Raw genomic sequence first — 57,671 nt, forward strand, 5'->3', positions numbered from 1 at the left:
TGGGCTCGCCGGCCTCGCGAACGTCGCGCCGTCGCGCGCGGATGGCGCGCGTGGCGCGCGTGCAAAGCCGGCGGCCGCGTCCGGCGTTGCCGTGCCGGCAGCCGGCGATTACGCGCTGCTGCCGATCGAGCGGCGCATGCGTGCGTTCTCGCTCGACGCGCCCGACCTGCCGGGCGTGCCGCGCGCCGGCCACGCGCGCCGCGTCGCGGTTCCGACTCGCGGCGCGCAGGACGGTGCGCGCGACGACTGGCCCGGCCTCGCGCCACCGTGGGCTCGCTCGCCATGGTGACCGACCGCAACGCATGCGAGCGGCGCGCACGGACGCTCGCCGTCGCGCAACGAAACGAGAGCCGCCGTGCGCCTGCTGCCGCGACGGACGCAACGACAGCCCGACATACGAGGCCGCAATGAATCGAGCATCAGACGTTGTATCGACCGCAGGCCGTTGGGGCCGCCGAGGCCGACCGGGCCGTTGGGGCCGCGCGCTGGCGCCGCTCGCGCTGTCCGTTGTCGTGGCCGGCTGCGCGGTCGCACCGGGCATGCGGATGAACGACGCGCCGGCCCTTCAGCTGAGCAGTGCGCGCAACGGCGAGCCGGCGCGGGCGCTCGACGTGCCGATCCGCGAGATCGACGTCGACCTGCTGCAGCGGATGCGCGACGGCGACGGCGGCGACGCCGGCGACCGGTCGGCGAACGTCGATGCGCTGCTGGCCGAGCGTGGGAAGGGCGGTTACCGCATCGGCGCGGGCGACGTGCTGCAGATCACGGTGTGGGACCACCCGGAGCTGTCCGCGGCGGCGCCGACCACCCAGACGTCGTCGACGCAACGGCCGAGCGACCCGGTCGGTGGCTTCGTCGTCGACGAGAACGGCAGCGTGCAGTTTCCGTATGTCGGCACGCTCGCGGTTACAGGCAGGACGACGACCGAGGTGCGCGATGCGTTCCGCGTCGCGCTCGCGAAAACGTTCCGCGATCCGCAGGTCACCGTGCGCGTCACGTCGTACCGCAGCCAGCAGGTCTACGTCGAAGGCGAGGTGCGCAATCCCGGCAACCAGCCGATCAACGACGTGCCGATGACGCTCATCGAGGCGCTCGATCGTGCGGGCGGCCTGCAGCCCACCGCCGACCGCAGCCGGATCGAGCTGCTGCGCGGCGACGCGCGCTACGTGCTCGACCTGTCGCGGCTCGTCGCGCGGCGGATCGACCCGGCGCGCATCCTGCTGCGCAATCGCGACGTGCTGCGCGTGCAGTCGCGCGAGGACAGCGGCGCATACGTGATGGGCGAGGTCACGAAGCCGACGCTCGCGCTACCGCTGCGCGACGGGTCGCTCACGCTCGGCGACGCGTTGCAGCAGGCCGGCAGCTTCAACAGCGGCACGGCCGACACCGCGCAGGTGTACGTGATCCGCGCGCGCGGCTCGCGTACGCCGGACGTGTTCCATCTCGACGCGAAGTCGCCGGTCGCGATGGTCCTCGCGAACGACTTCAGGCTCGCGCCGAAGGACGTCGTCTATGTCGACGGCAACGGCCTCGTGCGCTTCAGCCGCGTGCTGTCGCTGCTGCTGCCCGCGATCAATGCCGGCATGACCGGCGCGCTTGTCGCGAAATGAGCGCCCGCCGCGTCGCAGCGACCGCGCCGTAACCCCGCCGTAACTCGATAGACACTGGATTCGCCATGAACGACCTCTCCGAAGCACGGCTCTACGACGCGGCGTTGTACGACGATGCGCCGCTCTCGTCCTACGTCGACATCGTGCTGGCGCGCTGGCGCCTCGTGCTTGGCATCGCGGCCGGCGTGTTCCTGCTGGGCCTGCTGTACGCGGTGTTCGCGACGCCGGTGTATCGGGTCGACGCGACGATCCAGGTCAACGAATCGACCGCCGCCGGCAACTCGCCGTTGCACGACATCGCGGCGCTGCTCGACAACGGCAGCACGACCGCCGCCGAACTCGAGCTCGTGCGCGCGCGCATGGTGATCGACGCGGTCGTCACCAAGCAGCATCTGAACCTCGTCGCCGAGCCGCGCTATGTGCCGCTGATCGGCCGCTGGGTCGCGCGCCGCTATCGCGGCGAAGGCATCGCGCCGCCGCTGTGGGGTCTGTCGCGCTTCGCGTGGGGCGGCGAGCGGTTCGACGTCGCGACGTTCGAGACGGCCGGCGCGACGAGCCACGACGGCGTCGATGCGCTGGACGGGCTGTGGTTCACCGTGACCGCGCTGGACGGCGGCCGCTACATGCTGCGGGACGACGACGACGCCATCGTGCTGAGCGGCGCCGTCGGCGCACCGGCGCATGGCGAGTACCAGGGCAAGCCACTGACGCTGCTGGTCGCGGCGCTCGACGCGCGCCCCGGCACGACGTTCCGGCTCAAGCGCATCCCGCAGATCGAGGCCGTCGCGCAACTGCAGGACGATCTGAGCGTCGAGGAAAAGGCGAAGCAGTCGGGGATCCTGTCGGTCACGCTCGAGGGCGACGACAAGGTGCGCATCAGGGAGATCCTGAAGGCGGTGGTGGACGGCTACGTCGCGCAGAACCGCGACTACCGGAGCAAGGAGGCGGCCGCCACGCTCGAGTCGCTGAAGATCAGCATGCCGGCGGTCGAGCAGACGCTGAAGGACGCGGAGGAGCGCTACGCGAAGTTCCGCGCGCGCACGCGCACGGTCGATCTCGACGAGCAGGGCAAGCTGCTGCTCGGCCAGGAGGTCGACATCGACACGCGCATGCTCGAACTCAAGCAAAAGCGCGTCGACCTGATCGCGCGCTTCGCCGACGGTCATCCGGCCGTGCAGGCGCTCGATGCGAACCTCGCCGAACTGGCGGGCAAGGCGGCGGAACTGCGCGCGCGCGAAGCGCGGCTGCCCGATACGGAGCGCGAGGGCCTCGCGGTGTTGCGCGACGTGCGCGTGAACACCGAGCTGTACACCAACCTGCTGAACACCGCGCAGCAGCTGAACATCGCGAAGCAGAGCGAGATCGGCAACGTCCGCGCGGTCGACCAGCCGGTGCTGCCGGTGAAGCCGGTCAAGCCCAAGCGCCTGCTCGTGATCGCGCTGTCGCTGTGCGTCGGCATCGCGCTCGGCGTGGCCGCGCCGTTCGCGCAGCGCGCCGTGTGGGGCCGCGTCGAGCACTCGGAGCATCTGGAGCAGGCGCTCGGCGTGCCGGTCTATGCGGTGGTGCCGCACAGCCGCGAGCAGCGGCGCCTCGTGCGCAGCCAGCAGCGCGCGGCGCAGGGCCCGCACGTGCTCGCCTCCGAGATCCCGGAGGACGTGACCGTCGACGCGATCCGCAGCCTGCGCACGACGCTGCAGTTCACGCTGTCCGAGACGGGCCACCACGTGATCATGGTCACGAGCCCGCAGCCGAACGCCGGCAAGTCGTTCCTGTGCGCGAACCTCGCGTCGCTGTTCGCGTCGGGCGGCAAGCGCGTGCTGCTGATCGACGCGGACATTCGCCGCGGCCAGGCGCATCGGCACTTCGGCCTGCCGGCCGCGCCGGGGCTGCCCGACGTGATCGCGAGCGGCGCGCTCGAGCGCGGCGTGCAGCGCACGTCGATCGCCGGCGTCGACGTGCTGCCGCGCGGCGCGGTCGCGCGCACGTCCGAGCTGTTCAACGACGGCCGCTTCAAGGCGGTGCTCGACGCCGCGGCGCGGCGCTACGACATCGTCATCGTCGACACCGCGCCGATCCTCGCGCTGCACGACGCGGCGACCATCGGCCGCCACGGCGCGACGACGCTGCTGTGCGTGCGGCACGGCCGCAGTTCGATGCCGGAGATCCGCGAGGCGGAGCGACGCCTGCGCAACGCCGGCATCGCGATCAGCGGCGTGGTGCTGAACGACGTGCCGCGCCGGCAGGCCGTCTACGGCACGTACGGCGAACGGAATTACGCATATGAAACCGAGCACTGAGCCGGCGCTGCGCGAGTTCGCGCCGCACGCCGCGCCCGCGCACGCTCATGCGCAGGCGCAGGCGCAGGCGCACGCGTCGCCCGGCGGCGAGCGGCTCGGCGCGCGCACCGTGCGCGGCCTCGCGTGGGCGCTGGTGCAGGCCTGGGGCGGCAAGCTCGTCACGCTCGTCACGTATCTGCTGGTCGCGCGCTGGCTCGGTCCGGCCGACGTCGGCCTTGCCGCGGCGGTCACGTTGTCGCTGTCGCTGGTGCTGATGATCGCCGAGGGCGGCCTCGGCGATGCGGTGGTCCAGCGCGCGGCGCTCGCCGACGACGATCTCGAATGGCCGTTCGCGTTCTCGATCGGCATGGCCGTCGCGCTCGCGGCCGTGCTGTTCGCGCTCGCCGCGCGCGTCGAAGCATGGCTCGGCGTGCCGGGGCTCGCGCCGTATCTGCGGGTGGCCGCCGCGTTCGTGCCGATCGGCTCGGCCGGCTCGTTTCAGGAGGCGCTGTACAAGCGGCGGCTCGATTTCCGGACGCTCGCGATGCGCCAGCTCGCGTCGGTGAGCGTCGCGGGCGCGGTGGCCGTTGCGCTCGCGGTGGCCGGCGCCGGCGCGTGGAGCCTGATCGCGCAGGCGGCGACCTTCATGACGGTGTCCGCGGCGTGGCTGTGGCGCCGGCCGGTATGGCGTCCGCGCGGCCGCCGCAACGTGTCGACGTTCGCGCCGCTCGCGCGCTTCGGCGCGCATGTCGTCGCCGCGCGGCTGATCGACTGGTGGGCGACGCGCACCGTCGACCTGATCGTCGTCGCGCTGTACGGCGCGGCCGGCCTCGGCATCTATGCGATCGGCGCGCGGCTCTATCAGACGGCGCTGGAGCTGCTGTGCCGCGCGGCGACCGACGTCGCGCTCGCCGTGCTGTCGCGCGTCGCGCACGACGCCGAGCGGATGGCGGCCACCTACGTCGACGTCACGGGCCTCGCGGCGATGACGGCGGCGCCGCTGTTCGTGCTGATGGCCGTGTTGAGCCACGACATCACGATCGTGCTGTTCGGCGCGCGCTGGGCCGCCAGCGCCGCGGTCATGACGCCGCTGATGGCGCTCGGAGCGGTGCAGACCGTGCAGTTCGTCAACGGCGCGTTCCTCGCGGCGCGCGGCCGCCCGCACGTGACGATGTGGCTGACGCTCGTCAAGCTCGCGCTGGTGCTCGCGACGATGGTGGCCGTGCCGTCGCAGCGCGTCGCGCAGCTCGCATGGCTGTACGTCGGCGCGGTGCTGTGCATCACGCCGCTCAGTTACGGCGCGGTCGTCGTCGAGCTGGCCGTGGACCGCGCGCGGCTGCTGGGCCGGCTCGTGCCGCCGTATCTGATCGCCCTCGGCTGCGCGGCGATCGTACGGCAGGCGGGCGCGCATCTCGGCGGCGTGCCGGTCCTGGTCCGGTTGCCGCTGCTGATCGGCTGCTTCGCGAGCGCGTACGTCGGCGCGACGTGGATGCTGCGTCGCGACGCCGCGCGCCGCACCGTGTCGATGCTGATCGCGCTGCGCGCGGCGAGGAGCGCGACATGAGCGCCGTCGTTGGTCCGTTGTCGCATTCCGCCGCGTCGACGCCCGCGCGGCGCGCGCGCTTCGACGTCGCCGACGCCGTCCTGCTGGCGCTGCTGCTGCTGAATTCGATCCAGTTCCTGAAGATCGGCGGCGCGCAGCTCGGACAGCTGTTCGCGGTGCTGGTGCTGCCGGTGCTGCTGGTGCGTCGGCGCATTCACGTCGGCGCATGGGAAGTGTGGGCGTTCGCGCTGTTCGCGGGCGCCGCGCTGTCGACCACGTTCCTGTCCGGCTATCCGCGCTTCAAGGCCGCCGAGCAGATCGTGAAATTCATCTTCGTGATGCCGGCGTTCTATCTGATCGGCCGCTACTACGGCGCGCGCGCGTGCCGGCGGCCGCTGCCATTCGGCTATGTCGCGATCGCGGCATTCGTCGCGATCCAGTACGCGCTGCAGTACTTCGACGTGCCCGTGCTGTACGAGAAAGTCGATTTCATGCAGAACGCCGTTCACGGGTCGTTCAAGGAGCGCAACTGGTTCGCGGCGTTCTTCTTCCTGAGCGCGTACGCGTGCTTCCTGCAGTCGCCGCGCCGCGTGTCCGACGTCGCGAAGTTCGTCGCGCTCGCGCTGGTCGTGACGCTGCTGAGCGAATCGAAGACGGTGCTGATCGCGTGCGCGCTCGTGATCCTGCTGCAGGTGCGCGGCCATCTGTTCGCGAAGGTGCTGACGATGGCCGCCGGCGCGGCGTTCTATCTGTACATGTTCACGCGCGAGCTGACCGGCGACCAGCTGCAGGTGCGGCTGCAGCAGGAGCGCGGCCTTGCGTTCGTCGAGTCGGTCAAGCTCGTCGGCCGCGACTGGATCGGCCACGGCTTCGGCTTCGTCGAGCATTACTTCTCGCATTCGGCGGTCGCCGTGCGCGGGCTCGGCGAGGGCACGAGCGCGGTGTTTTGCGCGCCGCTGGACCTGCTGCTGGTCGCCGGTCCGATCGGGCTGCTCGCGTGGGCCGTGTTCTTCGGCGGCCTCGGCCAGGGGCGGCGCGCGATGCTGCTGCTCGCGCCGATCGCTGCCTGGTCGCTGATCAATCCGATGCACCAGAGCGAAACGTCGTTCCTGTTCCTCGGCTATCTCGCGTCGTTCGCCCGCGCGCCGCGCGCGGTCCGCCGGACGGTGCGCGCCGCACCGCCCGCCGCGCGGCTCCGATCCCCGTTCCCTTCCGTGCCCATCCGATGAAATTCTCCCTGATCATGGCGACGCTCGGCCGCAGCGACGAGATCGAACGCATGCTCGATTCGCTGCTGCAGCAGGCCTACGCCGACCTCGAAGTCATCGTCGTCGACCAGAACCCGGACGCGCGCGTCGCACGCATCGTCGAGCGGTATCGCGAGCGGCTGTGCATCGTCCATCTGCGTTCGGAGAAGGGCAAGTCGCGGGCGACCAACGTCGGGCTGCAGGCGGTGACGGGCGACGTGGTCGCGTTCCCCGACGACGACTGCTGGTATCGGCCCGGCACGCTCCACGCGGTCGCCGCGCTGCTGTCCGCCGACCGCATGCTCGACGGCGTGACCGGCATGAGCATCGATGCCGCGGGGCGGCCGTCGCAGGGACGGTGGGCCACCGCGGCGCAGCCCGTGAACCGCTTCAACGTGTGGGTCTGCGCGACGTCCTACACGATCTTCCTGCGCCGCTCGGCGGTGAGCGCGGCAGGGCAGTTCGACGTCGAGCTGGGCGTCGGTGCGACGAGCCGCTGGGGCGCGGGCGAGGAAGTGGATTTTCTCGTCCGTGCGTTGCGCGCCGGGTGCCGGATCGGCTACGACCCGCAGTTGCGCGTACATCATCCCGAGCCGCTCGCCGTGCTCGACGAGCACGCGTATGCGCGCGGCCGACGCTACAACCGCGGCTTCGGCCACGTGCTGCGCATCAATCGCTATCCGCTCGCTTACGTGCTGTACATGATCGCGCGGCCCGTCGCCGGTTGCGCGCTGGCGTTCGCGCGCCGCAATCCGCAGCGCGCGAAGTACTACTGGATCGCGGCGTCGCATCGGCTGCTCGGCTGGATGGATTGAGCGATGAGCACGCCCTTCTCCATTGCGACGACGGCGGCGGCCGATGCGGTTGCCGCGTGCGCGGATTGCGGCGATCACGCCGATCACGCCGCCCGCGTACCCGTTACCGTCTATACGGATACGCGCTGGCCGGCCGCCACCGGCATCCACAACGTGATGGCCGCTTACGCGGCGCGCGCGCCGTCCAACATCCGCATCGCCCCGTTGCCGGTCGGCGGCGGCGTCGCGCATCCGCTGTCGCCGCTCGCGCTGAGCCGCGCGCTGCGCAAGCTGCCGGCGCGCAATGCAGTGTTCTGGAATCCCGGCTTCGTACCGGCCGCGTGGCCGGGCCTGCCGTCGGTCGTCGTCGTGCACGATCTCACGCATCGCCACTTCTATACGCGTGCGCATCGGCTGTACTACGACACCGTGCTGCGTCCGCTGTACCGCCGCTGCTCGGCCATCGTCTGCGTGTCGGCGTTCACGCGCGACGAATTCCTCGCGTGGTCGGGCATGCCGCCCGAGCGCGTGCACGTGATCCACAACGGCGCCGACGACGCGTACACGCACAACCGCGACACGCTCGGCCATCCGTTTCCGTACGTGCTGTATCCGGGCAACCGGCGCAACTACAAGAACCTGCACCGGCTGATCGAGGCGTTCGGCGCGAGCGGGCTGGTCGCGCTCGGCGTGCGGCTGATGCTGACCGGCGCACCCGATCCGGCGCTGCTCGAGCACGCGGCGCGGCATCGCTGCGCCGACGCCCTCACGTTCGCCGGCGTCGTGCCGAACGACGCGATGCCGAAGCTGTATCGCGGTGCGTTGTTCGTCGCGTTCGTGTCGCGGTACGAGGGCTTCGGGCTGCCGATCCTCGAGGCGATGGCGTCGGACGTACCGGTGCTGACGTCGCGCGTGTCGGCGATGCCCGAGGTGGCCGGCAACGCGGCGATGCTCGTCGATCCGGCGTCGGTCGCCGACATCGCGGCCGCGATGCGGCGGCTCGGCACCGATGCCGGCTGCCGCGAGGCGCTCGTCGCACGCGGCCGCGCGCAGCTTCGCCGCTTCAACTGGGATGACTCGGCGTGCCGCTTCTGGAAACTGATCGAGCAGGTCGGCGCGTCGGGGTGACGCGTGCGGCAACGCACAGAGCCGGACCACCGGCCAGCACATTCAACCAACGCGCGGGGTATCACGATGGAAACCGAAGGAAGAATCAGCGTCATCGTCGTCAACTACGGCACGCCCGACATGACGCTGCGATGCGTGGCGTCCTTGATCGCGTTGCGCGTCGCGCATGCCGGCGACATCGTCGTCGTCGAGAACGCGTCGCCGGACGACTCGTACGCGCGCTTGCGCGGCGAACTGCCGGGCGGCGTCCGGCTGCTGCGCGCGGCGTGTAATCGCGGCTTCGGCTCCGGCGTGAACTTCGGGATGGCCGCGTGCCGGCGCGACTACGTGCTGGTCGTGAACCCCGACACGCGCTTCGACGAGAACGGGCTCGCGAAGGTGCTCGACCTGTTCGACGCGTGCCCGCAGGCCGGCCTCGTCGGGCTCGACCTGCAGTATCCCGACGGCCGCCGCCAGTATTCGGCGCGCCGCTTCTACAGCTGGCTCGACATCCTCGCGCGGCGCACCGCGCTGGGCCGCTCCGACCGCTTTCGTGCGCGCGTCGACCGGCATCTGATGATCGACGCGTGGGCGTGCGGCAATCCGTTCGATGCCGAGTGGGTGATGGGAACGGGCTTCGTGGTGCGCCGCGAACTGTTCGAATCGCTCGGCGGGATGGACGAAGCGTATTTCCTCTACATGGAGGACGTCGACCTCTGCGCGCGAACCTGGCTCGCCGGCTATCGCGTGCTCGGGATGCCGGGCGTCACGCTCGTGCACGAGCATCAGCGGCAATCGGCCGCGAGCCCCGTATCGCGCGCCGGACGGCATCATCTGCGCAGCCTGTGGCGGTTCTATCGCAAGTTCCACGTGCCGCTCGCGTTGCCGCCCGGCGTGTCGCGGATCGCGCGGCAATGACGCGCCTGCCGTTCGCCGCGATCGCGGCGTGCATCGCGCTGGCCGCGCTATGCGGCAGCGTCGCGTCGGGCAGCGCCCACGCGCAGCGCGCGCCCGCGTCGCACGTCCGGCTCGCGCAGCACGGCGTCGCGCGCTACGTCGTGCGCGCCGGCGCGGCGGATGCCGTCACGCGTCATGCGGCGGACGAGATCGCCGATTACCTGTCGCGAATCAGCGGCGCGTCGTTCGCCGTGTCGAACGATGCGCCGGGCCGCACGCCGGCCATCGTCGTCGGCGGCGAGCATGCGGCGCGCCGCTGCGGCGACGCGGCGCTCGGCAGCGACGGCTTCGTGATCTGCCGCAGCGGCAGCGATCTCGTGATCGCCGGCGACACCGTGCGCGGCACGCTGTTCGGCGCGTACTGGTGGCTCGACCGCAGACTGGGCGTGAAATGGCTCGCGCCCGATGCGACCGAAGTGCCGCGGCAGCCCGAGCTGCAGGTCGAGACCACGCCCGTGCTGCAGATCCCGCGCTTCGCGTATCGCGAGGTGCTGAGCGCCGAGGGCGAGGACAAGGCGTACCGTGCGCACAATCTGCTGAACGGCGAATCGCACGGGCCGTCGTATCGCCCGTCGCCACCCGGTATCGACATCTGGGATCACAGCTGGCTCGCGCGCGACGGCGAGGCCGATTTCTGGACGCTGGTGCCGCGCGACCGTCATGCGTCGGCTCACCCGTCGTGGTATGCCGGCGGGCAACTCGCGATGATGTCGGACGAGGTCCGCGCGACGATGACCGCGGAGATCGTCAAGCGCCTGAAGCGTCGCGCCGACCCGACGCGCATCTGGTTCGGCATCCACGCGATGGACTGGGGCTGGGACCCCGACGACGCGAGCCGTGCGTTTGCGCACGCGCGTGGCGATGCGCCGTCGGCGGCGTTCGTCGACCTGGTGCGCGACGTGTCGGAGCGCGTGCGCGCCGAGGTGCCCGGCGCGCGCTTCGCGATGCCGGCCTATCACTGGGGCTTCGCGCCGCCCGACGGCATGCTCGTCCCGGACCACGTGCGCGTGTACCCGATGACGATCCAGGTCGACTACAGCGCCGCACTGAACGACGCGCGCAACGCGCGGCTGCGCGACGGGCTCGTGCGATGGAACGAGATCGCGCAGCACGTGACCGTGTGGGACCACGTCGTGAACTTCGGCGGCTATCTGCAGCCGACGCCGAATCTTTATCCGATCGGCCGCAGCATCGCGTGGCTCGCGACGTTGCAGCACGTCGACGGCTACTTCGCGGAGGGCGACTGGCAGTCGCGCGGCGGCGAGTTCGCGAGCCTGCGCGTGTGGCTGATCGCGCGGCTGCTGTGGACGCCGACGGCCGACGCGCGCGCGCTCGTGCGCGAATACTGCGACGCGTATTACGGCGCGGCCGGCCCCGCCATCGTGCGCTACATCGACCGCATGCACGCCGCGCTGCACGCGAGCGGCGACGTGCTCGCCGAGCAGACGCCGCTCGGCATGTCGATGTACACGTACGAGTTCGTGCGCGACTCGGAACGCGATTTCGACGCGGCCGCCCGCGTGGTCGACGGCGATGCGCTGCACGGCGCGCGCGTGCGGGCCGCGCGCATGCCCGTCGATTTTGTGATCCTCGCACTGCGCGATCGTTATGCGGCGCGCGCGGCGCAGGACGGCTGGGATCTCGCACTCGGCGCGCGGCGCGCGCGCCTCGACGCGGCGATTCAGGCGGCCGGCCTGCGCCAGTACCGGCAAAGCGGCGATCTCGCCGCACTCGATGCATTGCTCGACATCGACCGCCATCCGGTCGTCGCGCCGTCGATCGCGGCCGGCGTCGCCGCCGCCGACTGGCGGGCGATCGACGTGTCGCGCGTGAATCTGTACGACAGCGCGCGGCTGGTGGCCGACGCCGCTGCGCCCGAGGGTGCGGCGATCGCGATTCGTGGCGATTCGGGCGTCTGGGCGGTCCAGCTGAAGCTCGACACGCTGCCGCGCGACGGGCGCTGGGATCTCTACGCGTCGGTGCGGCTGCCGGAACGCGGGGCGTCGGCGGCTGCCGTGCGCGTCGGCGCGTATCCGCCGATGACGCTGTACACCGACACGCCGGCCGGCATGCTCGACGACGCGCAGTTCCGCTGGCTGCCCGTTCCCGGCGGCCCATTCGTTCACGACGTCGATCACGAACGCGGCATCTACGTTCATGGCGTCGGCTTCGCGCACGGGCAGTCCGTGCGGGTCGGCGCGTTCGTCGCCATTCGTCATCGTGCGCCCGACGGCGCGCAGCCGCCGGCGCCACCCAAAGGAAGTGCTTCATGAAAGTCGCGATCGTTTCACCCGTTCCGCTGTTTCCGGTCAACGCCGGCAACCGCAGCCGCATCCTCAATCTGGCGCGCGCGGTGCGGTCGCTCGGCTGCGACGTGCACTTCGTCTATCTGGAGTCGAGGCAGACCGGCGGCATGGACCTCGACGCGCATCGCGACGAATTCGGCGCCGACCACGTGCAGGTACTGCATCGCACGGGCGTCGCGCTCGCGTGCTATCGGCTCAAGCGCGTCGCATGGCTCGTGCGCCGGCTGGCGGCGAAGGCGGTCGGCAGCCGTCACGCGTACTACACGGGGCTCGACGAACTGTTCAGCGACAGCTTCTCGTCGCAGCTGCGCGCGTTGCAGCGCCGTCATGCATTCGACGCCGTGTTCGTCGAATACGTGTTTTATTCGCGCGCGCTCGACGCGTTCCCCGACACGGTCGTGAAAGTGCTCGACACGCACGACATCTTCGCGGACCGGCACGTGCCGTTCATCGGTCGCGCGGGCGCGAAGCGCTACATGTTTTCGATTCCGCCGGAGCGCGAATGCGACGGTTTGCGTCGCGCGCACGTCGCGCTGGCGATCCAGGCCGACGAAGGCGACGCGCTGGCCGCGCGCCTGGGCAGCGATGGCGCGCCGTCGGTCGCGGTACTGAGCCACTTGCTGGCGTTCCCGCCGCAGGTGGACTGCGCGCCGCATGCCGACGCGACCTTCGTCGGCAGCGACAACCAGCCGAATCGCGACGCCATGCAGTATTTCGTCGACGAGATCCTGCCGCACGTTGTCGCGCGGCTGCCGGCGTTTCGCGTGCATCTGGCCGGCACGATCGCCGCGGCCGTGCCCGACGGCGCGCACGTCGTCAAGCGCGGCCCGGTCGCCGAGCTCGGCGATGCGTTCGCGTGCGCGCCGATCTCGATCAACCCGATGCTGCTCGGCACCGGCATCAACATCAAGCTGCTCGAAAGCATGGCGCTCGGCGTGCCGACCGTCAGCACGCAAACGGGCGCGCGCGGCCTCGGCGAGCACGCGGCGGGCGGCGTCACGATCGTGCCCGACGCGGACCCGCGCGGTTTCGCCGATGCGCTCGTCCGTCTCGCGACGGATCGCGCTCATCGCGTCGCACAGGGCGCGGCGGCGCGCGATGCCGCGCGCGCATGGCACGACGCGCAGTTGCGCGTGCTGCGCGAAACGCTCGCACATCGCGCGTGCGCGCGTGCGCTGGCACCTTCCACCATCCAGAGGAAACCGGACATGTCGAAACTGGCGGATCTGAAGCAGCGGCTGCGCGTGTGGCTGTACGTGAAGCGATTGACCGCGCAATGGCGCCGCGAGGCCGCACGCTGCGTCGCGCGCAACGACGCAGCGGCCGGTGCGCATCTGCTGATATTGCCGTGCGATCCGTGGACGCTGGTCGGCTCGAAAGGCGACGAGGCGATGCTGAGCGCGGTGGTCGAACGGTTGCGGGCGGCCAACCGCGCGTTGCAGGTCTCGGTCGTCACGGCCACGCCGCAGGCCGCGCAGGCCGCGACGCGGATGGGCTTTCATGCGGTCGACGCGTGGCGCGAGCCGTGGCGGCTCACCGACACGGTCGAACGGCTCGCGGCGCTGCGCCCGAGCGCGCTGGTCGTCATCGGCGCCGACGTGATGGACGGCTACTACTCGCCGATGACGTCGCTGCGCCTGCTCGCGACGGCCGATCTGCTGGTTCGGCGCGGCGTGCGCGGCACGATTCTCGGCTTCAGCTTCAACGCCCGGCCGTACCGGCCGTTGCGGCACGCGTTCGACCGCCTCGACGCGCGGCTGCTGGTCAACGTTCGCGACGACGTGTCGCTCGACCGATTCAGGCGTTTCAGCTCGGCGCCCGCGACGCTCGTCGCGGATTCGGCGTTCATGCTGGAGCCGGATCACGCTTCGGACAGCGTGCGGGACACCGCCGCATGGATCGACGCACGGCGCGCGGCCGGCGATGTCGTGATCGCGTTCAATCTGCATCCGATGCTGATTCGCGGCGCCAGCGACGCCGACATCGCCGCGCTGGTCGCGGCGGCGCAGCACGCGCTTCGCGCGATCGCGGCGCAACGTGGCCTCGGCATCGTGCTGCTGTCGCACGACTATCGCGGCCGCGACGGCGACGACACGTGCCTCGAGCCGCTGCATCGCGCGTTGGCCGCGGCGTTGGGCGAGCGGCTCTGCTATCCGCGCGCGCGCATGTCGGCGGCCGAGCTGAAGGCGATCGCGGGGCAGGTCGACGGCGTGGTGACGGGCCGCATGCATCTGGCGATCGCGAGCCTCGGGATGGGCGTGCCGGTCGCGGCGCTCACCTATCAGGACAAGTTCCAGGGGCTGTTCCGCCATTTCGGCTTGTCCGACGCCTTCCTGCTGAAGCCCGCCGATGCGATGCGCGCGACGCGTCTCGCGGCGGTGCTGGAGCGGTTCGTGTCGGCGCTGCCGCAACTGCGCGAGCAGGTGCGTGCCGCGCTGCCGCGCGTGAAGGACGCGTCGCTGCGCAATCTGCGCGGCGTGATCGGCGAGGTCGACGAGATCGACGCGATCGAGCCGTCGTGCGCGGCGGCCTTGCCCGTTGGTCTCCATTCCAAGCCGCGCACGAGCACCGGCGCGCTCGCCCCTCAACCTGTCGAGTTTTCCCGGAACGCGTGACATGACCCATCCGACCATACGCGAGCTGCAGCGGCAGCTCGGCCGATTGAACCTGATCGTCGAAGAGGCGCGGCAGAAGGAGAAGCAGGCGCGGCTGAACGAAATTGCGGCGCACGTGCGCGAGTTCGGCATCACCGAAATCGAACTGCTGCGTGCCGCGGGTTTCGTCAAGGCGAGGAAGCAGAAGGCGCCGGCGAAATACTACGATCCCGACACCGGCCGCGCGTGGTCGGGCAAGGGCGCGCGCCCCGGCTGGCTGGCCGGCAAGAATCTCGACGACTACCTGATCAGGACGACCCCACAGCCGTGGTGGCCGGAAACGCCTTGAGCGCGCTCCCGCTGCCGATGTCCGGGTATCGCGCGGCCGCGCGCCGTGCGAATCGAACGACCACCTTAAAGGGTAATGGCTGACATGCGCAATCCAGAGACGGACCCGAGCGATTCGGGCAATCCGGTGCGCCGGAAGAAGGTGAACTATCGCGCGCCGGCGCTCGAGAAGGGGCTCGATATCCTCGAATTGCTGATCGATCGGCAGTACGGCATGGCGCAGGCGGACATCTGCCGCGCGCTCAAGCGCAGCCGCAGCGAGCTGTACCGGATGATGCAGGTGCTCGAGGAGCGCGGCTACATCTACCGGATCGATCGCCACGACCGCTATGCGCTGACGATGAAGCTGTATTTTCTCGGCCAGCACCACGCGCCGACGCGCTCGCTCGGCGCCCTCGTCACGCCGGCAATGCAGGAGTTCACGCTGCAGACCGTGCAGTCGTGCTACCTGACGGTGTTCGACGGCGACACGATGATCGTCATTGCCGCCGCCGACGCCGAGACGGAGTGGAACATCGCGGTTCGCGTCGGCACGCGCGTGCCGTTGCAGGGCAGCGCGGCCGGCGAGATGTACGGGGCGCTGCAGGGTGATGATGCGCGGTCCCGCTTGCTGCGGGCGGGCGCGCGAGCAGTCGGCTTGCCGGGCGCGTCGGGCCACGATGAGGCGGCGGCATCGCGTTGGGCAGACGGATGCATCCGCCGCCCGAACGCGCGCATTGCGGGCGTCACGGATATCGCGACGCCGATCGTCGACAAGACCGGTGCGGCCATCGCGATCCTCGCATGTCCGTACTTGATGCATCCTGACGATGCCGGCGCCATGCCGGTCGAGCAGGTGGGCGTCGCACTGTACGAGACGGCGCGGCGGATTGCCGCGACGGTCGACCAGCGGTTCATGCAATCGGCGGTCGAGACGCCCGCGCGGCGCGCGACGTGCGCATGATGCCGGCGTGACATGCAGTGCGCCGGCGGTCGCGCGCGATCGCCGGCTTCCCGTCGTGGGCGACACGATCGTCGGCAAGCGGCCGCTCGCCACGACGGCCCGCATAAATCAGAGTTCTACGATATCTACACGCGTTCGCCGTCGATAGCATGCGGGTGTGGTGCTTCATTGGTTCGACAGAAATCGGGCGATGCGGAGATTGACGTTTCGCATAGAGGACCAAGCTGTTCATCGAATGCTCCCGATACGTCGATGGCTGAAGTCTCGCACATCTCCCGTCCGGTATTCTAGAAATCAGTATTTGACGATATGAATGATGAAATGAATATATATCAAGGGTTTATACGATTTTTTCGACCAATTTTTTGGTAAATGAGCAGCACTGATCCGTATCAACGTGGCGACCGGCGAGGGGGCGGCGCCTCCCGACGATCAAGAACATCTTGCGAAAGGTATCATTTGCGCTACAATCGGGTATCAACTGATGCCTGTTGGGGAGTCGCCATGTCACTTGTTACCCCTGAAGCCGTGGCTGCGGTCATGGAGCTGCGGCCGCTCCCGCATACGCTGGCGGAGCTGGAAGCGCTTGTGCGTGGTGGCCTGCCGAAGTCCGCGCTGCGCGCCGGCGTCGAGCACGCGACGCAAGGCGCCGACGCTCGCCGGGCACTCCTCGCCCGCATCATCCCCGAAGCGACCTACAAGCGCCGCCGCGATCGGCTAACGCAAGATGAATCGGAGAAGACGGAGCGTCTGGCCCGGATCGTCGCGACGACCACCTACGTCTGGAACGACGAAGAGGACGCGCGGGAATTCCTGTCGACGCCGCACCCTGAACTTGAAGGGCGGGCGCCGCTCGATGTCGCGCTCACCGAGCTCGGTGCGCGCCGGGTCGAAGAACTGCTCTGGAAACTGTTCTACGGGCTGCCTGCATGAAGTTGTTCCGTATCGCAGACACGCGACGCACGATCTGGAGCGGCACCGGCGCGATGCTGGTCGGTGGCCGCTTCAACAGTCCGGGCCGGCCCGTCATCTATGCGGCGTCGACTTTTGCGGGTGCGATGCTCGAGGTGCTGGTGCATGCGCGCATCGGCAAGGTGCCGAAAACACACGGATGGGTCGAAGCAAGTGTTCCCGACGACGTCAGCATCGAACGCCATACGGCCGAAACGTTGCCGGACGGATGGGACGCGGCGGCACTTCAGGCAGCACGTCAGTTTGGCGACGCATGGATGACCGAGATGCGTACCGCGCTCCTGATTGTCCCGTCGGTCGTGGTCCGTGCAGAGTTCAACGTGCTGGTGAATCCCGCGCACCCGGATGCAACGCGAATCGTTGTGACTGATCCGCAGCCCGTGGTGTGGGACGAACGCCTCTTTGTGATGCCACCGGCCGGGCAGTCTTAGATTCACGATGGCAGTCTGCTAACCTTACCTCGACGCCTTTCTCCTGGAGACAGGAACGACTACGACGTTGCCGCTGGTTTCATTCGCACTCCAACCCAGTTTGCCGCCCGAGTGGGTTCCTAAGCCGCTCGCGCAATTCGTGGCGAATTGCGTGCCGGGATTAACGAAGCGGCAGTTGCTGGCTCGCACCGCACGGCTCGGTTGGAAGCCGAGTTGGGAGCCGATCCCGAAGCTGAAGCGAGACGACATCGAGGCGTACGGCTTCGGGCTCACGATTGACGGGGTAGGCGTACCGCTCATTGCACGCATGCGCATAGCTGCGAAAGATGTGATGTCGATCAAGGTGCCGGAGCGGGATCCGCGGCAGATGAGTCTTTTCTAAGAGGCCAGTTCAAAAAGACTGCTCGATGCGCCTGAAGATGTTCCAACAGACAAGCGAGCAACCGAGTTTCAGGAATGCTTCGTGAATGTCAGGCCGCCGCTCGAAGCGAGTGCGTAGGCGACGAAAACTGTGGAGCCAGGAGTGAGTGCGTTCGACCACCCAACGATACTTGCCGAGTCCGCTGCCGTGTCGGGTCCGGCGCTTCGCGATCACTGGCTGGATACCGCGATTGCGCAGGGCTCGCCGATGCCGCTCGGAGTCGTATCTGCGATTGGCGTAGACCACGCGAGGCCGTTGAATCGGGTGGCCGCGCAGGCCGCGAATCGATGGAATCGCGTCGATCAGCGGCAGCAACTGCGTAACATCGTTGACGTTGGCGCCAGTCAGGATCGCGGCGAGAGGTGTGCGGTTGGCGTCGGTGACGATGTGGTGCTTGGAGCCGGGTCGCGCACGATCAGTGGGGTTCGGGCCAGTTTTTGGCCCGCCCCAACAGCCCGTACCGATGATGAATCGACGGCGGCACGTGAAAAATCGATCTGGCCGGCCGCCTGCAGTTTGGCGAGCAATAGTTCGTGGAGGCGATTCCACACACCGGCTTCGTGCCAGTCGCGAAGTCGGCGCCAACAGGTTGCCCCCGAACCGAAGCCGAGCTGGGTTGGCAGATGGTTCCATCGAATGCCGGTCTTGAGCACGAACAGGATGCCGTTCAATGTCGCCCGATTCGGAACCGGAAACCGTCCTGGATTCTTCGTTCGCCGCGGTTTCGGCGGCGGGAGTAATGGCTCGATGAGTATCCACAATTCGTCATCAACGATCGGCGCTTGCATCCCTCATGATCCTGTTGCTCAGATGCTTGAGGTTAACAGGTCGCCGGTGAAGTTAACAGCGCCTCGAGAGTCTTTTTGAACTGGCCTCTTAGCGGAATACTTGATTGGTCGACCGCGGCTGGATCGATTGAGCGGCGCGTGACCGTGCGCATGAATCGTTGCGCCTAGAAATGACGACAGGGCCGTGGGCGATGCCCGGCGTCGCGGGCGCGGCCAGCGAGTTCATCAACGACGGGTCCACGTCAATCGACGGGTTGGTGCTGAAGTCGGTTCATGTCCACATAACGACGCATATTCGGTTCAAATCTCCGTGCTTGTTCGATTGTAATAGCCACCGCCACCGCCACCGCCAACCAGCAAGCGGTTACCGGTTACCGCCACGCCCCAGGTACATACCTTGCTGCCCTACACCCCAATGACGGCAGGCGCGCATGCAGCGTTGCCCGCCGTGTATTTTCGCGCCGCACGGGTAGAGCTCGGCACGCGCACCCGCCGCGGTTCCGCGGCGCTGTTGCAACCTAATCGAACGGGAGAACGCATGACGACGATCATCACGCGCGACCGCCTGCCCGCGTCGTGCAGGTTTTGCCACCGGGCGTGTCATTGCGCGCATCGCGCGCCCACCGGCGCTGCCGTCGCATGACCACGATCGGTTGCCCTACGTGCGGGACGCTCGACCATATCCCGCCGATCGACGCACACGCGCTGGCGCGCTGCAGACGTTGCCACGCGACGCTCGAACGCCGCCGCGGCCGCAGCGTGGAGGCCGCGCTCGCCTGTACGACGGCGACCTTCGTGCTGTTGTTTCCCGCCAACCTCGCACCGCTGATGACGGTCACGATGCTGGGCGCGTCGCATTCCTCGGTGCTCGCGTCGGGCATCGTGTCGATGTGGAACGACGGCTGGGTGATCCTGGCCGTGTTGCTCGGGATGTTCGGCATCGTGCTGCCGTTCGCGCGCTTCGGCGGCCTGATGCTGGTGCTGGCCGCGATTGGCTTCGGCTGGCGGTTCCACGGTATCGGTGCGGTGTTCCGTTGGTCGCTCGCACTCGACGCTTGGGCAATGCCGGACGTGTACCTCGTCGGCTGCATCATCGGCTACGTGCGCGTCACGCACGGTCTCACCGGCTCGATCGGCGCAGGCGGCTATTGCCTGATCGCGGCCGGCCTGATGTCGATGCTCACGCGCGCGTCGCTCGACCGGCGCACCGTGTGGCGCGCCATCGAAGCCGATCGGCATCCGTCGCGCGGCGAGGCCGTGCTGTCGTGTGCCGGTTGCGACATGGTGCAGCCGTACGCGTGCGCCGGGCGTTCGTGTTCGCGCTGCGGGCTGACGCTGCGCGCGCGCCGGGTCGCGGCGCTTTCGCGCGCGAGCGCGCTCTCGCTGGCGGCGCTCGTGCTGACCGTGCCGGCCAACCTGTTGCCGATGACAACGTCGATCCAGCTCGGACGCGTGCACACGCACCGCATCGTCGACGGCGTCATGCAGCTCTTTCACGTCGGCCTATGGCCGTTCGGCATCTTGACGTTCATCACGAGCATCGTGATCCCGGTCGCGAAGATCGTCGGCATGGGCTGGTTCGTCGCGTCCGTGCTGCGGCGATCGCGCCGGCGTTTGCGCTTGAAGGTGCGCCTCTACCGCTGGATCGACGAACTCGGCCGGTGGTCGAACGTCGACGTCTTCACGATCGCGGCGTTCGTTCCGTTGATCCGCTTCGACGGCGTCGCGTCCGCGCAGCCGGCTACCGGCGCCACCGCATTCGCGCTCGTGGTGTTCCTGACCATGCTCGCGTCGCGCGCCTTCGATCCGCGCCTGATGTGGGACCGCCCCGACCGGAGGACTCGATGAACCCGCCGCGCATCCGTCGCTCGCGCGCCGAGGTGCGGCACAGTCGTTGGCCGGGATTGATCTGGGCGGTACCCGTCGCCACGCTGGCCGTGGTCGGATGGCTCGGGATACGGGCGCTCGCGCAGGGCGGGGAAAGCGTCACCGTGATGTTTTCCGACGCGCACGGAATGAAAGTCGACGATACCGACGTGACGCTGCGCGGCGTGAAGGTCGGCAAGGTCGCGGGCATCGCGTTGTCGCCCGACGGCCGGCATGTGGAGGTCGAGTTGAAGATCGATCGCGCGCAGCAGAAGTATCTGCTCAGCGGCACGCGCTTTTTCCTGCGCGGTGCGCAGCCGGACATGAGCGACCCGACCTCGCTGCGCGCGCTCGTCGTCGGGCCGGAAATCGTGATGGAGCCGGGCGCCGGCGCCCCGGCGCGGCACTTCGACGGCACCGAGCGCCGCCCGGCGCTCGCGCCCGAGCATGGGCCGGTGGTGCCGTACTTGATTCGGTTCGCGGGTGCGGCCGGCGAGCTGAAGGACGGCGCGCCGGTGAAACTGCGCGGCTTCCAGGTCGGCACGGTCACGCGCGTGCGGCTGAGTTACGACGCCGCCACCGGGCAGCTCGGCACGCCGGTGCAGATCGCGCTCGAACCGTCGGCGCTCGGCATCACCGGCGTGCATCCGCCGGCCGACGGCAACTGGCGGCCCATCGTCGACGGCATGCTCGAACGGCTCGTCGCCCGCGGGCTGCGCGCGCGGCTGGTGCAGGATCCGCCGCTCGTCGGCCCGCGCATGGTCAGCCTCGATTTCGTCGCCGGCGCTTCGGCGGCCGCGTTTTCCGGTGGCGCCGGCCCGGCGGAGATTCCGAGCGTCGCGTCGGCCGACTTCGGTGCGATCGCCGCGCGCGCCAACGCGATCGCCGGCAAGCTCGACGCGCTGCCGATCAAGGAGACCGGCGACGACGTGCGCGCGATCGCGGCGCGGCTCAATGCGCTGACCGCATCGCCGCAGATCCGCGACAGCCTCGCGCATCTCGACCGATCGGTCGCGCAGATCGACCGCACGCTGCAGCAGGTGTCGCCGCAGATCGGTCCGCTCGTCGCGCAGCTGCGCGACGCCGCGAACAGCGCCGACGAGGCCGCAGCCGCAGCCAGCCGGACGCTCGGCGACGACGCCACCACGCAGACCGGCGTGCCCGCAGTGTTGCGCGAACTCGCCGATACCGCCCGTTCGGTGCGTGCGCTGGCCGACTATCTCGACCGACATCCCGAAGCGCTCGTGCGCGGCAGAGCGAAGGAGAAGCCATGATCCGTCGATCGAAGCGACGGGCCGGCGACGCAGCGGCGCCGGCCCCGATGAAATGGGCGGTCGTTGCGCTGGCCGCCGTGCTCGCCGGATGCGGGCACAGCCCGCCGACGCGCTATGTGGCGTTGAGTGCGACGCCGGCTACATCGATCCGCGCGGACGAGCCCATCGAGCCGGTACAACTGACTGCCGTGCACGTGCCGGCGGAGCTCGACCGGCCCGAGGTCGTCGTGCAGCGCTCGGCGAACCGTGTCTGGATCGACGAAGGCGCGCGCTGGGCCGGGCCGCTCGACCGGATGATGCGGCGCACGCTCGCGCAGGACCTGCTGACGCGCCTGCCGCCGGGAGCCGTCGTCCTGCCGGATGCGCCGCGGCCGCCCGACACGCGCACGCTCGTCGTCACGGTGCTGGACGTGCATGCGGACGACGGCGGCACGTTGACGTTGGAGGCCGCATGGACGGTGTTGGCGGGCCGGCCCGAGCGCGTGAGCGCGAGCCGCGAGACGACCTTGACCGCATCGTTGACGCAGCACGGCGCGGCCGCGCAGGCCGCCGCGCTGAGCGCGATTCTGGGGCGCCTCGCGGACCAGATCGCGGCCGGGCTGCCGCCACGCTGAGCGGACGCGAGCCGGCCTGCACGGTGGCCCGACCATTGGTGGACGGGCCGACACCGATCGAACGATCACATCCGCACCGGTGCCGCTCGCCACGCAGCGACGATCGGCTTGCGGCGGCCGGTCAGCAGGGGACGCACGCGGCAAATTCAGTGCGCGTCGATCGAAAGCGTTCCCCGGCTTGATCGTTACTGGCGTTTGAGACTTTGCGGATCGACCTGTGTGATCCGCAGCGCGTGACAGAGGCGGTATCGAAGTGCGGCGCCGCCAGCCAGCACATTCCGCCGGCGACACGGGCCTCACGATCGAACGCAGTCGGATCGACTGCGTTCGACCGCCGCGCCTGCACACCGACGCGCCATTACGCCACGGCCGGGAAATCGAGCGTCGTATCGTTGACGCGATTGACCAGGTTCGTGAACGTGATCGACGCGATCGCCAGGCTGATTTCGATCAGCTGGCGCTCCGTGTAACCGGCGGCGCGCACGGCGTCGACGGCCGCCTCGGGCACCGTGCCGCGCGTGCCGACCAGCGTACGCACATAGGTCACCAGCGCGTCGCGCTTGGCGTCGCCGGTGGCCGCGCCGGCGCGCACCTGCTTCATGGCGTCGCTCGACAGTCCGGCCAGCTTGCCCATCAGCGTATGCGCGGCGACACAATAGTCACAGCCCACGTGTTCGCTGACCGCCAGCTTGATGACTTCGATGTCGGCCTTGCCGAGCGTGCCGGCAGCCACGACCGCGTCGAACGCGAGCGCCGCGCCGAGGGCTTCGGGGCTGTGCGTGCCGATGGTGGCGTACGCATTGGGCACCTTGCCGACGGCCTTCTTGATCTTCGCGAACACTTCCGCTGCCGCGCCGGTGGCTTCTTCAGGGCGAATGGTGGTGAGACGGGACATGATCGACTCCTTCGTTCAGTTGAGTGGTTGAACTGCTTAGCCATGTCGTATGGCATGGGAGTCAGTGTAGGGATGCAGGCCGAGTTTTTTAATGCCATACTTGTGCAAATTCATGCTCAAACGTCTCATATGGACATGCTGGACCGATTGCTGTCGATGATGCCGGTCACCGGCCGGCTGGACGTACGGTGCCATTTCGGTTCGCCGTGGCGCATCGACCATCCCGAGTCGAACGAGCGGGAGCTTCCGTATCACATCCTGTTGCGCGGCGAGGCTGTCGTCGAAGGCGAGACGGGCGGCGCGGACGAACCGACGCTCCGAATGAAGGCCGGCGACATCGTGGTGTTCCCGTCCGGCAGTGCGCACCGGCTGCACGACGGCAGCGGCGACGCGCCGCGCGCGGTGCAAGAGCGGCACCGCAACGGCCTGACCATTACGACGAACGGCGGCGCCGACGCGAGCATCGACGTGCTGTGCGGGCGCTTCGTGCTGCCGGCCGTCCCGCAGCAGTTGCTGCGCGACCATCTGCCTCGGCGTCTGATCGTGAGCAGCGTCGCCGCCGGCGATGGACAGACGCGCGACGCCGCGTTTGCCGCCACGCGGCTTGCGCGGGTCATCGAATTGATGCGTGAGGAAGCGCTGGAGCAACGTGCCGGCAGCGCGGCGGTGGTCGATCATCTGTCCGGCGCGCTGTTCGCGTTGACGCTGCGCAGTGCGTCCGAGTCCGGTCACGCGCCGCGTGGGCTGCTCGCGCTGGCGCAACGCCATCGGCTGCAGCCGGCGCTCACCGCGATGTTCGACGAGCCGGAAAAGCCCTGGACGCTGGCGCAGCTGGCGGAGCGCTGCCACATGTCGCGCGCGACGTTCGCACGCCACTTCGACGAGGCGATCAGCCGCTCGGCGACCGATGTGCTGACGGAAATCCGCATGGCGCTTGCCGGGCGCAAGCTGGCGCAAACGACGATGTCCGTCGCGGAGATCGGCGAGACGGTCGGATATCGGTCGGAGGCTGCGTTCCAACGCGTGTTCAAACGGCAGGTGGGGATGACGCCGGCGAAGTGGCGCATGCAAGCGACGAGAATCGCGGCGCCGGAAGCGCGGTCGTCCTGACGGACGGTGCAACCATCCATCCATAACGTGGGCGAACGCGCTGGAAGCATCGAGTCAGGCGACTGCTCGCAACGCTTGGAGGTCCTCCTTGATTCGATCGCGCGAACCTGCGGCATCGCAGTCGAGCGCGCGCGGCCAGTCGAAGTCGATGACGGCGGCCCCGCTCCGATCCGGCTCGGCAACAAGACCATCAAGCAGATTCGCAAACTGCGTCACGTCCTGGCGATCGATACCGTACTGAATTACGACGAAGTCCTGGTAAAGCTCAGTGCCATCAGTGAAGCGCGCAATTGTATGGTCCATTCGGCAGGGCGAGTACCAGGCGCATTGACGTGATGAACCGCCGCCAAACGCATCCGGCCACGACCGGACGATACTTATCGACTGCTTACGAGCATGCCGCTCAACGTCGGCACCTCAGTCGACGTCGTAGTTGAGATCGTGCCACCGCTGCGACGTGCCGCCTCCTGAACCCAGCTGACCGCGTGGAAAGCGCATGACGGCGATTGCATGGAGGGCGCGCTCGTCGCCGACCGGGTCGCCACAACTTCGGCGGACCTTCAAGTCGCGCACCCGACCTTCGTCGTCGAGCCAGACGCGCACCAAGACCCTTCGGCGGCCTTGGCCGGTTTGCGGTGTTGCACGCGATAGCATGCGGTCAAGAGGCGACATGTAATTCCTCTGCATTGATAGGGCCGGCCGGACTTGAGCCGGCGGCCAGTCGACCGAGAGTCGACTGATCCAACGGGCCGTGGTACGGGCTTGAACGACGCGATCGGTGCGGGATTTTCCGATCTCGATGTATAGCTGAACAGCGTACACGTACGATCGGCACTCCCGGGAGGTATTTGGCGTCGGGAATCAAAACCGGTTGCGATTTTCCGCGCTCGTTTGTGGGTACGAACAAGACGCATCGACGATGCCGCTTCGGCAGAGTGTTGACATCGGGTTCCTCAGTAACCGCGACGCGTATCGCTCGTGTTCGACGTAATCGCGCCATGCGCTGCCGCCTGTCCGGCGCCTGGACGAAAGGAAGAACGACTTGCCGGCCCAGGCCCGCCCCAGAGTTAAACGATTTGTGATCCCTCGCCGCCGCAAAATTCTGCACAATGACGGCATCGCGGCCGCACGATGTGTCGGCCGCCGCCGCTCGGCCGCTCCGCCACAGCCCGCGGCCACTACCGCGCTCGCGCGCCCGACACCCTTACCGACGCACTGGCTCGTTCGCCATGGATCACGCCAAACGCATCCTGATCGTCGAAGACGACGCCGACATCGCCGACGTGTTGAGCCTGCATCTGCGCGACGAGCGCTACGAAGTCGTCCACAGTGCGGACGGCGCCGAAGGCCTGCGCCTGCTCGAGCAGGGAAACTGGGACGCGCTGATTCTCGATCTGATGCTGCCCGGCGTCGACGGCCTCGAAATCTGCCGGCGCGCCCGCGCGATGACGCGCTACACGCCGATCATCATCACGAGCGCGCGCTCGAGCGAGGTGCACCGGATTCTCGGCCTCGAACTCGGCGCCGACGATTACCTCGCGAAGCCGTTCTCGGTGCTGGAGCTGGTCGCGCGCGTGAAGGCGCTGCTGCGGCGCGTCGACGCGCTCGCGCGCGACTCGCGCCTCGACGCCGGCACGCTCGACGTCGCCGGCCTGTCGATCGATCCGATCGCGCGCGAGGCGAGCGTCGACGGCACGCGCATCGACCTCACGCCGCGCGAATTCGACCTGTTGTACTTCTTCGCCCGGCATCCGGGCAAGGTGTTCTCGCGGATGGACCTGCTGAACGCCGTATGGGGCTACCGGCACGAAGGCTACGAACATACGGTGAACACGCACATCAACCGGCTGCGCGCGAAGATCGAGGCCGATCCCGCCGAGCCCGTGCGGATCCTCACGGTGTGGGGGCGCGGCTACAAGCTGGCCGCACCGGGCCAGCGGGACGCGTGATGAAGCTGAATCTGACCCAGCGGCTGTCGTGCGTGTTCGCGGTGCTGCTGCTCGCGTGTTCGGGCGCGTCCGCGTGGCTGCAGATCCGCGCGAACGACATGCGCGAGAAGGAAGTCGTGCAGGCGCTGTCGCGCGATCTCGCCGCGCACATCGCCAGCAGCACGCCGCTGATGGACGCGAACGGCCTGCGCCCGGATGCCGTGCGCCGGCTGTTCGGTCAACTGATGGGCGTGAACCCGAGCGTCGAGGTCTACCTGCTCGACAACGCGGGGCGCATCGAGGGCGACGACGCGCCGCCCGGGCACGTGAAGCGCACCCGCGTCGATCTCGCGCCGGTGCAGCGCTTCATCGCAGGCGAGCCGCTGCCGATCCTCGGCGACGATCCGCGCAGCATCGACGCGCGCAAGGTGTTCAGCGCCGCGCCGCTGCAGCGCGCCGGGCAGCCGCCGTCCGGCTACGTCTACGTGGTGCTGCTCGGCGAAGCGCACGACCGGCTGGCCGCGCGCGTCGACGCCGGCAACGTGCTGCGCACGACGCTGTGGTCGATGGCGGTCGTCGCGCTGCTCGGGCTGGTGGCCGGCCTGATCGCGTTCAGCTTCATCACGCGGCCGCTGCGCCGGCTGACCGACGCGATGCGCCGCTTCGACGCGAACGGCGCGCCCGACACGCAGCCGCCGCTGCCGCGCCCCGCGCCGGGACGCCGCGGCGACGACCTCGCGGTGCTCGAGTCCGCGTTCGCCCAGATGGCCGACCGGATCGGCGAGCAGTGGCGCGCGCTGACGCGTCAGGACCAGCAGCGGCGCGAGCTGATCACGAACATCTCGCACGATCTGCGCACGCCGCTGACCTCGCTGCACGGCTATCTGGAAACGCTGTCGCTGAAGGCCGACACGCTCGCCGACGCCGAGCGCCGCCGCTACCTGTCGATCGCGCTCGCGCAGAGCACCAAGGTCGGGCGGCTGGCGCAGGCGCTGTTCGAGCTCGCGCGGCTCGAGTCGGGCAGTGTGCAGGCCGAGCGCGAGCCGTTCTCGCTCGTCGATCTCGTGCAGGACGTGTTCCAGAAGTTCGAACTCGCGGCCCAGTCGCGCGGCATCGCGTTGCAGGCGCGCATCCCGCCGCGCGTGCCGGCCGTGTCGGCCGATCTCGCGATGATCGAGCGCGTGCTGACCAATCTGCTCGACAACGCATTGCGGCACACGCCGCAGCACGGCGCAATCGAAGTCGCGCTGACGCCGCGCGACGACCGCGTGGTGGTGACCGTGTCGGACACCGGCGCAGGGATCCCGCTGGCGCGCCGCGCAGGATTGTTCCAGCGACCGCAGCGGCCCGCCAGCGGCGGCATGGCGACGAACGGCGGCCTCGGCCTGCTGATCGTGCACCGGATGCTGGCGCTCAACGGCAGCGACATCCGGCTCGTCGACCGGGACGGGCGCGGCGCGATGTTCGAGTTCGCGCTCACGATCGCGCAGCCGGCGCCCGGCGATCCGCAATGACCGTGCATGCGCGGCCCGCACGGGCGCGGCGCACGAGTCATGTCCCGCGCGTCACGTCCCGCGCTTGCGCCGTACTTCGGTCGGCGTCGTGCCGGTCCAGCGCTTGAACGCGTGGCGGAACCCGACCGCGTCGCTGAAGCCGAGCGTCAGCGCGATGTCCTCGGTGCTGAGCGTGGTGGTGCTCAGGTAGTCGATCGCGAGCGCCTTGCGCACGCTCGTCAGCAATTCGCTGTACGACGTGCCTTCGGCGTCGAGCTTGCGGCGCAGCGTGCGGGACGTCATGCACAGCGTGCCGGCGATCGCGACGATGTCCGGAAACTGCCCGGGCGTGCGCGTGAGCTCCTGGTAGACGCGCCGCGTGACGTCGGCCTGGCTGCGCAATTCGTCGAGCAGATGCGCGCAGTGCGACGACACCTGCGCGGCGGTGATCGGGTTCGCGAGCTGTGGCGCGCGGGCGAGCCACGCGGCCGGGTAGCTCAACACATGGTGCGGCTGGTCGAACGCGATCGGGCATTCGAGCGCCTCGGCGAGCAGCGCCGCGTGCGCGGGCCGCGGCTGCGCGAACTGCGCGCGTGCCGGCACGCACCACGCGCCCATCACGTCCTTGATGACCGTCACGTGCAGCGCGAACTGCATGTCGATCAGAAAGCGGTACAGCGGCAGATCGGGGCCGGCCAGCGCGGCTTCGTGCGGATCGGGAAACAGCCACGCCGCGGTGTCGCCCTGTTCGACCCAGCGGATCGTCAGCATCCCGTTCGCGAGCCGGTGATATTTGACGGCTGAATCGAACGCGCGCGCGAGCGACTCCGAGCACAGCATCGCGTAGCCGTACATCCCGTAGCTCGACGCATGCAGCCGGCGGCCGACGCGCACGCCGAGGTCGGCGCCGTCGTAGCGCTCGAGCGCGTTGCGCGCGGCGCTCAGGAACTGCAGCGGCGACGTGAGCGTGAACGGATCGGCGACGGCCTCCGGCGACAGGCCCGTGCCGGCGAGCACCGCCGACGAATCGAGCCCGAGTTCGCGCGCGACGTCGACGAGCACGGCGAGCTTCGCCGGCGAAAAGCGCTTGTCGCGCAACGCATGGGCGGGCAGGGTCTCGGGCAGCGCCGCCGCGCGGGCGGCCGTCGGGTTCAGGTGCGCGGTGCGCGGCATGGCTGGGTGTACGTCCGATTCGATACCGTTCCGGGTTGGCGATTCTGCCCCCGAACGCGCGGCCGCGCCATAGGGTTCACCCTGATCCTGCGCCTGCGTGCGCATTGTGTCGCCGCGGGGGCGGGCGGGTTTGCGGTTTACGGACTGGCGCGCCGGTGTGTCCGTTTCGATCATGTTTTCGGCCGCGCGAATCATTTTCAAAGCGGGCCGCGCGCGCGATATTCGTCGATCAGGCGACGGCCCGCGCGCATCCGATGCGCGGGCCGCCGTGCGAACGGCGCCGCGTGGCGCCGTCCCCCGAGGAGCAGGACATGACGAAGAGACACTGGATCGGGTCGTATGGCTCGATCCCCGCCGAGATCGACCCCGATCGCTTTCCATCCGTAACCGCGCTGCTGGACGACGCGATGCGCCGCTTCGCCGGCCATCCTGCGTTCCGCGCGTCCGACCGCACGCTGACCTACGCGGACGTCGACCGCCTGTCGGCCGCGCTCGCCGCGTACCTGCAGCAGGTCGCGCAGGTGCGCAAGGGCGACCGCGTGGCCGTGATGCTGCCCAACGTGCTGGCGTTTCCGGTGGTGTTCGTCGCGCTCGCGCGCATCGGCGCGGTCCAGGTCAACGTGAACCCGCTCTATACGCCGCACGAACTCGAACACCAGCTCAACGACGCGGGCGTCGAAGTGGCGGTCGTGTGCGGCGGGTCGATGGCCACGTTCGCCGACGTGGTCGGCAAGACGCGCGTGCGCACGGTGCTGACCGTGGGCCGCGACGATCTCGGCGTCGTCGATGCGCCGGCCGGCGCATGCGCGGCGCTGCCGCCCGGCTCGCTCGCGCTCGCCGACGCGTTCGCGGCCGGCGCGGCGCTGCAACGCGCGCCGGTTGCGCTCGACGGCAGCGATCTCTTGCTGCTGCAATACACGGGCGGCACGACCGGGCTGTCGAAGGGCGCCGCGCTGTCGCACCGCAACCTGATCGCGAACGTCGAGCAATTCGCGGCGATCGTGCCGGCCGCGCGGCGGCCGGGCGAGGAGGTCGTCGTCACGGCGATTCCGCTGTACCACATCTTCGCGCTGACGGTGAACTTCCTGTCCTACTTCGCGATCGGCGCGCAGAACTGGCTCGTCGCCAATCCGCGCGACATGGACGGCCTGATCGACGTGCTGAAGGCCGCGCGGCCGTCGGTGTTCGTCGGCGTCAACACGCTGTATGCGGGGCTCGCGGGCCATCCGCGGCTGAAGGAAGTCGACTGGTCGCGGCTGAAGCTGTCGGCCGGCGGCGGCGCGGCCGTGATCGACGTGATCTCCGCGCGCTGGCAGGCGGTGACGGGCAATTTCATCCGCGAAGGCTACGGGCTGTCGGAAACGTCGCCGGTCGTCACGTTCAATCCGCAGTCGGTCGACCGGTTCACGGGCACGACCGGCCTGCCGCTGCCGTCGACCGACGTGAAGCTGCTCGACGACGAAAACCGCGAGGTCGCGATCGGCGGCGCGGGCGAGATCTGCGTGCGCGGGCCGCAGGTGATGGGCGGCTACTGGCAGAAGCCCGAAGCGAACGCGGCCGCGTTCACCGAGGACGGCTATTTCCGCACCGGCGACATCGGCGTGTTCGACGCGGCCGGCTTCCTGAAGATCGTCGACCGCAAGAAGGACATGATCATCGTGTCGGGCTTCAACGTGTATCCGAACGAAGTCGAAGCGGTGGTGACCGCGCTGCCGGGCGTGGCCGAATGCGCGTGCATCGGCGTGCCGGACGAGCGCACCGGCGAGGCGCCGAAGCTGTTCGTGGTGCTCGCGCCCGACGCGACCATCGGCGAGGCCGAGATCGTCGCGCATTGCCGTGCGAACCTCGCCGGCTACAAGGTGCCGAAGCAGATCCGCGTGGTCGAGCGGCTGCCGAAGTCGACGGTCGGCAAGATCCTGCGCCGGGAACTCAGCCACGCGCAGTGATGGTGCGCACGCGCCGCGCGGGCGACGACGCGCGGGCCGGCTCGCCGGCCGGCGCGGTCGTCCCGAAAGCCCCGAAACACCGGAAAGCCCCGCAAGCCCGCCATGGGTCGCTCAAGTACAATGCGAGCGGTTCGACCGACGGGGACGCGATGACCGGTACAGATTCACCTCCCGCCCAGCCTGGGCGTGCGCTGCCGTCGCCCAGCGCGACGGTGCCGATTTCGCTCGTCAACGGCTTTCTCGCGAGCGCGGGCGCGCAGCGCGACGTGGTCGAGCGCTACCTGCGCGGCGCCGGCATTCCGCTCGAACTGCTCGGCGAGCCGCATGCGCGCGTGACCGAAGATCAGTTCTCGACGCTGTACCGCACGCTCGCGATCGACCTCGACGACGAGATGCCCGGCATCTTCTCGCGCCCGCTGCGCCGCGGCACGCTGAAGTACCTGTGCCTGAGCCTGCTCGATGCGCGCAACCTCGGCACGGCGCTGTATCGTTTCGGCCAGTTCTTTCATCTGCTGCTCGACGACTTCTTCGTCGAATCGACGCGCGACGGCCTGGTCGCGCAGGTGCTGCTGCGTCCGAACCCGGCGATCGGCCCGATCGGCGCGCTCGGCCAGGAGCTGATGCTCAAGCTCGTGCACGGCGTGTGTTCCTGGCTGATCGGGCAGAAGATCCCGCTGCTGCGGATCGAATTCGCGTGCCCGCGTCCGCGGCATGCGATCGATCATCTGTACTTCTTCTCCGGCTCCGTGCAGTTCGACTGCGAGCGCACGCTGATGCGCTTCAGCGCCGACCTGCTCGACGTGCCGATCCGGCAGAGCAAGCGCAACCTGCGCAAGTTCCTCGCGCGCGCGCCGGGCGACTGGATCTTCGAATCGTTCAGCGAGCAGCTCGTCTGCCACCGCGTGCGGCAGTACCTGTCGGCGGCGCTGCCCGAGCTGCCGGTGATCGAGCGGGCGGCCGAACATCTGCATTGCTCAGTGCGCACGCTGAGCCGCCATCTGGCCGCCGAAGGCACCACCTTCCAGGCGCTCAAGGACGAGCTGCGACGCGACATCGCGATCCAGCGGCTCACCGATACGCTCGACACGATCGCGGCGATCGGCACCGATCTCGGCTTCGACGATCCGAGCGCGTTCCACCGCGCGTTTCGCCACTGGACCGGCAGTACGCCGGGCACGTACCGGCGGCGCGCGTAGCGCTTTCCCATAACCGGCATCCTTGCCGCGCTCCCATGGACGGCATCCCAGCCGGGCCGCCACCTTGCCGGCCCCGTACCGATGGCGCACATGCGCGTCGGCCCGTCGCGCATCGCTGCGGGACGGGCCGACGGTCATCGCATTCGTGCGCGGCGCAGGCCGGCGTGCCACCGGCCGCGCGCGCCGTCGCGATCAGGCTTTCAACGCGCCGAAGATTTCGTTGAGCATCGACTTCGCGTCGCCGAACAACATGCGGTTGTTGTCCTTGTAGAACAGCGGATTGTCGACGCCGGCATAGCCGGACGCCATGCTGCGCTTCATCACGATCGACGTTTTCGCCTTCCACACCTCGAGCACCGGCATGCCCGCGATCGGGCTCGTCGGGTCGTCCTGCGCGGCCGGGTTCACGATGTCGTTCGCGCCGATCACCATCGACACGTCGGCGTCGGGGAAGTCGTCGTTGATCTCGTCCATCTCGAGCACGATGTCGTATGGCACCTTCGCTTCGGCGAGCAGCACGTTCATGTGGCCGGGCATGCGGCCCGCGACCGGGTGAATCGCGAAGCGCACGTCGACGCCCTTCTCGCGCAGCAGCTTGGTCAGCTCGAACACCGTGTGCTGCGCCTGCGCCACCGCCATCCCATAGCCGGGTACGATGATCACGCGCTTCGCTTCGCGCAGCAGCTCGGCCGTCTCCGTCGCGCTCACCGCGACGGCCTCGCCGGCCGGTTGCGCGGCGCCGCCCGCGGCGGCCGGTGCGCCCGCGCCGCTGCCGAAGCCGCCCGCGATCACGCTGATGAAGTTGCGGTTCATCGCGCGGCACATGATGTACGACAGGATCGCACCGGACGAGCCGACCAGCGCGCCGATCACGATCAGCAGGTCGTTGCCCAACATGAAGCCGGTCGCGGCCGCGGCCCATCCCGAGTAGCTGTTGAGCATCGACACGACGACGGGCATGTCGGCGCCGCCGATCGCCATCACCATGTGCACGCCGAACAGCAGTGCGATCACCGTCATCACGACGAGCGGCAGCATGCCGTCCTGGATGGTTTCCGCATGCAGGAACGCGCGGCCGTAGTAGATCACGATCAGCAGCGCGGCGAGGTTCAGCCAGTGCCTTGCCGGCAGCAGCAGCGGCTTGCCGCCGATCTTGCCCGACAGCTTGCCGAACGCGACGATCGAGCCCGCGAAGGTGATCGCGCCGATCAGGATGCCGACGTAGATCTCCACCTCGTGGATCGCCTTCTCGGCGCCGACGAACTGCAGCGACGTGTCGACGTAGCTCGCGAAGCCGACCAGGCATGCGGCGAGGCCGACCAGGCTGTGCATCAGCGCGACCAGCTCCGGCATCTGCGTCATCTGCACTTTCTTCGCGGCATAGAGGCCGACCGCGCCGCCGACGACCAGCGCGGCGATCACGTACGGAATGCCCGCTGCCGACACGCGCGGCCCGGCGACGGTGGCCAGCACCGCGATCAGCATGCCGATCATCCCGAGCAGGTTGCCGCGGCGCGCGGTTTCAGGGTTGGCGAGCCCGCCGAGGCTCAGGATGAACAGGATCGCGGCGCCGATATAGGAGACGGTGGTCAGATTGGAAGTCATGGTTGTCGTCCCCTTATTTGCGGAACATCGCGAGCATGCGGCGCGTGACCGCGAAGCCGCCGAACATGTTGACGGCGGTGAGCGTCAGCGCGCCGACCGCGAGGCCGAGGATCAGCCCCGACGGACGATCGCCGGCATTGGCGAGCTCGGCCGTCGGCGGCGCCACCTGCACGAGCGCGCCGATCGCGATGATCGACGAGATCGCGTTGGTCACGCTCATCAGCGGCGTGTGCAGCGACGGCGTGACGTTCCAGATCACCATGTAGCCGACGAAGCACGCGAGCACGAACACCGTGAAGTGCGACAGGAAGCTGGCCGGCGCGAACTGGCCGACCAGCAGGAACGCGAGCGCGCCGACCGCGAACACGATCGCGAGCGCCTTGGCCGACATCGGCTCGCCACTGTGGCCGTGGCCCTTGGACTTCGCCGGCGCGGCCGCGACGGGTGCGGCGGCCGCGGGCTTGGGCGCGACGGCCGGCTGCTTGAGCGGCGGCGCCGGCCAGGTGACGGTGCCTTCCTTGATGACGGTCAGGCCGCGGATCGCGTCGTCGTCGAAGTCGACGTCGATCGCGCCGTCCTTGCCCTTGCACAGCTCCTCGAGCACGCGCAGCAGGTTGGTCGCATACAGCGTGGACGACTGCCGCGACAGGCGCGACGCGAGGTCGGTATAGCCGACGATCGTCACGCCGTGGCGCACGACCGCCTCGCCGGGCACCGTCAGCTCGCAGTTGCCGCCCTGTTCGGCGGCCATGTCGACGATCACGCTGCCGGGCTTCATCGACTGCACCATCTCGGCGGTGATCAGCTTCGGCGCCGGCTTGCCGGGGATCAGCGCGGTCGTGATGATGATGTCGGCGTCCTTCGCCTGCTGCGCATACATCGCGCGCTGCGCCTGCTGGAAGCCTTCGCTCATCACCTTCGCGTAGCCGCCGCCGCCCGAGCCTTCCTCTTCGTAGTCGACCTTGACGAATTCGCCGCCCAGCGACTTCACCTGGTCGGCCACTTCGGCGCGCGTGTCGTTCGCACGCACGATCGCGCCGAGGCTCGCGGCCGTGCCGATCGCGGCGAGGCCGGCCACGCCCGCGCCGGCGATGAAAACCTTCGCCGGCGGGATTTTCCCGGCCGCCGTGACCTGCCCGTTCAGGAAGCGGCCGAACGCATGCGCGGCCTCGATCACCGCGCGGTAGCCGCTGATGCCGGCCATCGACGTCAGCGCGTCCATCTTCTGCGCGCGCGACAGCGTGCGCGGCAGCGAATCGATCGCGAGCACGGTCGCGCGCTTCGCCGCGAGCTGCTGCATCAGGTCGGGGTTCTGCGCCGGCCACACGAAACCGATCAGCATGCCGCCTTCGCGCATCAGCGCGACTTCGTCGGCGCTCGGCGGGCGCACCTTGAACACGATGTCGCTGCCGGACCACAGCTCGCCTGCCGTGGCGGCGATGCTCGCGCCGGCCGTGCGATAGGCGTCGTCGTCGAAGTTCGCGCCGGCACCGGCGCCGCTTTGCACGGCGACCGCAAACCCCAGCTTGATCAGTTTCTCGACCACCTCGGGCACGGTCGCAACGCGCCGTTCGCCGGTGGCTGTCTCCAGAGGAATCCCAATCTGTAGTGTCATGGTATGAAAGATGGGTGATGGCCGTCGCGAAGCGCTCGGGCCGGTGCGTCAAGTTACCAGAATCATGCCTGTGTTTCGTGGACCGGTTGCGAGATTGCATCACAGGATGATCGGTCGTTCGCGGTGCGGCGCCGACGCGGTCCGGGCGCCGCGCGCCTGCGTCGGACAAGGGCAGCACGCGGTCGCATCGCGGCTGTCTTTTGCCGCGCCGCTGTGTTTCGTCGACGCGCGCGTCTCGGCGCGGCATCCGGATCGGCGACCGACGCGGCCAGTCTGCCGCGCATCGTGCAGCGCGGCACCGGCATGCGAAATGCGCAGCGCGCGCAGGCCCTAGGGTTTTCCCATAGAAGGCGTCCATCGCGATGACCGGCGCGCCGCCCCGGCCGCCCGATCGGCGTGCCGTGGCCGCGTCGGCCCCGTGGAAATCCGCGTCGGCACACGCTGCGCAAGGGCCGGGTTCGGGTGTCGGCATGCGCGCATCGTGTGGCCGGTTTTGTCACTATCTGGGCCGGATATGACAGTGGGAAACGGCCGCGTCGGCATTACGATGGGCCACGACGTCGCCTGGTGCTGGCCGGTTTTGCCGCAGCCGCGCGGGCCGCGCGCTTCATTCACTGCCTGATTTGGAACAACGACCATGAGCTATAACGCCCCCGTCAAGGACATGCTGTTCGTGCTGAAGGAACTCGCGGGCATCGACACCGTTGCGCAGCTGCCCGGCTTCGAGGACGCCGGCTACGACACCGCGCAGGCCGTGCTGGACGAGTCCGCGAAATTCTGCGGCGAGGTGCTGGCGCCGCTGAACGTCGACGGCGACCGCAACCCGAGCAGCTGGAAGGACGGCGCCGTGACGGCGACGCCCGGTTTCGGCGCCGCGTTCCGCCAGTTCGTCGAAGGCGGCTGGCAGGGCCTGCAACACCCGGTCGAGTACGACGGTCAGGGGCTGCCGAAGCTGATCGCGACGCCGTGCATCGAGATGCTGAACGCGGCGAACCTGTCGTTCGCGTTGTGCCCGCTGCTCACCGACGGCGCGATCGAAGCGCTGCTGACGGCCGGCACCGACGAGCAGAAGCAGCGCTACGTGCCGAAGCTGATTTCGGGCGAGTGGACGGGCACGATGAACCTGACCGAGCCGCAGGCCGGTTCGGACCTCGCGCTGGTGCGCTCGCGCGCCGAGCCGCAGGGCGACGGCACGTACAAGGTGTTCGGCACCAAGATCTTCATCACGTGGGGCGAGCACGACATGGCGGACAACATCGTCCACCTGGTGCTCGCGCGTACGCCGAACGCGCCGGAGGGCGTGAAGGGCATCTCGCTGTTCATCGTGCCGAAGTTCCTGGTCAACGAAGACGGCTCGCTCGGCGCCCGCAACGACGTGCACTGCGTGTCGATCGAGCACAAGCTCGGCATCAAGGCGAGCCCGACCGCGGTGCTGCAATACGGCGACCACGGCGGCGCGATCGGTTACCTCGTCGGCGAGGAGAACCGCGGCCTCGAATACATGTTCATCATGATGAACGCGGCGCGCTTCGGCGTCGGCATGCAGGGGATCGGCGTGGCCGACCGCGCGTACCAGAAGGCCGCGGCCTTCGCGAAGGAGCGCGTGCAGAGCCGCCCGGTCGACGGATCGGCGAAGCAGTCGGTGACCATCATCCACCACCCGGACGTGCGCCGGATGCTCGGCACGATGCGCGCGCTGACCGAAGGCGCGCGCGCGCTCGCGTACGTCGCGGCTGCGCACAGCGACATTGCGCACCGCCATGCGGACGACGCGACGCGCACGCGCCATCAGGCCATCTACGAATATCTGGTGCCGATCGTGAAGGGCTGGAGCACCGAGATGGTCAACGACGTCGCGAGCCTCGGCGTGCAGGTGCACGGCGGGATGGGCTTCATCGAGGAAACCGGCGCGGCGCAGTATTACCGCGATGGGCGCATCCTCGCGATCTACGAAGGCACGACCGCGATCCAGGCGAACGACCTCGTCGGCCGCAAGACGCTGCGCGACGGCGGTGCGGTCGCGAAGGCGCTGATCGCGGAGATCGACGCAACCGTCGCGGCGCTCGGCAAGGTCGACGGCGCGGCCGCCGCATCGATGAAGGCGCAGCTCGAGAAGGGCGCGCGCGCGCTGTCGGCGGTGGTGGACTACGTGCTCGCCAATGCGAAGCAGGACCCGAACGCGGTGTTCGCGGGCAGCGTGCCTTACCTGAAGCTGGCGGGCGTCGTGCTGTGCGGATGGCAGATGGCGCGTGCGCTGCTCGCGGCCGACGCGAACCGCGCGAGCGACGTGACGTTCTACGACGCGAAGATCGCGATCGCCCAATGCTATGCGGAACACGTGCTCGTGCAGGCCGGTGCGCTCGAAGCGTCGATCGTCGGCGCGAAGGGTAACCAGAGCGTGCTCGCGCTGACGGAAGACCAGTTCTGACCGCCACGGTCGGAGCGCAGGAGGAGACAGTATTTTGACCACCCAGGACTTGCTCGCGCAATACGGCCCGCGCGAATCGATGGAATACGACGTCGTGATCGTCGGCGGCGGCCCCGCCGGGCTGTCGGCGGCGATCCGGCTCAAGCAGCTGGCCGCCGAGAAAGGCGCCGAGATCGGCGTGTGCGTGCTCGAGAAGGGTTCCGAGATCGGCGCGCACATCCTGTCGGGCGCGGTGATGGACCCGCGCGCGATCACCGAGCTGTTCCCCGACTGGAAGGAACGCGGCGCACCGCTCACCGTCGAGGTGACCGAGGACCGCTTCCTGTTCCTGTCCGAGCAGAGCGCGGTCACGACGCCGAACTGGGCGTTGCCCGACAACTTCAAGAATCACGGCAACTACGTGATCTCGCTGGGCAACGTCACGCGCTGGCTCGGCACGCAGGCCGAAGCGCTCGGCGTCGAGATCTTCCCCGGCTTTCCGGCCGCGGAGATCCTCTACAACGACGACGGCTCGGTGAAGGGCGTCGCCACCGGCAACATGGGCGTAGGCAAGGACGGCGAGCCGACCGAGAACTTCCAGCTCGGCATGGAACTGCACGCGAAGTACACGCTGTTCGCCGAAGGCTGCCGCGGTCATCTGGGCCGCCAGCTGATCTCGAAGTTCAAGCTCGACGCGAACGCCGATCCGCAGGCGTACGGCATCGGCATCAAGGAGCTGTGGGAGATCGATCCGGCCAAGCACAAGCCGGGCCTCGTGATCCACACGGCCGGCTGGCCGCTGAAGTCGGACACCTACGGCGGTTCGTTCCTGTACCACATGGACAACAACCAGGTCGTGGTCGGCTTCGTGGTCGGCCTCGGCTATACGAACCCGTACCTGTCGCCGTTCGAGGAATTCCAGCGCTACAAGACGCATCCGTCGATCCGCGCGTTCCTCGAAGGCGGCAAGCGCGTGTCGTACGGTGCACGTGCGATCACCGCGGGCGGGCTGCTGTCGCTGCCGAAGACGGTGTTCCCGGGCGGCGCGCTGATCGGCGACGACGCGGGCTTCCTGAACGCGTCGCGCATCAAGGGCAGCCACGCGGCGATCAAGACCGGCATGCTGGCCGCCGACGCGGCGTTCGATGCGGTGCAGGCCGGCCGCCAGTCGGACGAGCTGCACGCCTACCCGGACGCGTTCCGGCAGTCGTGGCTGTATACCGAGCTGTACCGCGCGCGCAACTTCAAGCAGTGGATGGCGAAGGGCCTGTATCTCGGCACGCTGATGGTCGGGCTCGAGCAGAAGCTGATGGGCGGCAACGTGCCGTGGACGCTGCACCACAAGCATGCGGACCACGAGATGTTGAAGCCGGCGTCGCAATGCACGCCGATCGAATATCCGAAGCCGGACGGCAAGCTGACGTTCGACCGGTTGTCGTCGGTGTTCATCTCGAACACGAACCACGAGGAGAACCAGCCGGCGCATCTGACGCTGAAGGATGCGAGCGTGCCGGTGAACGTGAACCTGCGCACCTATGCAGGGCCGGAGGGACGGTTCTGTCCGGCTGCCGTGTACGAGTTCGTGAAGAACGACGACGGCAGCGACCGGCTCGTGATCAACGCGCAGAACTGCGTGCACTGCAAGACCTGCGACATCAAGGACCCGACGCAGAACATCGTGTGGGTCACGCCGGAAGGCGGTGGCGGGCCGAATTATCCGAACATGTAATGCAATTCATGGTCGCGCCCGCAGGCGCGACCGAACCGGAGTGAGACGATGAGCAATGCAGCGAAGGAAGTCGTGGTGGTGAGCGCGGTCCGTACCGCGATCGGCGATTTCGGCGGGAGCCTGAAGGACTTCTCGCCGACCGATCTCGGCGCGAAGGTCGTCGGCGAAGTGCTGGCGCGCGCCAACGTGCCGGGCGATGCGGTCGGCCACGTGGTGTTCGGCCACGTCGTGAACACCGAGCCGAAGGACATGTATCTGGCGCGGGTGGCGGCGGTCAACGGCGGCGTGGCGCAGCACACGCCCGCGCTGACCGTGAACCGTCTGTGCGGCTCGGGCCTGCAGGCGATCGTGTCGGCGGCGCAGACGATCATGCTCGGCGATGCCGAGGTCGCGATCGCCGGCGGCTCGGAAAACATGAGCCGCGCGCCGTACACCGTGCCGTCCGCGCGGTTCGGGCAGCGCATGGGCGATGCGAAGCTGATCGACATGATGCTCGGCGCGCTGCACGACCCGTTCCAGACGATCCACATGGGCGTGACGGCCGAGAACGTCGCACGCAAGTACGGCATCTCGCGCGACGCGCAGGATGCGCTCGCGCTCGAATCGCATCGCCGCGCGGCGCGCGCGATCGCGGAAGGCCGCTTCAAGGATCAGATCCTGCCGATCTCGATCCGCACGAAGAAGGGCGAAGTCGCGTTCGACACCGACGAGCACGTGCGCCACGACGCCGGCCCTGACGATTTCACGAAGCTCAAGCCGGTGTTCGTGAAGGAAGAGGGCACGGTGACGGCCGGTAACGCGTCGGGCATCAACGATGCGGCCGCCGCGGTGCTGATGATGAGCGCCGACGCCGCACGCGCGCAGGGCGCGAAACCGCTCGCGCGCCTGGTTGCGTATGCGCATGCGGGCGTCGATCCGGCCTACATGGGCATCGGCCCGGTACCGGCCACGCAGAAGGTGCTCCAGCGCGCCGGCCTGACGGTTGCCGATCTCGACGTGATCGAGGCGAACGAGGCGTTCGCCGCGCAGGCGTGCGCGGTGACGCAGGAGCTCGGGCTCGATCCCGCCAAGGTGAACCCGAACGGCTCGGGCATCTCGCTCGGTCACCCGATCGGCGCGACCGGCGCATTGATCACCGTCAAGGCGCTGTATGAACTCAAGCGCATCGGCGGCCGTTACGCGCTCGTGACGATGTGTATCGGCGGCGGTCAGGGCATTGCCGCGATCTTCGAGAATATTTGATAATCGGGGCGCACAGCACCCGAACACACAGGAATCGTCATGACCATCGAAACCGTCGGCGTCGTGGGCGCCGGAACCATGGGCAACGGCATTGCGCAAACCGCGGCCGTTGCAGGACTCAACGTCGTGATGATCGACGTCAGCGACGCGGCGCTCGACAAGGGCCTCGCGACACTGAAGGGCAGCCTCGAGCGGCTCGTGTCGAAGGACAAGCTCGAGGCCGGCGCGCGCGACGCGGCGCTCGCGCGCATCACGACGTCGACCGATTACGCGAAGCTGGCTGCGGTCGACATCGTGATCGAAGCCGCGACCGAGAACGTCGAGCTGAAGGGCCGCATCCTGAAGCAGATCGAGTCGGTCGCACGGCCCGACGCGATCATCGCGACCAACACGTCGTCGATCTCGATCACCTCGCTCGCCGCGCTGCTCGCCGATTCGTCGCGCTTCATCGGCATGCACTTCTTCAACCCGGTGCCGCTGATGCCGCTCGTCGAGATCATCCGCGGGCTGCAGACGAGCGACGCGACCGCGAGCGCGGTGCGCGCGCTGACCGAGCGTTTCGACAAGTCGCCGATCGGCGTGCGCAACTCGCCGGGCTTCGTCGTGAACCGGATCCTGGTGCCGATGATCAACGAAGCGTTCTTCGTGCTGGCCGAAGGCATCGCGACGGCCGAGGAGATCGACGTCGGCATGAAGCTCGGCGCGAGCCATCCGATCGGGCCGCTCGCGCTGGCCGATCTGGTCGGGCTCGACGTCTGCCTCGCGGTGATGGACGTGTTCCTGAAGGACTTCGGCGACACCAAGTATCGCGCGTGCCCGCTGCTGCGCGAGATGGTGTCGGCCGGGCGCCTCGGACGCAAGACCGGCCGCGGCGTGTACGACTACAGCAAGTAAGCGCTGCGCCTCGTTGATCGATGCGGCCGCCTTCGGGCGGCCGTATTCGTTTGCGGCGGTGGTCGCGCGCGATCGTCGCGCGCCCGGCAGGCATGCAGATTGCGCGGCGCGATGGACCCAACCGTTTCGGAGGTCGTCCATGAACCCGCTCTCGACACGGCGCCCGGTGCTCGCGATCTGTGCGTGCGCAACGTTTGCTCTCGGCTCGAACGCTGCGTCGGCTGCATCGACCGCGCCCGACGTGTCCGTCAGCCGTGCGGATTACGGCACCACCGCGGCCGGCCAGCCGGTCAGCCAGTACACGCTCGCCAACGCGCACGGCGTGACGCTGAAGATCATCACGTACGGCGGCATCGTGACGGCGCTCGACGTGCCGGACCGCAACGGCAAGCCCGCCGATATCGTGCTCGGCTTCGATTCGCTGCGCGACTACGAGGCGCACAACGGCAACATCCATTTCGGTGCGTTGATCGGCCGCTATGCGAACCGCATCGCACGCGGGCGCTTCGTGCTCGACGGCAAGACCTGGACGCTGCCGGTCAACGATCCGCCGAATACGCTGCATGGCGGCCCCGATAGTTTCGACGCGAAGGTGTGGACGGTGACGGGCACGCGCAGCGACGCCGACGGTTCCAGCGTGACGCTGCGTTACGTGAGCCCCGATGGCGAAAACGGCTTCCCCGGCACGCTGACCACCGACGTGACCTACACGCTGACGCGCGACGACCTGATCCGCATCGACTATCGCGCGACGACGGACCGGGACACGGTCGTCAACCTGACCAACCACAGCTATTTCAATCTGGCGGGGCACGACGGCGGCAGCGTCGAACGGCAACTGATCGAGATCGCCGCGTCGCGCTTCACGCCGACCGATGCGACGTCGATTCCGACCGGCGCGCTCGCGAGCGTGGCCGGCACGCCGATGGACCTGCGCCAGCTGACGCCGATCGGCGCGCATCTGCGCGACCGCGATCCGCAGCTCGCCATTGCGCACGGCTACGACCAGAACTGGGTGCTCGACCACGGCGGCCAGCCCGCGCCGGCGTTCGCCGCGCGTGCGTACGATCCGGCTCAGCCGCGCGCGGCGCTGCGCCGGCGGCGACGACGGCGATGGCAGTGACGTGATGATGGCGCTCATAGCTTTAGGCAAGAATCTCAGCGGAATCGGCGTTATTCGTCGCAGGCCCTCAGACTAGCATGCATGCCGTGATCGACTTTCTGGAGAACTTCACATGGCATCAGGCACCATCATGCTCATCACCGGCGTGAGCAGCGGCTTCGGCCGGGCGTTGGCGCAGCAGGCGTTGGCGGCGGGGTACACGGTGGTCGGCACCGTGAGAAGCGACGATGCGCGGCGCGCGTTCGAAGCGCTGTCCCCGCAGGCGGCCATCGGCCGCGTGCTCGACGTGACCGACTTCGAGCGCATCGACCGCGTGGTCGCGGAGCTCGAGGCGAGCGTCGGGCCCGTCGACGTGCTGGTCAACAATGCCGGCTACGGACACGAAGGCATCGTGGAGGAGTCGCCGCTCGCGGAGCTGCGCCGGCAATTCGACGTGAACGTGTTCGGTGCCGTCGCGATGACTAAGGCCGTCGTGCCGTTCATGCGCACACGCCGGCGCGGCCGCATCCTGAACATCACGTCGATGGGCGGGCACATCACGATGCCGGGCATCGCCTATTACTGCGGCAGCAAGTTCGCGCTCGAAGGAATCTCCGAAGCGCTCGGCAAGGAACTCGCGCCGTTCGGCATCGCGGTGACGGCCGTCGCACCGGGCTCGTTCCGCACCGACTGGGCCGGCCGTTCGATGACGCGGACGCCGCGCTCGATCGCCGATTACGACGCGCTGTTCGATCCGGTCCGGCAGGCGCGCGAACGCAACAGCGGCCGGCAATTGGGCGATCCCGTGAAGGCCGCGCAGGCGATGCTCGCCGTCATCGAAGCCGATGCTCCGCCGGCCCATCTGCTGCTCGGCAGCGACGCGCTGCGCCTCGTGCGCGCCAAATGGGCGGCGTTGCAGGACGACATCCGCGCATGGGAGCCGCTGACCGTGCCGACCGACGGCTGATGCGCGGGCACGCCGCCGCGCGAGCGTCGCGAATTCACACGGTTAGTTGCGCAAAAGAGTGTGCGCTGGCGCGCTGTCGGGCGCCGCTGCGTGCGCTCATGTATTTGGCTTCATGACGCGGTCGCAGTTTTCCGCTACAACGAAGAGGTGCCGAATCGAGCGGCGCGGCATGTGCCGCCGCGCCGCAACTCGATCCCGCCATCCGCCAGGATGGCCCGCCGGCATGCGACGTCCACCTACCCCAAAGGAGCCTGCAGCCATGCCGTACATCACTACGAAGGACCACGTCGACATCTTCTACAAGGACTGGGGCGCGAGGGACGCCCAGCCGATCATGTTCCACCACGGCTGGCCGCTGTCTTCCGACGACTGGGATGCGCAGATGCTGTTCTTCGTGCAACGCGGCTTTCGCGTGATCGCGCACGACCGCCGCGGCCACGGGCGCTCGGCGCAGGTGTCGGACGGCCACGACATGGATCACTACGCGGCCGATGCGTTTGCGGTGGTCGAAGCGCTCGACCTGCGCAACGCGGTGCACGTCGGCCACTCGACCGGCGGCGGCGAGGTCGCGCGCTATGTGGCGCGGCACGGCGAGCCGGCCGGCCGCGTCGCGAAGGCGGTGCTGGTCAGCGCGGTGCCGCCGCTGATGCTCAAGACCGACGCGAATCCGGAGGGGCTGCCGCTCGAGGTCTTCGACGGCTTCCGCAAGGCGCTCGCCGACAACCGCGCGCAGTTCTTCCTCGATGTGCCGTCCGGCCCGTTCTACGGCTTCAACCGGCCCGGGGCGACGGTGCATCAGGGCGTGATCCAGAACTGGTGGCGTCAGGGGATGATCGGCAGCGCGAAGGCGCACTACGACGGGATCAAGGCGTTCTCCGAAACCGACCAGACGGAAGACCTGCGGTCGATCTCGGTGCCGACGCTGGTGCTGCACGGCGAGGACGACCAGATCGTGCCGATCGCAGACGCGGCGCTGAAGTCGATCAAGCTGCTGAAGAACGGCACGCTGAAAACCTATCCCGGCTATTCGCACGGGATGCTGACGGTCAACGCGGACGTCCTCAACGCCGACCTGCTGGCGTTCGTCCAGGCGTAATCAGCTAGCGGCGGCGCGGCACTGCCCACGCGGGCGGCGCCACCGCCGCATAGCCGCGCGTTAGCCGTTGCGCAGAAACACGACGTAGCCGCGGAACCACGGATTGGCCGCGAGGTACGGCGGCGCGTCCCACTCGCCGCCCTGGATCACGCCGATGCGAAACGGTAGCGCGAGCCGCGCGACGCGCGGCAGGTATGCGGCGTAATCGGGGATCGTGCTGCGCCTCTGATACGTCTGCACGACCACCTCGTCGACGATTCCCCTAAGCTGGTTGACCTGATCGGTATCGATGCGGCTGCTCCAGTCGAGCAGCCCGGTGATGCTGAGCTGGCATTCGGCGGGCAGCTTTTGGCGCAGCGTCCGCAGAAATTCGACGTAGTCCTGCAGATGGCGCGTGCGTGCGTCGAAGTCGATCTGGATGCCGGCGATGGTGCGGCCCGACGCGCGCCAGCGTTCGAGCTGCGCGAGCATGATCTGCGACACGCGCGGCGTCCAGCGCAGCGTGTGTGCGCGGTAGACGAGCCACACGCGCGCGTTCGGCGCGCGCGGCAGCGCGACGCCCTGCGCGATGACGCGCACCTGCGAGTCGTCGCGCGGCGACGCTTCGATCTGCCCGAGCAGCACGTACACGGTGCGCGCGCCGCTCACCACCGGCTGCGGCTTCACGCCGGCCCACAGCCAGAACGCGTCGTAGTCGCGCGCATCGACGGTGCCGCCCAGCGCCGCGCGGGCCGCCAGCAGCAGCGCGACGCACGCGAGCCGCCTCATGCGGCGCTCACCAGTAGTAGCGCAGCTTGCGCGCCCAAGGCGTGCCCGCATAGCTGGTCTTCAGCGTGTCGAACCAGCGCTTGCGCGCGCTCTTCGGTACGTCCTTGCCGCCGCATTCGTTGGAGCCGGCCGGCGCATAGCAGTTGATCGCCCGGTACAGCGCATACGCGCGATCGTTCGGGTTCGCCTGCGCATCGGCGATCACCGTCACGTAGCTCGACATCCGCTCGTACGGCTTGCCCGCGAACTGCGACGGCGCGTCACCGAGCGTCGGCGGCACGCGCGTGGCGGCGGCCGGCGCGCTGCGCAGCCACGCCGGGGTCGCATAGCTTTCGATGCCGGCTGCGGGCGGATGAAGGCGCACGAAGTCCGCAAGGCAGTTGAGCGCTGGTGCGTCGGCGGGGTTTTGCTGCAGCGCCGCGGCGATGTCGCGCGCGGACGGGCACACGTAGCCGTCCGCATTGCGCGCGCCGGACGCGACGAACGGCTTCAGCGGCTCGGCCGGCGCACCGGACACCAGCGCGGTATCGGCGACGAAGTCGGCGTAGCGGCCGCGCGTGAGCTCCTTGTACAGCAGCGTGTACAGCGCAGTGTCGCGCAGCGCCGCGCTGGTCGCTGGGTTCTGCGCCTGCGTGCGCAGCAGCGCCGCCCCGGCCGTACGCTGCAACAGCACGGCGCGGATCGCCGCATTCTGCACCGGCGAATCGGCGGCGAACGCGTCGTCGACGCGCCCGGCCTGTTCGAGATTGATCGCGAGCGCGAGTTCGAGCGCCTCGCGCTGGAAGCGCAGGGTCGCGAGCGGGATCAGGTCGCGCCACAGCTGCCGCGCCTGATCGGCCTTGCCGCTGTCCTCCAGCGCGAAGCCGCGCAGCGCCTGCTGGCTCAGTCCGAAGTAGTCGAGCGGCGCGGCCGGCGCCTGCGGCAGCAGTGCGAGCGCGGCATCGGGCTTGTGCCCGATCTGCAGATACCAGGTCGCGACCAGATAGTCGTACAGCGCCGGCGCGTTCGCGAAGCGCGGCTTCTGCGCCTGCAGATCGTCCAGCGTCAGCGGCTTGTTGCGGCTCGGGTCCGTGCTGTCCGACGTGCGCATGCGCAGCAGGTCGACGGTCGCGAGCACGGTCGGCGACTGGATCCGGCTCGCGTCGAATTCTGGCCCGAACAGCAGCTTGCTGTCGAGTTCGTTTGCGAGCTGTATCAGCGGCACGTTCGACGTCGCGGGCGACCAGCGCGCGAGCGCGTGACCGTACAGGTCGGCCTGTTGCGTGACGTTGCCGCCGAGCCACGCGATGCGCCGCAACAGCCCGGTCGCGGACACCGCGTAGTCGCCCTGCGGATAGATCTTCAGGTAGGTGCGAAACACGGTGTCGGCGGCGTCGAGCGACACCTTCGTCACGCGTGCGCGCGACGGCGCCGGGTTGTCGTTGTCGAATGCGTTGGCCTGCGCGGCGTTCAGCTGCGCGCGCCCGGTCATGTAGAGCGCGGTTTCCTTCAGCCACGGGTTCGCGCCGTGCGACGCGCGCGCGAACGCGCGCGTCGCGGTGAGGAAGTCGGCGCGATAGAACGCGTTGGTGCCGTCGAGGTAGGTCGCGAAGTCGCGGGCGAGCGCCGATTTGACCGGCGGTCGCGTCCAGGAAGCGGTCGCGCCGCCCGCGGCGCAGGTCTTCTGCGCGATGTCGGCGCGGGCGGCGCGCAGGCGCGCGGCTTCGTCGGCGGGAAGGCCGGCCGCTCCGCTCAGGGCGTCGTTGAACGCTTGCGCGCCCGACTCCATGCTGCGGCAGATGCTGCCTTCGCCGTCGGCGTAGCGGTTCGACGATGGATCGGCGTCCTGTCCGTCGCCGGTCTTGTCGGGCGACTTCTGGCCGATATCGATCCAGCCGGAAAAATCCATCGGGAACGGCACGACGATCTGGTTGATCCGCTCCTTCGCCGGGATCGTCTTCGGGTCCGGGAATACCTGCGCGACCTTGCGGCTTTCGACCATCATCAGCAGCGCGTTGATCCGCGTGTCGTTGCCGGGGCTTAGCATCGGCACGTTGCCGCACGAGTAGGCGCCCTGCCGCAGCGTGAGCTGCACGTCGCAGGTGTCGTCGGAGCTGGCATGGGCGGCGGGAACGCAAAGCAGGCTGGCCGTCAGCGCGGCGAGCAGGTTGCGGTGCAGCGTCAGGGTGATTGGCATTTTTCTTGTGCTTGGATGGGGGCGCGACGGCCGGTTCTCTCAGGAGGATTTCGCCTCGGCGCGTATCGTACATCCGTGTGGCGGGGAGTTGGGGACTTCGCGGGGCGCTGGTGTCTGTGGGGAGAGCGATGCCGATGCCGAAAGTGACAGCGATGTCGGGCTCAGCCGGACACCGCGCGTCGCGGCGGCCCGAACCGTCTACCCGCTGCCAGCGGCGCATTGGACGGCGCGGCTGGCAGCGCGAATGGCGCCGACCGTCGAATGGTCGATGAAGCTCTTGAGCGTTGTAGACGAAGCGCAGACGGACGGCGCAATCGCGCGTGGGCTGGGACGACCGCGCCGCGCTGGCGCCGCACAGGCTCGTTGAGCCTGCCGACCGCTTATGCGGCGCGCATCAACGCGCGACGCGATGCGTCGAGTAACGCGTCACGCATCGTTCACGGCGTTGTCGGCCTGGTCGCCGTCGATCGCGGCGAGCAGATCGTCGACGCCGACCATCAGCGCGCGCACCTGCCGTAGCGATTCGTACTGGTGCAGCACCGGCCGCCACGACGGTTGCGTCAGCAACGCTTCCCAGACGGCCTGCAGGATGGCCGTGTCGGCGTCCCCGTGCTGCGCCAGCGCGCTCGCATACGCGAGGCTCGCCGGCGTCGACAGCAGCTGCATCCGGCTGGCCGCGCCGAGCAGCCGCGGCGTCGGGTCGGCCGACGCATCGCAGCAGTACAGCACCTCGCGCTGCAATGCCGCATCGTCGATCGTCAGCGCGTGCAGCGACGCGCCGTGCACGCGTATCGAGCCTTCACGCGTGTCGAACGCGTAGACGGTATGCGGATCGGCTTGCGCGAGCAGGCTCAGCCCGCGCAGCAGGCGCGGCAGATCGGACGTGGCCGCATCCGCGGATGCCTTCGCCTCGACGAGGAACCGCATGTTCCACGCGGTCGACGGATCGCCGCCGCGCGCGCGCTCGAGCAGCACCGCGTCCCATTCGGTCTTCGCGCGGTCGTGCTTGCCCGGAATCGACGCCGGCACGCGCATCGACGTGACGACCCGATACGTGCGCTGCGCGTCGATCGCGTCGAGCTGGTCGGCCAGCGTCCCGAGGGCCAGCGCGGCCAGCGCTTCGACCGCCGCGCCGCGCCGTTGCGACGTCGCGCCTTGCGCGACGGCCAGCGCGCTGCCTTCGGGCGGCCCCTGGCGTTCCCACAGTGCGCGGTACTGCCGAACCGCCGGGTCGACCGACAGCGCGGCGAGGCGCTGCAGACGTGCGAGCGCCGGGTTGTCGTGGAGTTTCGCGAGGTCCCGCTGGAATGCCGGGTCGGCTGCCGTTTCCGGCTGCGCAAGCAGGTGTCGCAGTTCGGCGTAGAGCGTGTCCCACGACGCGCCGGCCGCGGCCGCATGCAGCCGCGCGAGCGGCGCGCGCTGCCACGCATGCACGTGCCGCTCGAGCCGCGCCGGATGCGCGATCGTGTTGACGGCCGAGCGCAGCGTGCGCCGATCCGGTTCGGCGTGGGCGGCGAGCGACGCGTATTCGCGCACGACCGGCGCGCGATGCCGCAACACGGCGGCCTGGAACGCGGGATCGCCGCCGCGCGCGTCCATCGCGGCGCGGATGATCCGCGCGAGCGCGTCGACGAAACGCTGCTGCAACGCGGCGCCGGGCGCTCGGCCGTCGGCGAGCTCGCGGCGCGCTTCGTCGATCACGGTCGCGACGACGACGGCCGGATTCGTCGCGTCGTCGAGCGACGACGCAGGCACGAGCGGCGGCAATCGGTAACGGCGATCGACGGTGCGCAGGACTTCGTCGAGCAAGGCGGGTAACGGTGCGGGCGGCATGGCGAAGGACCGGTGGAGGCGGTGCGTGCGCGATGTGCAACGGTATCACGTGGCGCCGGCACGCTGCGCGAGGGGTGATTGCGGTGTAGCCCGGTGGCGAAGGCGCGCCGGGACGTTGGGCTCGGCATGGCGCGGCGTGGGCAGCGGCTGCCTCAGGCTCAACCGACGCTTCAACCTCGACCGAGGCGCGCGACCTGCCCGAACTTCGCGACGGCTCGCGCGTCATGCCGTCCGAGTCACCGAGGCGGTTGCGACGCTGCCGCGCGCGGAAGTCGCGCCGCTGCGTTGCCCTGAATCCGGGGCAACAGCGGCTGCGGGCGCCTCGGCCTCAGCGTCAACCGACGCCTCAACCGCCGCGCGCGACCTGCTACGACTCGGCCGTCAAGCCGTCAGCGTGACCGTCAGGCTGCCCAGCTCGCCGAAGCGCACGGTCAGCACATCGCCGAGCGGCACGTCGATCGCGCCCGCATACGAGCCGGTCGTCACGATCTGGCCGGCGCGCGCGCCGTCGCCGCGCGACGCGAGGAAGTTCACGAGCCACACGAGCGGCTTGAGCGGATCGCCGTCCGGATGGCGGCCGTCGATCGTGCGGTTCAGCGCGCCTTCGAACGACAGCGCGAGCGTCTCCAGCGGTGCGTTCAGTCCGTCTTGCACGACGGGGCCGACACACAGCCCCTGGTTGAACTGGCCGTCGGCGAGGAGTTCGAACTTCGACGCGCGGGCCGGCTCCGCATAGCGGCAGCCCAGCACTTCGAGCACGATGCGCACTTCGCGAATCGCGCCGCGCACGGCGTCGTCGTCGTACGGCTGTGCGCGCGCGGGCAGGTCGCGATCGAGCATGAACGCGATCTCCGGCTCGATGCGCACGATCGGGCCGCCCACGACGCGGTACGGCCCATCGGCTTCGCGGATCGTCGACGCGAAGATCGGCGCGACGATCACGCGATCCGGCGGCGGCAGCGCACATTTCCATCCGCCGATGGTTTCGCCGAGCAGGTCGGCGACGCGATGCTGGATCGCCAGCGCGGTGTCGACGTCCTGCGGGCGGCAGGCATCGGGCAGCAGCGGGCCGGGCACGCCGGCATGGCGGGCGGCGACGAGATGCTGGGCGGCGCCGTCCACGCGTTCGGTAGTCGTTGTCATGTCGGTTGAGTGAGGTGAAAGTGGGCCGGCAAAACGGGGCCGGACGCAGATCGAAGGTCTGATGATAGCGCCTTCGGCGCGATGCACCGAGCGTGGCGCGCGGCGCTTGGCCGCACAACGGGATTTTCGCGGAGCTTGATCGTCGTCAAGCCCGCAGCCGCACGCGCGCTGATGATGGTGACACGGCCGCGCGACGTTGCGCGGCAACTCACCCCAGCGAGGAACGCATGTACAAGAAGATCATGGTGGCCGTGGACGGCAGCGCTTCGTCGAAACAGGCGCTTGCGGAGGCATTGAAGATGGCGAAGGCGGGCGGCGGGAACGTCAGCATCGTCTACGTGGTCGACAAGTCGGTGCTGTTTACGTATGCGGGGCGCTTCGATCCGAATGCGCTCATCGAGGAAATCCGCACCGAGGGCACCCGCGTGCTGCGCGAAGCCGAACAGACGGTCGCGGCGGCCGGTGCGCAGGGCGAAGGCGAGCTCGTCGAGACGGAAAGCATCGGCGAGGACGTCGCGGAACGCCTGCAGCGTTACGTGAAGGAACACGGCATCGAGCTGGCGGTGGTCGGCACGCATGGCCGCCGCGGCTTCCGGCGCATGCTGCTCGGCAGCGTCGCCGAGCGCTTCCTGCGCGGCTCGAGCTGCCCGGTGCTGCTGATTCGCGGCGACGACGCCGACGTGTCGGCGGCCGCCGCAGCATAACGGCGCGGGGGTCGCGATGATACGTCGCCAGTCCCGCATCGTGGTTGCAGCGATCGCCGTGTTCGTATCGCTGGCCGGCATGATGGCCGTCGTGACCGGGCTGCTGTTCGACGAGACGGTCGCGCTGCGCGGCGGCGCGGCCGCGCTGATCGTCGGCGTGGCGTGCTTCGTCGTGATGCTGAACCCGGGGCCGAAGGGCGAAAGCTGACGCGCCGCGCTTCGCGCGCGTCCTGCCGCAGCATCGTTGGCGGCGGCCTCCGCTGCGCCGCCCCGCGGAGACTTTCCGCCTGCCTCATCCGGCGCGTTCGCGCCGTGCGACCCGACCGGTGTGTCCGCCGCGTCGGGTTTGGCTATTCCATCTGCAGATTCCGCCCGAGCGCGGCGCGCTCGCGGCGACGTGTCGGACATCGCGGCGCTACGGTCGATACGCAGTGCGTCGTCGTCGCTTTTCCTGACCGGCTGATGCGGCGACCCGCGTGGCCTGCGCGGCGCCTTCGTCACCGCGTGGCGCGGCGAGGCCACGCACGGTCGGGTTCAAGCACGCTGTTCATAGGCCGAGGCGCAATTGAACGCGCGGCCTAAATCCATCGCACTCCTTGCACTGCGGCGCGTCGCTCGCTCTCTGACGGTGAGTGCGCCAGTCCACATCACGCAATCCAATCCCGCCAACTTCGTATTTCGCCCCGGCAACCGTTCGGGAGTGCGGGCTGACGCTTGTGGCCGGGGCCGGCCGGCTGGGACGACGACCAGCGGCAGATAGCGCAGGCCGCGACAAGCAGCGGCCGGTTGCAGCGGACAACACAGGCAGCGACGAGCGACGGCGGGTGGCGGTGGACAGCGCTGGCAGCGACGAGCGGCGGCGGACAGCGCCGGCCCCCGGCGAGCAGCGCGGGGGCGACGGATGGCGAGCAGCGTCGGTGGCACCGGGCAGCGCTGGCCGCGACGAGCAACGGCGAGTGGCGGCGGAGAGAGCAGGCCGTAACGAGCAGCGTCGGGCGGCGGCCGACAGCGCGGGCAGCCACGAGCAGCGTCGGCAGGCGGCGGTCAGCGCGGGAGCCACGAGCAGCGTCGGCTGGCGGCGGTCACCGCGACCAGCGGCAAGCAGCCGAGCCGCACCACCCCCATCAGCAGTCAGTACTCCTCCGCCAACCCTCAGCACTCCTCCCCCACCGATCTTCCCCCATTTCCACCGTTGCACGCCGGCGAACGATCCCTCTGATTTGTATCAAGCCGTGATATGTCCTTCTACCAGACAATCTGCCCGACCCGGACAAAACGCGTCGATCAGATGCATCTTTTACGGCCGGCATTCCACCCCTTTCAACAATCTGAGTCTGCCAAAAGACCGGAAAAACGAGATCCCCATGAGCCATTTCCTGGATAGATTGCGTTATTTCTCCACCGCCCGGCCAGGCTTTTCCAACGGGCACGGCGCCGTCACGGACGAGGACCGAAAATGGGAAGACGGCTATCGGCTGCGCTGGCAGCACGACAAGATCGTCCGTTCGACGCATGGCGTGAACTGCACGGGCTCGTGCTCGTGGAAGGTCTACGTGAAAGGCGGGATCGTCACCTGGGAAACCCAGCAGACCGACTACCCGCGCACCCGCCCGGACATGCCGAACCACGAGCCGCGCGGCTGCTCGCGCGGTGCTTCGTATTCCTGGTATCTGTATAGCGCCAACCGCCTCAAGCATCCGATGGTGCGCAGCGCGCTGGTGAAGCTGTGGCGCGAGCGCCGCCGCACGCTGGCGCCCGTCGACGCATGGCGCTCGATCGTCGAGGACGACGCGTCCCGGCGCGCGTACCAGAGCCGGCGCGGCCTCGGCGGCTTCGTGCGCGCGAGCTGGGACGAAGTCAACGAGATCGTTGCGGCCGCAAACGTCTACACGGTCGAGCGGCACGGCCCCGATCGCGTGGTCGGCTTCTCGCCGATCCCGGCGATGTCGATGGTGTCGTATGCGGCGGGCTCGCGCTATCTGTCGCTGATCGGCGGCGTGTGCCTGAGCTTCTACGACTGGTATTGCGACCTGCCGCCGGCCTCGCCGCAGACCTGGGGCGAGCAGACCGACGTGCCGGAATCGGCCGACTGGTACAACTCGACCTTCATCATGATGTGGGGCTCCAACGTCCCGCAGACCCGCACGCCCGACGCGCACTTCCTCGTCGAGGCGCGCTATCGCGGCACCAAGGTCGTGTCGGTGTTTCCCGATTACGCGGAAGGCGCGAAGTTCGGCGACCTGTGGCTGCACCCGAAGCAGGGCACCGACGCGGCGCTCGCGCTCGCGATGGGGCACGTGATCCTCAAGGAATATCACCTGGCGGGCAACAGCGACTACTTCATCGACTACTGCAAGCGCTTCACGGACATGCCGGCGCTCGTTCGGCTCGTGCCGCACGGCGACGGCTACGTGCCCGAGCGCCTCGTGCGCGCGTCCGACTTCGACGATTCGCTCGACGAGGCCGCGCATCCGGACTGGAAAACCGTGATGATCGACGACGCCAACGGCGAATTCGTCGTGCCGGTCGGCTCGGTCGGGTTCCGCTGGGGCCAGCAGGCCGACGCCGACAAGGGCAAATGGAACCTGCGCGGCGAGACGTCGAAGGGCGCGGCGCTGGCGCCGCGGCTGTCGTGCACGGCGGCGCATGACGACGTCGTCGACGTGCTGTTCCCGTACTTCGGCAACCAGCCTCACGCTCATTTCAACTCGACGCACCACGGCTCCGAACTGTCGCGCCGGATCGGCGTGCGGCGCGTCGCGACGCGCAACGGCGAGATGCTGGTCGCGACCGTCTACGACCTGTTCGTCGCGAACTACGGCCTCGACCAGGGATTGGGCGGTCGCGACGTGGCCGCGAGCTACGACGACGACATTCCGTACACGCCCGCGTGGCAGGAAGCGATCACCGGCGTGAAGCGCGCGGACGTGATCTCGGTCGCACGCCAGTTCGCGGAGAACGCGCACAAGACGCAGGGCAAGTCGATGGTGATCATCGGCGCGGGGATCAACCACTGGTTCCATATGGACATGTCGTACCGCGCGATCATCAACATGCTGATCATGTGCGGCTGCATCGGCAAGCCGGGCGGCGGCTGGTCGCATTACGTCGGGCAAGAGAAGCTGCGTCCGCAAACAGGCTGGACCGCGCTCGCGTTCGCGCTCGACTGGACCCGGCCGCCGCGGCACATGAACGCGACGTCGTTCTTCTACGCGCACACCGACCAGTGGCGCTACGACACGATGGACCCGAGCACGCTGCTGTCGCCGCTCGCCGACAAGACGCAGTTCCACGGCTCGCCGATCGACTACAACGTGCGCGCGGAGCGGATGGGCTGGCTGCCGTCCGCGCCGCAGTTGGCGGTGAATCCGCTCAAGGTCGGCGCGAGTCTCGGCGATGCCGCGCCCGCGGGCGCCGAGCTCGCGCGGCAGTTGCGGAACGGCACGCTGCAAATGGCGTGCGAAGACCCGGACGCGCCCGAGAACTTCCCGCGCAACCTGTTCGTCTGGCGCTCGAACCTGCTCGGCTCGTCGGGCAAGGGCCACGAGTATTTCCTGAAGCATCTGCTCGGCACGACCAACGGCGTGCAGGGCGAGGATCTCGGCGCGACGGGCGGCGCGCGGCCGGAGGAAGTGAAGTGGCGCGCCGACGCGCCGCGCGGCAAGCTCGACCTGCTCGTCACGCTCGACTTCCGGATGTCGACCACCTGCATGTATTCCGACGTCGTGCTGCCCACGGCGACCTGGTACGAGAAGGACGACATGAACACGTCCGACATGCACCCGTTCATCCATCCGCTGTCGGCGGCGGTCGATCCAGCGTGGGAATCGAAGAGCGACTGGGAGATCTTCAAGGGCATCGCGAAGCGCTTCTCGGAGCTGTGCGACGGCCACCTCGGCGTCGAGCGCGACGTCGTGCTCGCGCCGATCGCGCACGATACGCCGGGCGAACTCGCGCAACCGTTCGACGTGCAGGACTGGAAGCGCGGCGAATGCGAGCCGGTGCCGGGCCGCACGATGCCGGCCGTGATCGCGGTCGAGCGCGACTACCCGAACACCTACGCGCGCTTCACGTCGCTCGGCCCGCTGCTGGACAAGCTCGGCAACGGCGGCAAGGGCATCGGCTGGGACACCAGGGACGAAGTGAAGCTGCTCGGCGAGCTGAACTACAAGGTCGCCGACGGCGCCGCACGCGGGCGCCCGCGCATCGACACCGCGCTCGACGCGGCCGAGGTGATACTCGCGCTCGCGCCCGAGACCAACGGCGAAGTCGCGGTGAAGGCGTGGCGCGCGCTGTCCGGCATCACCGGCATCGACCACACGCATCTGGCCGCCGCGCGCGAGGACGAGAAGATCCGCTTCCGCGACATCCAGGCGCAGCCGCGCAAGATCATCTCGTCGCCGACGTGGAGCGGGATCGAATCCGAGCACGTGTCGTACAACGCCGGCTATGTGAACGTGCACGAGCTGGTGCCGTGGCGCACGCTGACCGGCCGTCAGCAGCTGTATCAGGACCATGCGTGGATGCGCGCGTTCGGCGAGTCGCTGTGCGTGTACAAGCCGCCGGTCGACACGGGCAGCTATGCGCACATGGTCGGCACGCGCTCGAACGGCAACCCCGAGCGCGTGCTGAACTTCCTGACGCCGCATCAGAAGTGGGGCATCCACAGCACCTACACGGACAACCTGCTGATGCTCACGCTGTCGCGCGGCGGCCCGATCGTGTGGATGTCGGAGGACGACGCGAAGGCGATCGGCGCGGTCGACAACGACTGGATCGAGTGCTTCAACTCGAACGGCGCGTTGTGCGCGCGGGCGGTCGTGAGCCAGCGGATCCCGTCGGGGATGGTGATGATGTACCACGCGCAGGAGAAGATCGTGAACACGCCGGGCTCCGAGATAACGGGCACGCGCGGCGGCATCCACAACTCGGTCACGCGCATCGCGCTGAAGCCGACGCACATGATCGGCGGCTATGCGCAGCTGTCGTACGGCTTCAATTACTACGGCACGGTCGGCTCGAATCGCGACGAGTTCCTGATCGTGCGCAAGATGAACAACATCGACTGGCTCGACGGGGAAGAACCCGTCGGCGCCACGCCGAACGTCCGCGCCGGAGAAACGTCATGAAGATACGTGCACAGATCGCGATGGTGCTGAACCTCGACAAGTGCATCGGGTGTCACACCTGCTCGGTGACCTGCAAGAACGTGTGGACCAGCCGCGAAGGGATGGAATACGCGTGGTTCAACAACGTCGAGACCAAGCCGGGCATCGGCTATCCGAAGGACTGGGAGAACCAGGACCGCTGGCGCGGCGGCTGGCAGCGCCGCGCCGACGGCCGGATCGAGCCGCGTCAGGGCGGCAAGTGGCGGCTGCTCGCGCAGATCTTCGCGAACCCGCATCTGCCCGAGATCGACGACTACTACGAGCCGTTCACGTTCGACTACGGGCATCTGCAGGAGGCCGGCCACGCGCGCGCGATGCCGGTGGCACGACCGCGCTCGCTGATCAGCGGCCAGCGCCTCGAGAAGATCGAGTGGGGGCCGAACTGGGAGGAGATTCTCGGCGGCGAGTTCGAGAAGCGCGCGAAGGACTACAACTTCGAGGCGGTCCAGAAGGAGATCTACGGGCAGTTCGAGAACACCTTCATGATGTACCTGCCGCGCCTGTGCGAACACTGCCTGAACCCGGCGTGCGTCGCGTCGTGCCCGTCGGGCTCGATCTACAAGCGCGAGGAGGACGGCATCGTGCTGATCGATCAGGACAAGTGCCGCGGCTGGCGCATGTGCGTGTCCGGATGCCCGTACAAGAAGATCTACTACAACTGGCAGAGCGGCAAGGCCGAGAAGTGCATCTTCTGCTATCCGCGCATCGAGGCCGGCCAGCCGACCGTGTGCTCGGAAACCTGTGTCGGCCGCATCCGCTATCTCGGCGTGCTGCTGTACGACGCCGACCGGATCAGCGAGGCCGCCAGCGCCGAGAGCGAGCAGGACCTGTACGAGGCGCAACTGTCGCTGTTCCTCGATCCGAACGACCCGACGGTGATCGCGCAGGCCGAGCGCGACGGCGTGCCGGCCGCGTGGCTCGACGCCGCGCGCCGTTCGCCGGCCTACAAGATGGCGATCGACTGGAAGATCGCGTTCCCGCTGCATCCGGAATACCGGACGCTGCCGATGGTCTGGTACGTGCCGCCGCTGTCGCCCATCAATGCTGCCGCGAACAGCGGCGAGCTCGGGATGAACGGCTACCTGCCCGACGTCGAATCGCTGCGCATTCCGCTGCGCTATCTGGCGAACCTGCTGACGGCCGGCGACGAGGCGCCCGTGAAGCTCGCGCTCGAACGGCTGCTGGCGATGCGCGCGTTCATGCGCGCGCGCCACGTCGACGGCGTCGACGCGCGCGGCGTGCTCGACCAGGTCGGGCTGTCGCTCGCGCAGGTCGAGGAGATGTACCGCTATCTCGCGATCGCGAACTACGAGGATCGCTTCGTGATCCCGACCACGCATCGCGAGTACGCAGAGAACGCGTACGACCTGCGCGCCTCGTGCGGCTTCTC

The 57,671-nt window shown here is 68.8% G+C and carries 44 protein-coding genes and 1 pseudogene (2 of these 45 cut by a window edge); 34 read left to right on the forward strand and 11 right to left on the reverse strand.

Annotated features, from left to right (window positions below):
- The 15 genes from C3Y15_RS02370 to C3Y15_RS32125 form a co-directional block, all read left to right on the forward strand.
- Window positions 1–289, forward strand: the 3' portion of a protein-coding gene (locus C3Y15_RS02370) for a hypothetical protein (protein WP_059494788.1). 104 nt of this gene lie to the left of the window's left edge; only the last 289 of its 393 coding nucleotides appear in the window; its start codon lies off the left edge, out of view; it ends in the stop codon at window positions 287–289.
- A 118-nt stretch (window positions 290–407) separates the two neighbouring features.
- Window positions 408–1,610, forward strand: coding sequence for a polysaccharide biosynthesis/export family protein (locus C3Y15_RS02375; protein WP_059494789.1), 1,203 nt, complete (start codon window positions 408–410; stop codon window positions 1,608–1,610).
- A 65-nt stretch (window positions 1,611–1,675) separates the two neighbouring features.
- Entirely contained in the window at window positions 1,676–3,907 is a 2,232-nt protein-coding gene (locus C3Y15_RS02380; RefSeq protein WP_059494791.1) for a polysaccharide biosynthesis tyrosine autokinase, read from the forward strand.
- Complete coding sequence (locus tag C3Y15_RS02385) at window positions 3,891–5,450, forward strand: oligosaccharide flippase family protein (RefSeq protein WP_124259725.1); 1,560 nt, start codon at window positions 3,891–3,893, stop codon at window positions 5,448–5,450. The genes C3Y15_RS02380 and C3Y15_RS02385 overlap by 17 nt, the downstream gene beginning before the upstream one ends.
- The gene (locus C3Y15_RS02390; protein WP_059494817.1) at window positions 5,447–6,658 is read left to right on the forward strand and encodes a hypothetical protein; all 1,212 of its coding nucleotides are present in this window, start codon (window positions 5,447–5,449) and stop codon (window positions 6,656–6,658) included. The genes C3Y15_RS02385 and C3Y15_RS02390 overlap by 4 nt, the downstream gene beginning before the upstream one ends.
- Window positions 6,655–7,491 carry a glycosyltransferase family A protein gene (locus C3Y15_RS02395; RefSeq protein ID WP_011879765.1) on the forward strand — a complete coding sequence of 279 codons (837 nt, stop codon included), beginning with the start codon at window positions 6,655–6,657 and terminating at the stop codon, window positions 7,489–7,491. The genes C3Y15_RS02390 and C3Y15_RS02395 overlap by 4 nt, the downstream gene beginning before the upstream one ends.
- A gap of 3 nt (window positions 7,492–7,494) precedes the next feature.
- Window positions 7,495–8,598: a glycosyltransferase family 1 protein gene (locus tag C3Y15_RS02400; protein WP_059494795.1), complete on the forward strand. Its 1,104-nt coding sequence runs from the start codon at window positions 7,495–7,497 to the stop codon at window positions 8,596–8,598.
- Between the two features lie 66 nt (window positions 8,599–8,664).
- Window positions 8,665–9,495 (forward strand): glycosyltransferase family 2 protein, encoded by an 831-nt coding sequence (locus C3Y15_RS02405; RefSeq protein WP_011879767.1) that lies wholly within the window; start codon window positions 8,665–8,667, stop codon window positions 9,493–9,495.
- The gene (locus C3Y15_RS02410; protein WP_059494797.1) at window positions 9,492–11,807 is read left to right on the forward strand and encodes a DUF4838 domain-containing protein; all 2,316 of its coding nucleotides are present in this window, start codon (window positions 9,492–9,494) and stop codon (window positions 11,805–11,807) included. Before C3Y15_RS02405 ends, C3Y15_RS02410 begins: the two co-directional genes overlap by 4 nt.
- The gene (locus C3Y15_RS02415; protein ID WP_046423193.1) at window positions 11,804–14,455 is read left to right on the forward strand and encodes a polysaccharide pyruvyl transferase family protein; all 2,652 of its coding nucleotides are present in this window, start codon (window positions 11,804–11,806) and stop codon (window positions 14,453–14,455) included. Before C3Y15_RS02410 ends, C3Y15_RS02415 begins: the two co-directional genes overlap by 4 nt.
- A gap of 1 nt (window position 14,456) precedes the next feature.
- Entirely contained in the window at window positions 14,457–14,783 is a 327-nt protein-coding gene (locus C3Y15_RS02420; RefSeq protein ID WP_014725579.1) for an H-NS histone family protein, read from the forward strand.
- A gap of 84 nt (window positions 14,784–14,867) precedes the next feature.
- On the forward strand, window positions 14,868–15,725 hold the full coding sequence (locus tag C3Y15_RS02425) for an IclR family transcriptional regulator (RefSeq protein WP_059494799.1): 858 nt from the start codon (window positions 14,868–14,870) through the stop codon (window positions 15,723–15,725).
- A 504-nt stretch (window positions 15,726–16,229) separates the two neighbouring features.
- Complete coding sequence (locus tag C3Y15_RS02430; RefSeq protein ID WP_011879772.1) at window positions 16,230–16,658, forward strand: antitoxin Xre/MbcA/ParS toxin-binding domain-containing protein; 429 nt, start codon at window positions 16,230–16,232, stop codon at window positions 16,656–16,658.
- Window positions 16,655–17,128 carry an RES domain-containing protein gene (locus C3Y15_RS02435; RefSeq protein WP_011879773.1) on the forward strand — a complete coding sequence of 158 codons (474 nt, stop codon included), beginning with the start codon at window positions 16,655–16,657 and terminating at the stop codon, window positions 17,126–17,128. Before C3Y15_RS02430 ends, C3Y15_RS02435 begins: the two co-directional genes overlap by 4 nt.
- A gap of 175 nt (window positions 17,129–17,303) precedes the next feature.
- Entirely contained in the window at window positions 17,304–17,510 is a 207-nt protein-coding gene (locus C3Y15_RS32125) for a hypothetical protein (RefSeq protein WP_224019679.1), read from the forward strand.
- Between the two features lie 9 nt (window positions 17,511–17,519).
- On the opposite strand, the gene C3Y15_RS02445 is transcribed toward C3Y15_RS32125, so the two are convergent.
- Window positions 17,520–18,337, reverse strand: a protein-coding gene (locus C3Y15_RS02445; protein ID WP_124259727.1) for an IS5-like element ISBvi5 family transposase whose coding sequence is annotated in 2 segments (ribosomal slippage) — window positions 17,520–17,989 and window positions 17,989–18,337 — 819 coding nt in all. Because the reading frame shifts where the segments join, the coding sequence is not laid out codon by codon here.
- Window positions 18,338–18,976: 639 nt separating this feature from the next.
- Between C3Y15_RS02445 and C3Y15_RS02450 the strand changes: the two genes are divergently transcribed.
- The 3 genes from C3Y15_RS02450 to C3Y15_RS02460 are packed head-to-tail and all read left to right on the forward strand — an operon-like array spanning window position 18,977 to window position 22,091.
- Window positions 18,977–20,185: a paraquat-inducible protein A gene (locus C3Y15_RS02450; protein ID WP_059494803.1), complete on the forward strand. Its 1,209-nt coding sequence runs from the start codon at window positions 18,977–18,979 to the stop codon at window positions 20,183–20,185.
- The gene (locus C3Y15_RS02455) at window positions 20,182–21,477 is read left to right on the forward strand and encodes an MlaD family protein (protein WP_059494805.1); all 1,296 of its coding nucleotides are present in this window, start codon (window positions 20,182–20,184) and stop codon (window positions 21,475–21,477) included. The genes C3Y15_RS02450 and C3Y15_RS02455 overlap by 4 nt, the downstream gene beginning before the upstream one ends.
- Complete coding sequence (locus C3Y15_RS02460) at window positions 21,474–22,091, forward strand: PqiC family protein (RefSeq protein WP_011879777.1); 618 nt, start codon at window positions 21,474–21,476, stop codon at window positions 22,089–22,091. The genes C3Y15_RS02455 and C3Y15_RS02460 overlap by 4 nt, the downstream gene beginning before the upstream one ends.
- Window positions 22,092–22,449: 358 nt before the next feature.
- Here the strand turns inward: C3Y15_RS02460 and C3Y15_RS02465 are convergent, their stop codons facing one another.
- Window positions 22,450–22,986: a carboxymuconolactone decarboxylase family protein gene (locus C3Y15_RS02465; protein WP_059494807.1), complete on the reverse strand. Its 537-nt coding sequence runs from the start codon at window positions 22,984–22,986 to the stop codon at window positions 22,450–22,452.
- A gap of 129 nt (window positions 22,987–23,115) precedes the next feature.
- Between C3Y15_RS02465 and C3Y15_RS02470 the strand changes: the two genes are divergently transcribed.
- Window positions 23,116–24,096: an AraC family transcriptional regulator gene (locus C3Y15_RS02470; RefSeq protein ID WP_043292573.1), complete on the forward strand. Its 981-nt coding sequence runs from the start codon at window positions 23,116–23,118 to the stop codon at window positions 24,094–24,096.
- 54 nt (window positions 24,097–24,150) lie between these two features.
- Here C3Y15_RS02470 and C3Y15_RS02475 read toward each other — a convergent pair whose 3' ends face one another.
- Both C3Y15_RS02475 and C3Y15_RS02480 read right to left on the reverse strand, forming a co-directional pair.
- Window positions 24,151–24,399, reverse strand: a complete 249-nt coding sequence (locus C3Y15_RS02475; protein WP_043292574.1) for a hypothetical protein — start codon at window positions 24,397–24,399, stop codon at window positions 24,151–24,153.
- 114 nt (window positions 24,400–24,513) lie between these two features.
- A complete protein-coding gene (locus tag C3Y15_RS02480; RefSeq protein WP_186445488.1) occupies window positions 24,514–24,699 on the reverse strand; it encodes an energy transducer TonB in 186 nt (61 codons plus the stop codon).
- A 626-nt stretch (window positions 24,700–25,325) separates the two neighbouring features.
- Between C3Y15_RS02480 and C3Y15_RS02485 the strand changes: the two genes are divergently transcribed.
- Together C3Y15_RS02485 and C3Y15_RS02490 are read left to right on the forward strand one after the other, a co-directional pair.
- On the forward strand, window positions 25,326–26,045 hold the full coding sequence (locus tag C3Y15_RS02485; protein ID WP_011879783.1) for a response regulator transcription factor: 720 nt from the start codon (window positions 25,326–25,328) through the stop codon (window positions 26,043–26,045).
- On the forward strand, window positions 26,045–27,538 hold the full coding sequence (locus C3Y15_RS02490; protein ID WP_124259729.1) for a HAMP domain-containing sensor histidine kinase: 1,494 nt from the start codon (window positions 26,045–26,047) through the stop codon (window positions 27,536–27,538). The genes C3Y15_RS02485 and C3Y15_RS02490 overlap by 1 nt, the downstream gene beginning before the upstream one ends.
- Before the next feature lie 51 nt (window positions 27,539–27,589).
- Here the strand turns inward: C3Y15_RS02490 and C3Y15_RS02495 are convergent, their stop codons facing one another.
- The gene (locus C3Y15_RS02495) at window positions 27,590–28,690 is read right to left on the reverse strand and encodes an AraC family transcriptional regulator (RefSeq protein ID WP_124259730.1); all 1,101 of its coding nucleotides are present in this window, start codon (window positions 28,688–28,690) and stop codon (window positions 27,590–27,592) included.
- Between the two features lie 311 nt (window positions 28,691–29,001).
- On the opposite strand from C3Y15_RS02495, the gene C3Y15_RS02500 reads away from it, so the two are divergent.
- Together C3Y15_RS02500 and C3Y15_RS02505 are read left to right on the forward strand one after the other, a co-directional pair.
- Window positions 29,002–30,636 carry an AMP-binding protein gene (locus tag C3Y15_RS02500; protein ID WP_060082449.1) on the forward strand — a complete coding sequence of 545 codons (1,635 nt, stop codon included), beginning with the start codon at window positions 29,002–29,004 and terminating at the stop codon, window positions 30,634–30,636.
- Window positions 30,637–30,785: 149 nt separating this feature from the next.
- Window positions 30,786–31,832, forward strand: a complete 1,047-nt coding sequence (locus tag C3Y15_RS02505; RefSeq protein ID WP_041494422.1) for an AraC family transcriptional regulator — start codon at window positions 30,786–30,788, stop codon at window positions 31,830–31,832.
- Window positions 31,833–32,024: 192 nt separating this feature from the next.
- Here C3Y15_RS02505 and pntB read toward each other — a convergent pair whose 3' ends face one another.
- Window positions 32,025–33,437, reverse strand: coding sequence for a Re/Si-specific NAD(P)(+) transhydrogenase subunit beta (gene pntB, locus C3Y15_RS02510; RefSeq protein WP_014725601.1), 1,413 nt, complete (start codon window positions 33,435–33,437; stop codon window positions 32,025–32,027).
- Between the two features lie 13 nt (window positions 33,438–33,450).
- Window positions 33,451–35,052 carry a Re/Si-specific NAD(P)(+) transhydrogenase subunit alpha gene (locus C3Y15_RS02515; RefSeq protein WP_059453807.1) on the reverse strand — a complete coding sequence of 534 codons (1,602 nt, stop codon included), beginning with the start codon at window positions 35,050–35,052 and terminating at the stop codon, window positions 33,451–33,453.
- A 637-nt stretch (window positions 35,053–35,689) separates the two neighbouring features.
- On the opposite strand from C3Y15_RS02515, the gene C3Y15_RS02520 reads away from it, so the two are divergent.
- From C3Y15_RS02520 to C3Y15_RS02550, 7 genes and pseudogenes are all read left to right on the forward strand, one after another.
- Window positions 35,690–37,480 (forward strand): acyl-CoA dehydrogenase, encoded by a 1,791-nt coding sequence (locus tag C3Y15_RS02520; RefSeq protein WP_011879790.1) that lies wholly within the window; start codon window positions 35,690–35,692, stop codon window positions 37,478–37,480.
- 34 nt (window positions 37,481–37,514) lie between these two features.
- Window positions 37,515–39,188 carry an electron transfer flavoprotein-ubiquinone oxidoreductase gene (locus tag C3Y15_RS02525; RefSeq protein WP_124259731.1) on the forward strand — a complete coding sequence of 558 codons (1,674 nt, stop codon included), beginning with the start codon at window positions 37,515–37,517 and terminating at the stop codon, window positions 39,186–39,188.
- Between the two features lie 48 nt (window positions 39,189–39,236).
- Window positions 39,237–40,430 carry a beta-ketothiolase BktB gene (gene bktB, locus C3Y15_RS02530; protein ID WP_011879792.1) on the forward strand — a complete coding sequence of 398 codons (1,194 nt, stop codon included), beginning with the start codon at window positions 39,237–39,239 and terminating at the stop codon, window positions 40,428–40,430.
- A 39-nt stretch (window positions 40,431–40,469) separates the two neighbouring features.
- The gene (locus tag C3Y15_RS02535; RefSeq protein ID WP_059497200.1) at window positions 40,470–41,324 is read left to right on the forward strand and encodes a 3-hydroxybutyryl-CoA dehydrogenase; all 855 of its coding nucleotides are present in this window, start codon (window positions 40,470–40,472) and stop codon (window positions 41,322–41,324) included.
- A 139-nt stretch (window positions 41,325–41,463) separates the two neighbouring features.
- Window positions 41,464–42,399 (forward strand): annotated as a pseudogene (locus tag C3Y15_RS02540) (aldose epimerase family protein); the annotation flags it as partial.
- 160 nt (window positions 42,400–42,559) lie between these two features.
- Window positions 42,560–43,393, forward strand: coding sequence for an oxidoreductase (locus tag C3Y15_RS02545; RefSeq protein ID WP_059497202.1), 834 nt, complete (start codon window positions 42,560–42,562; stop codon window positions 43,391–43,393).
- 259 nt (window positions 43,394–43,652) lie between these two features.
- Window positions 43,653–44,489 (forward strand): alpha/beta hydrolase, encoded by an 837-nt coding sequence (locus C3Y15_RS02550; RefSeq protein WP_059497204.1) that lies wholly within the window; start codon window positions 43,653–43,655, stop codon window positions 44,487–44,489.
- A 60-nt stretch (window positions 44,490–44,549) separates the two neighbouring features.
- On the opposite strand, the gene C3Y15_RS02555 is transcribed toward C3Y15_RS02550, so the two are convergent.
- The 4 genes from C3Y15_RS02555 to C3Y15_RS02570 all read right to left on the reverse strand — a co-directional run bounded on the left by C3Y15_RS02555 (window position 44,550) and on the right by C3Y15_RS02570 (window position 50,409).
- Window positions 44,550–45,257 carry a DUF3142 domain-containing protein gene (locus C3Y15_RS02555; protein WP_059460776.1) on the reverse strand — a complete coding sequence of 236 codons (708 nt, stop codon included), beginning with the start codon at window positions 45,255–45,257 and terminating at the stop codon, window positions 44,550–44,552.
- Window positions 45,258–45,264: 7 nt separating this feature from the next.
- Complete coding sequence (locus C3Y15_RS02560; RefSeq protein WP_059497206.1) at window positions 45,265–47,433, reverse strand: hypothetical protein; 2,169 nt, start codon at window positions 47,431–47,433, stop codon at window positions 45,265–45,267.
- Between the two features lie 426 nt (window positions 47,434–47,859).
- Window positions 47,860–49,266, reverse strand: a complete 1,407-nt coding sequence (locus C3Y15_RS02565) for a 3-deoxy-D-arabino-heptulosonate 7-phosphate synthase (RefSeq protein WP_124259732.1) — start codon at window positions 49,264–49,266, stop codon at window positions 47,860–47,862.
- 381 nt (window positions 49,267–49,647) lie between these two features.
- Window positions 49,648–50,409 (reverse strand): fumarylacetoacetate hydrolase family protein, encoded by a 762-nt coding sequence (locus C3Y15_RS02570; RefSeq protein WP_011879801.1) that lies wholly within the window; start codon window positions 50,407–50,409, stop codon window positions 49,648–49,650.
- Window positions 50,410–50,636: 227 nt separating this feature from the next.
- Between C3Y15_RS02570 and C3Y15_RS02575 the strand changes: the two genes are divergently transcribed.
- The 4 genes from C3Y15_RS02575 to narH all read left to right on the forward strand — a co-directional run.
- On the forward strand, window positions 50,637–51,113 hold the full coding sequence (locus C3Y15_RS02575) for a universal stress protein (RefSeq protein ID WP_059456134.1): 477 nt from the start codon (window positions 50,637–50,639) through the stop codon (window positions 51,111–51,113).
- Between the two features lie 16 nt (window positions 51,114–51,129).
- On the forward strand, window positions 51,130–51,321 hold the full coding sequence (locus C3Y15_RS02580) for a DUF2964 family protein (RefSeq protein WP_011879803.1): 192 nt from the start codon (window positions 51,130–51,132) through the stop codon (window positions 51,319–51,321).
- Between the two features lie 1,156 nt (window positions 51,322–52,477).
- On the forward strand, window positions 52,478–56,242 hold the full coding sequence (locus tag C3Y15_RS02585; protein ID WP_011879804.1) for a nitrate reductase subunit alpha: 3,765 nt from the start codon (window positions 52,478–52,480) through the stop codon (window positions 56,240–56,242).
- On the forward strand, window positions 56,239–57,671 hold the 5' portion of the coding sequence (gene narH, locus C3Y15_RS02590; RefSeq protein ID WP_011879805.1) for a nitrate reductase subunit beta. 97 nt of this gene lie beyond the right edge of the window; the window shows 1,433 of its 1,530 coding nt (coding positions 1–1,433); the start codon lies at window positions 56,239–56,241; its stop codon lies off the right edge, out of view. The genes C3Y15_RS02585 and narH overlap by 4 nt, the downstream gene beginning before the upstream one ends.

Origin of the sequence: Burkholderia sp. B10, from assembly GCF_004368385.1 — a bacterium.
GTDB classification, from domain to species: domain Bacteria; phylum Pseudomonadota; class Gammaproteobacteria; order Burkholderiales; family Burkholderiaceae; genus Burkholderia; species Burkholderia vietnamiensis.

Bases quoted from the DNA above. Each gene is read 5' to 3' on its own strand.
- C3Y15_RS02375 (WP_059494789.1), top strand. From the start codon at position 408: ATGAATCGAGCATCAGACGTTGTATCGACCGCAGGCCGTTGGGGCCGC.
- C3Y15_RS02380 (WP_059494791.1), top strand. From the start codon at position 1,676: ATGAACGACCTCTCCGAAGCACGGCTCTACGACGCGGCGTTGTACGAC.
- C3Y15_RS02385 (WP_124259725.1), top strand. From the start codon at position 3,891: ATGAAACCGAGCACTGAGCCGGCGCTGCGCGAGTTCGCGCCGCACGCC.
- C3Y15_RS02390 (WP_059494817.1), top strand. From the start codon at position 5,447: ATGAGCGCCGTCGTTGGTCCGTTGTCGCATTCCGCCGCGTCGACGCCC.
- C3Y15_RS02395 (WP_011879765.1), top strand. From the start codon at position 6,655: ATGAAATTCTCCCTGATCATGGCGACGCTCGGCCGCAGCGACGAGATC.
- C3Y15_RS02400 (WP_059494795.1), top strand. From the start codon at position 7,495: ATGAGCACGCCCTTCTCCATTGCGACGACGGCGGCGGCCGATGCGGTT.
- C3Y15_RS02405 (WP_011879767.1), top strand. From the start codon at position 8,665: ATGGAAACCGAAGGAAGAATCAGCGTCATCGTCGTCAACTACGGCACG.
- C3Y15_RS02410 (WP_059494797.1), top strand. From the start codon at position 9,492: ATGACGCGCCTGCCGTTCGCCGCGATCGCGGCGTGCATCGCGCTGGCC.
- C3Y15_RS02415 (WP_046423193.1), top strand. From the start codon at position 11,804: ATGAAAGTCGCGATCGTTTCACCCGTTCCGCTGTTTCCGGTCAACGCC.
- C3Y15_RS02420 (WP_014725579.1), top strand. From the start codon at position 14,457: ATGACCCATCCGACCATACGCGAGCTGCAGCGGCAGCTCGGCCGATTG.
- C3Y15_RS02425 (WP_059494799.1), top strand. From the start codon at position 14,868: ATGCGCAATCCAGAGACGGACCCGAGCGATTCGGGCAATCCGGTGCGC.
- C3Y15_RS02430 (WP_011879772.1), top strand. From the start codon at position 16,230: ATGTCACTTGTTACCCCTGAAGCCGTGGCTGCGGTCATGGAGCTGCGG.
- C3Y15_RS02435 (WP_011879773.1), top strand. From the start codon at position 16,655: ATGAAGTTGTTCCGTATCGCAGACACGCGACGCACGATCTGGAGCGGC.
- C3Y15_RS02450 (WP_059494803.1), top strand. From the start codon at position 18,977: ATGACCACGATCGGTTGCCCTACGTGCGGGACGCTCGACCATATCCCG.
- C3Y15_RS02455 (WP_059494805.1), top strand. From the start codon at position 20,182: ATGAACCCGCCGCGCATCCGTCGCTCGCGCGCCGAGGTGCGGCACAGT.
- C3Y15_RS02460 (WP_011879777.1), top strand. From the start codon at position 21,474: ATGATCCGTCGATCGAAGCGACGGGCCGGCGACGCAGCGGCGCCGGCC.
- C3Y15_RS02465 (WP_059494807.1), bottom strand. From the start codon at position 22,986: ATGTCCCGTCTCACCACCATTCGCCCTGAAGAAGCCACCGGCGCGGCA.
- C3Y15_RS02470 (WP_043292573.1), top strand. From the start codon at position 23,116: ATGGACATGCTGGACCGATTGCTGTCGATGATGCCGGTCACCGGCCGG.
- C3Y15_RS02475 (WP_043292574.1), bottom strand. From the start codon at position 24,399: ATGGACCATACAATTGCGCGCTTCACTGATGGCACTGAGCTTTACCAG.
- C3Y15_RS02485 (WP_011879783.1), top strand. From the start codon at position 25,326: ATGGATCACGCCAAACGCATCCTGATCGTCGAAGACGACGCCGACATC.
- C3Y15_RS02490 (WP_124259729.1), top strand. From the start codon at position 26,045: ATGAAGCTGAATCTGACCCAGCGGCTGTCGTGCGTGTTCGCGGTGCTG.
- C3Y15_RS02495 (WP_124259730.1), bottom strand. From the start codon at position 28,690: ATGCCGCGCACCGCGCACCTGAACCCGACGGCCGCCCGCGCGGCGGCG.
- C3Y15_RS02500 (WP_060082449.1), top strand. From the start codon at position 29,002: ATGACGAAGAGACACTGGATCGGGTCGTATGGCTCGATCCCCGCCGAG.
- C3Y15_RS02505 (WP_041494422.1), top strand. From the start codon at position 30,786: ATGACCGGTACAGATTCACCTCCCGCCCAGCCTGGGCGTGCGCTGCCG.
- pntB (WP_014725601.1), bottom strand. From the start codon at position 33,437: ATGACTTCCAATCTGACCACCGTCTCCTATATCGGCGCCGCGATCCTG.
- C3Y15_RS02515 (WP_059453807.1), bottom strand. From the start codon at position 35,052: ATGACACTACAGATTGGGATTCCTCTGGAGACAGCCACCGGCGAACGG.
- C3Y15_RS02520 (WP_011879790.1), top strand. From the start codon at position 35,690: ATGAGCTATAACGCCCCCGTCAAGGACATGCTGTTCGTGCTGAAGGAA.
- bktB (WP_011879792.1), top strand. From the start codon at position 39,237: ATGAGCAATGCAGCGAAGGAAGTCGTGGTGGTGAGCGCGGTCCGTACC.
- C3Y15_RS02535 (WP_059497200.1), top strand. From the start codon at position 40,470: ATGACCATCGAAACCGTCGGCGTCGTGGGCGCCGGAACCATGGGCAAC.
- C3Y15_RS02545 (WP_059497202.1), top strand. From the start codon at position 42,560: ATGGCATCAGGCACCATCATGCTCATCACCGGCGTGAGCAGCGGCTTC.
- C3Y15_RS02550 (WP_059497204.1), top strand. From the start codon at position 43,653: ATGCCGTACATCACTACGAAGGACCACGTCGACATCTTCTACAAGGAC.
- C3Y15_RS02555 (WP_059460776.1), bottom strand. From the start codon at position 45,257: ATGAGGCGGCTCGCGTGCGTCGCGCTGCTGCTGGCGGCCCGCGCGGCG.
- C3Y15_RS02560 (WP_059497206.1), bottom strand. From the start codon at position 47,433: ATGCCAATCACCCTGACGCTGCACCGCAACCTGCTCGCCGCGCTGACG.
- C3Y15_RS02565 (WP_124259732.1), bottom strand. From the start codon at position 49,266: ATGCCGCCCGCACCGTTACCCGCCTTGCTCGACGAAGTCCTGCGCACC.
- C3Y15_RS02570 (WP_011879801.1), bottom strand. From the start codon at position 50,409: ATGACAACGACTACCGAACGCGTGGACGGCGCCGCCCAGCATCTCGTC.
- C3Y15_RS02575 (WP_059456134.1), top strand. From the start codon at position 50,637: ATGTACAAGAAGATCATGGTGGCCGTGGACGGCAGCGCTTCGTCGAAA.
- C3Y15_RS02580 (WP_011879803.1), top strand. From the start codon at position 51,130: ATGATACGTCGCCAGTCCCGCATCGTGGTTGCAGCGATCGCCGTGTTC.
- C3Y15_RS02585 (WP_011879804.1), top strand. From the start codon at position 52,478: ATGAGCCATTTCCTGGATAGATTGCGTTATTTCTCCACCGCCCGGCCA.